Here is a 55,036-nt window from a genome sequence, read left to right as displayed (position 1 = left end):
GCCGCTGCTCCCGCGTGAAGTCCTCGGCCACCAGGCCGTCCCAGGGCAGGTCGGCGGGGTTCCAGAGCACGGACTTGGACTTCTCGTAGATCGCCGCGAGCTTCTCGGTCTCGACCCGCCACTCCATCGGGTAGATGTTGGGCTGCGGAATCTCGGGCGCGGGCCAGAATCCGCCGTCGGGCACGCTGAGGTCGGCCATGTGACACCTCCGCCTCCCATCGTGCGGGTGGATGTCATGCGATTTCAAGTACGGGCGCGCTGCGTCACCGCCACACACACGAGTACGGCCAGCGCCGCCCCCACCGTCACCCACCCGAACCGCTCCCCCAGCAGGACCCACGCCCACACCAGCGTGAGCAGCGGCTGGGTGAGCTGCGTCTGCCCGGCCCGCGCGATGCCACCCTGGGCCAGACCCGCATACCAGGGGATAAATCCAAGAAACATCGAGATAAGTCCGACATAGGCGAACCCGGCCACCGCCTCCACACTCCACACCACCGGCGTCGTCACCGCCAGCACCGCGGTGACCGGTAGCGTCACCGGCAGCGAGATCACCAGGGCGTAGGAGATCACCTGCCAGCCGGGCGTGGTCCGGGCGAGCCTGCCGCCCTCGGTGTAGCCGACGGCCGCCGACAGCAACGCCCCCACCAGCAGCAGGTCCGCCCAGGACGCGCCGCCGCCCTCCGCGCGGGTGAAGGTGAAGGCGGTGATCGCGACGGCTCCCGCCGTACACGCGAGCCAGAACAGCGGCCGGGGCCGCTCGCCCGCGCGCAGCACCGCGAACGCGGCGGTGGCCGCGGGCAGGAGCCCGATGACCACCCCGGCGTGCGCGGCGCCCGCGCCGAGCGACAGCGCCAGGCCGCTGAAGACGGGGAAGCCGAATACGACACCAAGGGAGATGAGCGCATAAGGACGCCACTGGGAACGCGGCGGCAGCAGCGGCGCCCCGGCGGCGCGCAGGCACACCAGGGCGATCAACGCGGCCAGCAAGGCGCGGCCGATCGCCACCAGCCAGGGATCGAACCCCCTCATCGCGAACACCGTCGCGGGGAACGAGCCGGAGAACGACAGGACGCCCAGGAAGGCCAGCAGGGTTCCGCGGCGGGCGCTGGGGACCGCTACTGCGGGGGCAACAATAGCGCTATTCTGTGCATTCATGGACAACGATAGCAGTATCGCCCAGATCGCCGCGATGCTGCGTGAAGAGGTCTCGCGGCTCCAGCCGGGCGACCGGCTGCCGTCCAGCCGGGAGATCATGCGCCGCCACGGGGTCAGCCCGGTCACGGTGTCGCGGGCGATCGGACGGCTCACCGCCGAGGGACGGGTCGTGACGCGGCCGGGCGCGGGCGCGTTCGTGGCACAGCGGCCCACGCCGCAACACCCCACGGAAGCCGACATGTCCTGGCAGACCGTGGCCCTGGGCGACCGCGTGGTCGACGACAGCGGGGTGGCCGCTTTGCTGGCCACCCCGCCCGACCACGTCATCCCGCTGACCGGCGGCTACCTGAACCCCGCCCTGCGCCCCTCCCACCAGCTCGCCGCCGCCATGGCCAGGGCGGCGCGCCGTCCCGACGCGTGGTCGGTGCCGCCGCTCACCGGGCTGGCCGAGCTGCGCCGGTGGTTCGCGACGCAGGCCGGAGGCGACGTGACCGGGGCCGACGCGCTCGTGGTCAGCGGCGGGCAGTCGGCGCTGTCGCTGGCGTTCAGGTCGCTGGCCGCGCCCGGCACGCCGGTCCTGGTCGAGACGCCGACCTACCCGGGCGCGCTGGCCGCGGCGAAGGCGGCGGGGCTGCGGGCGACGGCCGTACCCATGGACCGCGAGGGCGTGCGGCCGGATCTGCTGGCCGAGGCGTTCGCCGTCACCGGCGCGCGGGTCTTCTACTGCCAGCCCACGCTCCACAACCCGACCGGCGCCACGCTCTCGCGCGAGCGGCGCGAGCAGGTCATCGGCGTGGCGCGGGCGGGGGGCGCGTTCGTGGTCGAGGACGACGTGCTGCGCTACCTGGCCGACGCCGCGCCGCCGCCCATGGTCGCGCTCGATCCGGACGGCACCGTCGTCCACGTCAGCTCGCTCACCAAGATCCTCGCGCCCAGCCTGCGGGTGGCGGGGGTGGTCGCGCGCGGACCGGCCGCGCACCGGCTGCGGGCCGGGCAGCTCGTGGAGTCGTTCTTCGTGGCGCGGCCGCTCCAGGAGACGGCGCTGGAGTTCGTGGGCTCGCCCGCGTGGGAGCGCCACCTGCGCACGGTGCGCGCCGAGATCGTCCGGCGCCGCGACGCGCTGCTGGCGGCCCTCGCCGCGCGTCTTCCCGCCGCCTCGCCGCACCTGGTGCCGCGCGGCGGCAAGCACGTGTGGGTACGGCTGCCGCCGCACGTGGACGAGCCCGCCCTGGTCGAGGCGGCCTACCGCAACGGCGTGCTGGTCAGCCCCGGCCGCATGTACTACCCGTCGGAACCACCCGGCCCGCGCATCAGGCTCACCTTCATGGCCGCCGCCCACGTGAGCGAGCTGGCCGAGGGCGTCAGGCGGCTGGCGGAGGCGCTGGAGTCCGTTTAGGCGAGCACCCGGTCGGCGTGTTCCAGGATGATCCGGGCGAGCTGGTCGGGTGCGCGGTGGTTGGCGGTGTGCCCCTGGCCGCGCATGACCACGCGGGTGGCGTCCGGCAGCACCTGTTCGAGCGCGTCCATCCGCTCGCCGAGGTGAGCCGGGCTCTGGTCGCCGCCGAGCAGCACCACCGGGGCCTGGATGCCCGCGTACTCGTCCAGCCGGTTGCCGAGGGCGTCCAGGGCGGCGAGGTCGTCGAGCTGCCGGGGCGCGAGCGCGCGCAGCCTGGGCACCAGGGCCACCCCGAGCGCCCCCAGCCACGCCTGCCAGGCCGGAATTTTGATCACCTCGGTGAAGAAGATCCGCATGGCCCGTGCCGTCCTGCCTCTGGCCAGCGCGGCCTGGGCGCGCCGGGTGGCGTCGCCGCCGAGGGTGGTCCCGGTGATCACGGGCGGTTCGTAGAGGACGGCTCCGGCGAACGGCGCGGCGCGCAGGGCCTCCAGCGCGACCACCCCACCCGAGGAGTGGCCGACGAGCAGGACCGGGCCGCCCATGCGCTCGGCGGCGGCGAGCGTCTCGGCGACCTCGTCCTCGATGGTCCTGGCGGGCCCGCGATCCGGCCGGTACTGGAGCCGGACCGGCGCCTCGACCCGATAGCGGGCGGCCAGCAGCTCCGCCGTCCCGCGCCACAGGGAGCCGTCGTCCAGACCCGCGTGCACCACCAGAATCCCCGACATGCCGACCGCCTCCTTAGCAACGCTAAGGGCAATTTAGCACTGCTAAGCTGAGGTGTGAACAAGAGGCTGACCCGGCAGCTCCTCGTCGAGACCGGGCTGCGCCTGCTGGACGAGGTCGGGCTCGACGGCCTGACCGTCCGCAGGCTCGCCGCCGAGCTGGGCGTCCAGTCCCCCGCGCTCTACTGGCACATCCGCACGAAACAGGAGCTCCTGGACGGCATGGCCGACGCCATCGTGCTGGCCGCCGGGATGGGCCCGCCGCGTGCGGACGAGTCGTGGCAGGACTGGCTGGCCCGCCGCGCCCGGGCGTACCGTGCCTCGCTGAGCGCGCACCGCGACGGCGCGCGCGTCGTCTCCGGGGCCGCGAGCCTCAGCGCCCGCGCGGTCGAGCTGTTCGAGTCGGAGCTGGACGGCATGGTCGCCAGGGGCTTCACGCCCGGCCTGGCCCTGCGCACGATCACCGCGGTGACCCACTACGTCAACGGCGTCGTCCTGCACGAGCAGGCCGGGCGCACGGGCCACTCCGACGTGCGGCCGGGCCCCACCCTGCTGGCGGCCGTGCGCGAGAGCGGCGGCCCGCTGGGCGACGACGGCTTCGAGCACGGCCTGCGCGCCCTCGTGGCGGGCACCGCTCAGGCGCTGGCGAACACCTCGTAGTGCGCGACCGTGCGCTCCCGGTCCACCAGGTACGCGTCGTCGTCGGGATAGAAGACGGCCCGCGACGGATCCTCCCCGGCGAACGCCTCGATCGCCTCCCACGACTCCCAGAAGGAGATCAGCAGGAACTCGGTACGGTCCCCGTCGTCACGCCGGGTGAAGCGCACCCCCTGGTTGCCCGGCGTCGCGGTGTATCCGGGAAACCCGGTGCGCAGCAGGTAGTCCTCGTAGGCGGAGGCGTCGGACGTACGGGTCCAGCCTCGCCAGATGCGGACGATCATCAAGACTCCTCTCCAGAGCAGACACCACTCAACACGCTACAGTGGTTTCATGCTGGAGCTCGTACGCGACTTCGTGAACACCTACGACGTGGAGAACGACGCCGACGAGCTGACCTCGCCCGCCGAGCTGGCCCTGTGGCTGCGCGAGCGCGGGCTGGCCGGTGACGGCGACCGCGCGGAGGACGACGACCTGGCCACCGCGATCGCCCTGCGGGAGGGCCTGCGGGCGGCGCTGCGCCGCGAGGGGCCCGCGGACCTGCCGGAGCTGCCGCTCCGGATCACGATCGCGAAGGGCCCCGTGCTGACCCCGGTACGGCAGGGCGTCCCCGGCGCCCTGGCCAAGATCGCGGCAGCCGTACTCGATCCGGGCTGGGAGCGCTTGAAGGTCTGCCTGGAGGGCACCTGCCAGTGGGCGTTCATCGACTCCTCGAAGAACCGTTCGCGATCCTGGTGCTCCATGAAGGTCTGCGGCAACCGCACCAAAACCCGTGCATATCGGGCAAGGAAGCATGGTTCGCGTCGTCCCCAAGGCTCAAACACCGATACGGTGTAACTCGTGCCTTGTGGCATGACGGCAGGCGAAGGAGCGGGCCGAAAATGGCAGACGTAGGCGTCCGGGCGGCCCGGCGCGAGGATGTGCTCCAGGTTGCGAACGTTCAGGTCCGCGCCTGGCGCTACGGCTATCGGGATTTCCTGCCCGAGGGGCCGCTTGAGCAGATGACCGGGGCGGCGGCCGAGAAGATGTGGCTGCGCCAGTGGGACGAGGCGATCGTCGCCCCGCCCACCTCCCGCCACCGGGTGCTCGTCGCGGTCGAGACCATCCTCGACACCGAGGGCTTCCCTGCGCTGGGCGTCGGCGGCAGCGCCGCGCTGGCCACGCCGCGCGGCGGCGAGCGCGTGGTGGGCCTGGCCTCCCACGCCCCCGCCGAAGACCCCGACCTCGACCCGACCGTGGTCGCCGAGATGCTGACGCTGCTGGTCGACCCCGACTTCGTCCGCCGCGGGCACGGCAGCCGCCTGCTCAACGCCACCGTCGACCACCTGCGCGAGGACGGCTACCGCCAGATCGTCACCTGGGCCTTCGCCGACAACCACGCCGTCCTGGGCTTCCTGGAGTCGGCGGGCTGGGGCGAGGACATGGCCGAACGGGTGCTCGACATGGGCCGCCCGATCCGCATGATCAGGCTCAGCACGGATATCAGCTAGAGGTAGACGCGACATGGCAACTCCGGGGCAGTGGATAGCAGGTGCGCGCCCGCGTACCCTTCCCAACGCCGTCGTCCCCGTCATGGTCGGCACCGGCGTGGCCTTCGGACTCGGCGACGTCGGCTGGTGGCAGGCGCTGGTCGCCCTGCTCGTCGCGCTGCTGCTGCAGATCGGCGTCAACTACGCCAACGACTACAGCGACGGCGTGCGCGGCACCGACGACCAGCGGGTCGGCCCGATGCGCCTGGTCGGCTCCAGGGCCGCCACCCCCCGCCAGGTCCTGGCCGCCGCCCTCGGCTGCTTCGCCGCCGCCGCGGTCGCCGGCCTGGTGCTGGTGATCGCCACCCGCGCGTGGTGGATCCTGCTGGTCGGCGCGGCGGCCATCGCCGCCGCCTGGTTCTACACCGGGGGCAGGCGCCCGTACGGCTACCGCGCGCTCGGCGAACTGTCCGTCTTCGTGTTCTTCGGCGTCGTCCCGGTCGTGGGCACCACGTTCGTCCAGGTGGAGTACCTGTCAGGGCTGGCCCTGGCCGCCTCGATCCCGGTCGGCCTGCTGTCGTGCTCGATGCTCGTGGTCAACAACCTGCGCGACGTGGTCACCGACGGGCCCGCGGGCAAGAAGACCCTGGCCGTCGTCCTGGGCGCCGAGCGCACCCGCGTGCTCTACGCGGGCTGCCTGGTGCTGCCGTTCGTGATCGTGCTGGCGCTCATCACGGTCTCGCCGTGGGTGGCGCTGGCGCTGCTGGCCGCGCCACTGGCGATCGCCCCCATCCGGACCGTCCTGGGCGGCGCGGTCGGGCCCGACCTGATCGCCGTCCTCCAGGCGACGGGCAAGCTGCAGATGGCGTTCGGGCTGCTGTTCTCGATCGGGCTGGCGCTGATCTAGCCGGTCGTCTGGGTGACGACCTCGGACGGCTCGCCGTACCTGAAGGCTCTGACCCGGTAGGCGGCCCGCTTCTCCTCGGGCAGCGTGACCAGCCCGACCGCGTTGACGTCGGGGTCCAGCACGGCGGCCACGCGGAAGCCCGGCGCGCCCCGCGCCCTGACCTCCAGCAGGTAGCCCTCCTCGTCCGCGGACCGGTCGGTCCAGGTGAAGTGGATGCCGTTGGCGTGCTTGACCGTGGCCCTGAGGTGCTCCGGCGCCGCCCCGGGAGCCGTGCCGGCGCCTGGAAGCGTACGCGGGTCGAGCCAGTCGTGCTCCAGGTCCTCCTCCAGCGGGCCGGGCGGGAGCGTGACCTCGACCGTGTTGGAGGCGGGGCCGTAGTAGGGGCGCAGGCGGTAGTAGAAGGTGGTGCGCGGAATCAGGTCGGGGTGGGTGTAGGTGGTCCTGCCCGGCGGCACGAAGTCGAGGATCGTGTACGGCCCCCGCGGCTCCGTCGCGAACTCGACCACGCGGCCCGCCGCCCCCTGATCGCCCGGCGGCCAGCTCAGGGTGACCTCACGCGGCGTGGTCAGCACGGCCGTCAGCGGCGCCGCGACCGGTGCCGCGACCGGCTGCGCGGACTCCGGCGCCGCGCAGCCGGTCAGGGCGAGGGCCAGGACGGCCAGCGTTCTCACTTGCGCCAGAACCGGATGTCCGACCACTCGACGGTGACCGGGCCCTGGCCGCTGTTGGTGCGGTAGGAGCCGAACTTGTCGTAGAAGTCGCCACCGGGGCTGGAGGTGGTGTGCTTCAACGAGCCGTTGATGTAGGTGCGGTGGGTGCTGCCGACCACGTGCACGGTGTTGACCCGCACGGTGGTGCCGAGCGTCGCGCCGGTGGCGATGGTGGTGCCGCCGTGCACGGCATACAGGCGTCCGCCCCTTTCCACGGCCATCATGAAGAACGGGCCGGTCGTCTTGAAGGTCTGCTTCAGGCTGATCCGGGTGCCACCCATGCTGGTGATCTTGAAGAAGCCCTGGAACTGCCGGGTGCCGCCGGTGTAGGTGGCGTAGCGGCGTTCCGCGCGCTGGTCACCGCTGCCGGTGGAACAGGTGAGGCGGAAGGTCAGGTCGCTGACGTCGCCACAGCCGCGTTCCTGGACGTTGAACGTCGGGCTGTATGCGGTCCACGGGCCCTGTTCGACCGGGCCGGGGCCGCTGTCCTGCTGGGTGGTCGCGGTGACCGGGGCGCTCCTGGGCGACTCGTTCCCCGCGGCGTCGCGGGCGGCGACCGTGAAGGTGTGGGTGCTGTTCGGCGCGAGGCCGGTGATGGCGGCGCCGGTGCCGGCGGGGGCGGCGACCTGGTTGGCGCCCTCGTAGACGCGGTAGCCGGTGACCCCGACGTTGTCGGTGGCCGCGTCCCAGGCGAGCGCGACCGAACTGCTGGTGATCGCGGTGACGCGCGGGTTGGCGGGGGTGGTGGGCGGCTGGGCGTCGGGCGGGCCGCTGACCAGGCGGTCCAGGTTGGGGCCCCCGTCGGCGCCGGTCGAGGTGAGGCGGACGGCGTTCTGCCCGGCCGCCAGGCTGACGGTGACCGTGGTCTCCATCCAGGTGGTCCAGGCGCCGGTGGGCGGGAAATCCTTGGACTGGGTGGCGCCGCCCGCGGTGACGGACATGGGGCGGACGCTGGTGGTGCCGTTGGCGTAGCGGATGGTCAGCGGGACCGGGCCCGCCTCCGCCGCGGTCACGGTGAACTCCACGTAGGAGCCGACGAGGTTGTCGAGATTGACGAAGCCGGTGCCGGTGTATCCGGCATGGTTGGATTCGACGGCGCCCTGGCTGATGGTGGCGTCCTCGGCCTGGTGGTCGGCCAGGGACGCGGTGGGGGCGGGGGCCGGAAGCAGGCTGAGTGACAGCCCCAGCGCGAGTAATCGGACCATAATTCATGGGATCACTGTTCACGGATGACCGTCAAGCGATTCCACATTTTCCGTCGAATCCGGATTTATCCACATATATGGATGAGCTGGTCATCGGATGTGTGGTCTGGATGATCTCTTTGTAGGCGCCGACAAGCGGGGTGGCGCAGGCTCGTATGTCCCGATAAACGCCCAGGTCAGCCGCCTTTGGTTCACTGAGGGGAACACCGACCTGGGAGGACGCGATGGAGCAACGCGGGATCGAGCTGGTCCCGGCCGGGGAGAGGTATGGCCGCCCGCGTGACCTGCTCTTCCTCTGGACCGGCACGACGATGGGCATCTTCACCCTCGTCTACGGCACCACCATCGTGGCCGCCTTCGGCCTCAGCTTCTGGCAGGCCGTGGCCGCCATCGTGATCGGCAACCTGCTGGCCTTCCCCCTCGTCGGCCTGACCAGCCTCCAGGGCCCGGCCACCGGCACCTCCACCATGGCCGTCTCCCGCGCCGCCTACGGGCCGAAGGGCGCGCGCCTGCTCAGCTTCTTCGGCTGGCTCAACATGGTCGGCTTCGAGGCCGGCGGCATGGTGCTCATCACCTTCGCCGCCCTGTCGCTGCTCGGCCAGGCCGGGGTGGCCACCGAGAGCCTCGGGCTCAAGGTCGCCGTCATCCTGGTCGCCGCACTCATCCAGCTCGTGCTCCCGCTCATCGGGCACGCCGCGGTGATGAAGGCGCAGAAGTACTTCACCTGGGTCTTCGTGGTGCTCTTCGGGCTCATGGCGATCCTCGTCGGGCCCAAGGTCGACGTGGCCGCGGGCGGCGGCGGCGCGGACTTCACCACGTTCACGATCGCCGTCGCGCTGATCATGTCGGCGGGCGGGCTGTCCTGGGGGCCGCTGGGCGGCGACTACTCCCGCTACCTCCCGGCCGACTCCTCGAAGAAGGCGGTCTTCGGGTACGCGTTCCTGGGCGGCTTCGTGCCGTACGTGCTGCTGATGACCCTCGGCGCGGCGGTGGCCACCGTGGTCAAGGACGCGGGTGACCCCATCTCCGGGCTGCCCGGGGCGCTGCCTTCCTGGTTCGTCGTGCCGTACCTGCTGCTGGCGATCGTCTCGCTGTTCGCGGTCAACACCACCGACCTGTACTCCTCGGGGTTGAACCTTCAGGCCGCCGGCATCAAGGTGAAACGGTGGGTGGCCGTCGTGGCCGACCTCATCCTGTGCGTGATCATCACGTACGTGGCGGTGACGTCGGAGAACTTCAACACGTTGCTCAACACCTTCCTCGGCCTGCTCATCATCTGGCTGGCCCCGTGGGCCGGCGTGTACGTCACCGACTGGCTGCGCCGCAAGGGCCGCTACGACGCCCGCGCGCTGTTCGACGAGAGCGCGCCGGGCCAGATCCGCTGGGCGGCGATCATCGCCCAGGTCGCGGGCATGGCCGCCGCGGCCCTCTGGATCAACTCCACCGCCTTCGTCGGCTGGATCTCCCAGGCCACGGGCGGCGCCGACTTCAGCATCTTCGCCGGGTTCCTGGTGGCCGGTGCGGTCTACGCCGCGCTGGACCGCCGGCCCGTTTCCGTTCCTGTCCTTGAGGGGGCTCGATGACACTGCTCGACGTGGCGTACGGCAGGCGGCCGGCTGACACGATCATCACCAACGGCACGCTGGTCAACGTCCTGACGGGCGAGGTCTACCCCGCGGAGATCGGGATCTTCCGGGACCGGATCGCCGCCGTCGGCCCCTCCCTCCAGCGGGGCCCGCAGACCCGGGTGATCGACGCGGCGGGCGGCTACCTGGTGCCCGGCCTGATCGACGGGCACCTGCACGTCGAGTGCTCCAAGCTGTCGGTCACCAGCTTCGCCGACCTGGTCGTGCCGCTGGGCACCACGAGCGTCGTGTCGGGCCTGGACCAGGTGCTCGTGGTTGAGGGCCTGCCAGGAGTCCGGAAATTTCTGGATGAGTCGAAAAAGACCGGGATGCGGATCTGGTGGGGCGCCCCCGCGAAAGCCCCGTACACCGTGCCCCAGAGCACCGTCGGCTTCACCTTCGGCCCCGACGAGCACCGCGAGGCCCACACCTGGCCCGAGTGCGTCGGCGTGTGGGAGACCGTCCAGGAGATGGTCGAGCACGGCGACCCGGCGGTGATGGAGGCCCTGGAGCTGGCGGAGAAGCACCGGCTGCCGGTCTTCGGCTGCGCCCCGATGTCGGACGCCCGCCGCATCGGCGGCCTGGCCGCCGCCGGGATCCGCCTCGATCACGAGTCCTACTCCCACGAGGAGATGCTGGAGAAGCTGCGCCAGGGCATCTACGCCATCGTGCGAGAGTCCTCGGTGGCCCACTTCCTCCAGGAGAACATCCAGGTGGTGAGCAAGGCCGGCGCCCGCAGGGTGGCCTTCTGCACCGACGACGTGCACGCCGCCGACGTCCTGGCCGGCGGGCACATGGACAAGCTGGTCCGCATGGCGGTGAAGGCGGGCGTGGACCCGGTCACCGCGATCCAGATGGCCACGGTCAACTGCGCGGAGATGTACCGCATCGACGACAAGGTCGGCAGCATCGCCCCCGGCCGCTTCGCCGACGTGCTCATCGTGGACTCGCTGGAGGACTTCCGGGTGCGCGAGGTCGTCTCCGCGGGCGAGCTCGTCGCCCGGGACGGCCGGATGATCACCCCGACCGCCCCGCCCGCCCGCGGCCAGGTCACGAGATTTCCCGTCAAGACGGTCACGGCCGACGACTTCGCCCTGCGCAGCGAGCAGGACGAGGTGGACGTCCTGGCCATCGGCTTCACCGAGCAGGTCTTCGTCCGCAAGCGCCGCGACGTCACGCTCCCCGTGGTCGGCGGCGTCGTCGAGCCCTCGGTGGAGAAGGACGCGCTCCTGGTCACCGTCGTGGAGCGCTATGGCAAGACCGGCAACATGCCCGTCGCCGTCGTCAGCGGCATGGGCATCCGCCGCGGCGCCATCGCCACCAGCGCCGCGCCCGACGACAACAACGTCATCTGCGTCGGCGCCTCCCGCGCCGACATGGCCCTGGCCGTCAACACCGTGGCCGAGATGGGCGGCGGCCAGGTGATCGTGGTCGACGGCGAGGTGCGCGAACGGCTGCCGCTGCCCATCGCCGGCATCGTCTCCGACCTGCCCGCCGCCGAGATGGCCGTGGCCGAGCAGCGCCTGGACGACCTGGCCCGCGAACTCGGCTGTACTCTGCCCTCGCCGCTCATGTACCTGTTCTTCCTGTCCATCACCGCGATCCCCGACTACGCCGTGACCGACCTCGGCCTGGTGGATTGCGTCAACCTCGAGGTCGTGGAGGTCCTTCAGTGACTGCGTTCATCGCCGGGCTGCCCAAGTGCGAGCTGCACCTGCACATCGAAGGAACGCTGGAGCCGGAGCTCAAGTTCGAGCTGGCCAGGCGCAACGGGATCGCGCTGCCGTACGCGGGAGTCGAGGAGATGCGCGCGGCCTACGACTTCGACGACCTGCCCTCCTTCCTCAAGATCTACTACGAGGGCATGGGCGTGCTGCGTACCGAGCCCGACTTCTACGACCTGGCCATGGCCTACTTCCGCAAGGCCGCCTCGCAGAACGTGCGCTACGCGGAGATCTTCTTCGACCCGCAGGCCCACACCTCGCGCGGCGTGCCGTTCGACGTGGTGATCAGGGGCCTGCGGCGGGCGGTCGTCGACGCCGAGAACCAGCTCGACCTGCGCGCCCAGCTCATCATGTGCTTCCTGCGCGACTTCCAGGCCGAGTACGCGATGGCGACGCTGCTGGAGTCGCTGCCCTACAAGGAGTGGATCGTCGGCGTCGGCCTGGACTCCGACGAGAAGGGCAACCCCCCGGCCAAGTTCGCCGCCGTGTACGAGCGCGCCCGCCAGGAGGGCTACCTGCTCACCATGCACTGCGACGTGGACCAGCAGAACTCCGTCGAGCACATCCGCCAGGCCATCCAGGACATCGGCGTCAACCGGATCGACCACGGCGTCAACATCCTGGAGGACCCGGCGCTGGTCGCGGAGGTGCTGGACAAGGGCATCGGCCTGACCTGCTGCCCGGTCTCCAACGGCTACGTCACCGACTCCATGAAGATCGAGGGCATCCGCAAGCTGCTCGACCTGGGCGTGCGGGTCACGATCAACTCCGACGACCCGGCCTACTTCGTCGGCTACGTGGCCGAGAACCTCGAGGTGCTCAACTTCCCCGACGAGGACCTCAGGCAGTTGCAGCGCAACGCCTTCGAGATCACCTGGCTGCCCCGCCACGTCAAGGACGCCTACATCGCCGAGGTGGACGCCTACACGCCGTAGCTAACGCATGCGCACGGCCAGCATGAAGTCCACCCGCTCGTCCCAGGAGTTCAGCGAGCGGCCGGTCAGCTCCTCGATGCGCTTGAGCCGGTAGCGCAGCGTGTTGACGTGGACGTGCAGGCGTTCCGAGGTCGAGGTCCAGTTGCCCGACTCCTCCAGGAACGCCTGCAACGTCTCCAGCAGGTCCGTCTGGTGCGCCGCGTCGTAGGCTTCCAGCGCGCCCAGCAGCCGCGTACGGAACGACCTGCGCAGATCCGCCGGAATCGCCGACAGCAGCGTGCGGTGGGAGCTGACGTCGTCCCCGGTGATCACGCTGATCCGCTCGCCGCTCAGCGCGGCCAGCGAGCGCGCGTGCCGCGCCTCCTCGATCAGCCCGTTCAGCGCCGCGGGCCCGGTCGTGACGCTGCTGACCCCGAGCGCGATCCGCCCCTCGCCGCCCAGCCCCGCCTCCAGCCGGCGCGCGCCGGCCATCACGTGCGCGGTCAGCTCCCGCGCGCTGTTGCCCGCCAGCGGCACCAGCGCGATCGCCTCACCCACCGCGTCCGGAGCACCCGCCCCGCCTGTACCGCCCGCCCTGCTTGGAACGCCCGCCGCGCTCGAAGCGCCCGCCCCGCCTGGGGCGCCCGCCGCGCCGGGCGCGGCGGTCACGACGCCTGGAGCCAGCGGCCGCAACAGCTCATCCAGTACGGCCACGCCCGCGTCCCCCGGCGCCGACAACGCCACGACGAGCAGCCCGTGCTCGGTCTCCACGTGCAGCGTGTGCAGGCGCGACACCACGCCGGGCAGCCCCGCCTCCCCCGACTCCAGCAGCTCCAGGAGCTGGTCGAACACGCGGCGCTCGATCCGCTGGGCCGCCTCCAGCCGGGAGCGCTCCAGCGCCACCAGCGCGGCCAGCTCCACGATGAGGTCCTCGTTCTCCCCCTGCGCCTGCTCCCCCGCATAGGCCAGGAACCAGTTGGCGATCCGGTGTGGGGCGCCCTTGCTGATCGGGAAGACCGACAGGCCGCCCACCATCCCCGGCAGGTGGCGCGCGGTCAGGAACGTGTGGGCCAGCCGCGCCCGCTGCTCCTCCTCCAAAGGCTGCGAGCCGACGATGACCCGGCCGGTCGGCGACATCACCCAGCACGGCACGTCGAGTTCGCCCGCCACCGCGGTGACGACCTTCGTCAGGCTGCCGCCGTCGACCAGCGTGCTGGCCAGGCGGCGGCGCGAGCCGTACCGCTGGCGGGGCGGGGAACCCAGCTCGGCGATCAGCGCGCGCAGGACGTGCTCGGTGACGTGGCTGAACGGCACCTCGACCGGGAGCGTGAGCAGCGGCAGCCCGGCCTCGGCGCAGGCGTCGACCAAGTCGAGCGGGACGCCCTTGAGCGCGGTGCCGGAGACCAGCGCCGCCACCTCACCCAGCGCCTTCACGAAGTCGCGCGCCGACTCGGCGCCGGTGTGCCAGGTCAGCTCGGTGAGCACCAGTTCCCCGGGCTTCACGAACCTGCCCGGTTCCGCGAGGTCCGTGGTGGACACGCCGCGTACCTGTCGGTCGAGCAGATCGTGGCCGGTCAGCACCTTCAGATGGAGATGACGGGCCTGCACCAGCTCCCTCAGCCGCATGGCCAGCCCTCCCTGCGCCAGGCGGCCTCCCAGTACATCCACTCGAAGCGGGCCGTCGTCAGGGCGCGGTCCAGCAGCCGCTCGCGGTCGTCGGCGCTCAGGACCAGGGCGTCGAGCAGGTCCAGCGCGCCCGCGACGGTCTCCTGGTAGGACTCGGCGCCGTAGGTCTCGATCCACCAGGCATAGAGCGGATCCGGCGACGAACGCTGGAGCAGGGCCTCGCCCACCCGTGCGTAGATCCAGTAGCAGGGCACGATCGCGCCCAGCGCCTCGGGGAACGTGCCCAGCGAGCAGGTCCTGACCAGGTAGGAGGCGTAGCCGACCGTGGTGGGGGCGGCGGGCAGCTTGCGCGCGTCCGCCTCGTCGAGGCCGAAGGCGGCCAGCAGCTCCACCACGAGGCTGTGCTCGACCTCGACCGTCATCGCCGCGTCCCGCGCGAAGCTCTGCACCGAGGCCGGCTCCGGCGAACGCGCCGCGCAGGCCGCCTGCGCGCGGGCGTAGTCGGGCAGGAAGTGCGCCTCCTGGACCACGTAGTGGCGGAACGCCTCGCGCGGCAACGACCCGTCCGTCAGCCCGGCGAGGAACGGATGGGCGAGGATCTGGTCATAGACCCCGCCGACGACCTGCCACACATCATCTCGCAAGCGGCTCACCCGCCCAGGCTATCGGCCCAGGTCGGCGCGCATCACCACGCGGGGCGCGAGCTCGATGCCCAGGTCCCGCTCGTGCTCGACGACCTTGCGCACCTCCGGCCCCCACTCCCGCTCGGGGACCACCGCGAAGCCGTGCCGTTCGTACCATGGCGCGTTCCACGGCACGTCGCGGAAGGTCGTCAGCGTGACCGCCGGCGCGCCCGCCGCCCGCGCGTGGTCCAGCACCGCCCGCACCAGCCGCCCGCCGATCCCCTGCCGCATGTGGTCGGGATGGACCGCGAGCTGGTCGAGATGCACGTTCCCGTCGACCCAGCCGAACATCGCGAACCCCGCGGCGGGCTCACCCTCCACCAGCACGCTGCCGACGTCGGCGACCTCCTCGACCATCGTCGTGCCCGGCGGGAACGCGATCCCCACCTCCAGGAACAGCCCGTCGGCCGCCTGCTCCACCTCGATCAGCCGGGGCAGCTCCCCGGATTCGGCCCATCGCACCATGCCGACACGGTCTCATGTTCCACGACGTCGTGTCGCATGCGTTTAATGTGATGATCGTGTACTCGGCTTGTGCGGAGCCGGGAACCCCCTCCACGCGGCGTGCCCGCCGTCAGGCGGACACGCCGCGCCTCCCGCACTCAGCCGCCGCGCCGGGCCCTCAGCCGCGCCGCTTCCGGGCCTCAGCCGCGCCGCTTCCGGGCCTCGGCCGTGCCCGCTCCGGGGCTCAGCCTGGTCTCCCCAAGGTTCAGAGGTCGAGCAGGGGTTCCAGGCCGATGGTGAGGCCGGGTAGTTCGCGGACGCGGCGTACGCCCAGCAGGACGCCCGGGGTGAAGGCCGCGCGGTTCATCGTGTCATGGCGGATCGTGAGGATCTCGCCGTCGCCGCCCAGAAGGACCTCCTGGTGGGCGATCAGGCCGGCCAGCCGTACCGCGTGGACGTGGACGCCGCCCACGTCGGCGCCGCGCGCGCCGGCGAGCGCGGTGCTGGTCGCGTCGGGCATGCCGGGCATGCCGGCCTTCGCCCGCGCCTCTGACACCAGCTCAGCGGTACGGCGCGCGGTGCCGGACGGCGCGTCCGCCTTGTTCGGGTGGTGCAGCTCGACGATCTCGACGGACTCGAAGTAGCGGGCGGCCTGCTGGGCGAAGTGCATCATCAGCACGGCCGCGATGCCGAAGTTCGGGGCGATCAGGCAGTTGGTGCCGGGAAAGCGCTCCAGCCAGCCCCTGAGCGTGGCCAACCGGCCCTCGTCGAACCCGGTCGTGCCGACGACCGGATGCACGCCGTGGGAGATGCACCATTCGAGGTTGTCCATGACGACGTCGGGGTGGGTGAAGTCCACCACCACCTCGGCGCCGGTCAGGCCCTCGATGTCATCGCCCTGATCCACGGCGGCGACGAGCTCCATGTCATTGGCCGCCTCAACGGCCTTGCACACCTCGACGCCCACCCGTCCGCGCGCGCCCAACACCCCTACTCTGATCACGTCTCCTACCCTATCCATCCGTTACGGCAAGCCGGGTTGCCACCACCCGCCGTCGCGGGTTTCCGCCGATCGTGGGGATCGCTTCTCAGGTCGGACGTGGTCCCCACCGCAACGGCCCCCCTTGACCGGCCACCGTGCCGTGGCCGGCCGCCTGCCCAGGCGCCGGACACCACCGCACCACGCCCCGCCGTCTCGGCGCCCTGCCGTCCCGGCCCACCCTCACCCCACCGCCCCGCCTTCTACTCCCGCCAGACCCTCGCAGTCCCTTCCCGTCGCCCGACGCTCCACGGCCCTTTCGTGCTGCTCGTGCCGGGGTTGCCTGCCGACCGCTGGTTGGCGGGCCGGGGTCGCATGCGAAAGCCCCGCGCCGCCGGTTGGCGGGGCGGGGCTTTCGCGAAAGGGTCAGGCTATGGCGCGGCCGAAGTCCTTGTCCCCGTAGGGCCCGATGACCGCGAGGGTCAGGGGGCGCTTCAGGACGTCGCCGGCCACCGAGGAGATCTCCTCCGGGGTGACCGCGTCGATGCGTGCCAGCACCTCGTCCACCGACATGAGCTCGTCATAGACCAGCTCGTTCTTGCCGATCCTGGACATGCGCGAGCCCGTGTCCTCCAGGCCGAGGACCAAGCCGCCGCGCATCTGGCCCTTGCCCCGGACGATCTCCTCGGGCGTCAGGCCCTCGTCGATCACCCTGGCCACCTCGTCGCGGCAGATCTGGAGCACGTCGTCGATCTTCGAGGGCAGGCAGCCCACGTAGATCCCGAACTGGCCGGTGTCCGCGTACGCCGAGGTGTAGGAGTACGCCGAGTAGGCCAGCCCGCGCTTCTCCCGGATCTCCTGGAACAGGCGGGAGGACATGCCGCCGCCCAGCGCCGCGTTCAGGACGCCCAGCGCGAAGCGGCGGTCGTCGGTGCGGGACATTCCGGTCGTGCCGAGGACCAGGTTGGCCTGCTCGGTCGGCCGGTCGATCACCCGCACCTCGGAGCGCGTGGCGGCGCCGGGGCCGCTGGTGCGCGGCGGTGCGCACTCCAGGGAGCCGCCCAGCGCGCCCGCGCGCTCGTAGGCACGGGCCACGAGTTCGACCACTTGCTCGTGGCGGATGTTGCCCGCGACGGAGACGACGGTGCGCATCGGGCGGTAGTAGCGCTGGTAGTACTCGAGGATGCGCTCCCGGCCCAGGGCGTTGATCGAGTCGACCGTGCCCAGGATCGGGCGGCCGATGGGCGAGTCGCCGTACAGCGCGGCGGAGAACTGCTCGTGCACCACGTCCGACGGGTCGTCGTCGTGCATGGCGATCTCTTCGAGGATGACCCCGCGCTCGGACTCCACGTCGTCGGCGGTGATCAGCGAGCTGGTCACCACGTCGGCGAGCACGTCGACCGCGAGCGGCAGGTCCTCGTCGAGCACCCGCGCGTAGTAGCACGTGTACTCCTTGGCGGTGAAGGCGTTGATCTCCCCGCCGATGCCCTCGATGGACGCCGAGATCTCCATGGCGTCCCGCGTGGGCGTGCCCTTGAACAGCAGGTGTTCGAGGAAGTGGGTAGCCCCGGTGTGCTCGGGGGCCTCGTCACGCGAGCCGATGCCGACCCACATGCCGACCGCGACGGAACGCACGGTCGGCATGGTCTCGGTCACCACGCGCAGCCCACCGGGGAGGACGGTGCGCTGGACAACCCCGGCACCGTCCTTACCGGGATGCAGCGTGGTCGTCGTCACGAGTTTCTGTCGTCCTCACCGCTGCGCGGGGTGCGGGTCCTGGTGCGGGTACGGCGGGGCTTGTCCTCCCGGGGCCGCTCGTCGGCCGAGTCGCCGGCCGGCTCGGCGGCGGGGGCCGCGTCACCGGAGCCGCCGTCGGCCTTCTCCGCGGCCTCCTTCTCGATGACCTCGACCGGGACCAGGGACAGCTTGCCCCGGCCGTCGATCTCGGCGATCTCGACCTGGATCTTCTCGCCGACGCTCATGACGTCCTCGACGTTCTCGATGCGCTTGCCCCCGTGGAGCTTGCGGATCTGCGAGACGTGCAGGAGTCCGTCCTTGCCCGGCATGAGCGAGATGAACGCGCCGAAGGCGGCGATCTTGACGACCGTGCCCAGGTAACGCTCGCCCACCTCGGGCATGTGCGGGTTGGCGATGGCGTTGATCGCGGAGCGGGCGGCCTCGGCGGCCGGGCCGTCGGTGGCGCCGATGTAGATCGTGCCGTCGTCCTCGATGGTGATCTCGGCGCCCGTGTCGTCCTGGATCTGGTTGATCATCTTGCCCTTCGGGCCGATGACCTCGCCGATCTTGTCGACAGGGACCTTGATGGTGATGATGCGCGGCGCGGTCGGGTTCATCTCCGCCGGAGAGTCGATCGCCTCCTGCATCACGTCGAGGATCGCCAGCCGCGCGCCCTTGGCCTGCTTGAGCGCGGCGGCCAGCACGGAGGCGGGGATGCCGTCGAGCTTGGTGTCGAGCTGCAGGGCGGTGATGACGTCCTTGGTGCCGGCGACCTTGAAGTCCATGTCGCCCATGGCGTCCTCAGCGCCGAGGATGTCGGTCAGGGTGACGTAGGTGTCGCCCTCGCCGATGAGGCCCATCGCGATGCCGGCGACCATCTCCTTGAGCGGCACACCGGCGTCGAGCAGCGCCATCGTGCTGGCGCAGACCGAGCCCATCGAGGTGGAGCCGTTGGAGCCGAGCGCCTCGGAGACCTGGCGGATCGCGTAGGGGAACTCCTCGCGGGTCGGCAGGACCGGGATGAGCGCCCGCTCGGCGAGCGCGCCGTGGCCGATCTCGCGGCGCTTGGGCGAGCCCACGCGGCCGGTCTCGCCCGTGGAGTAGGGCGGGAAGTTGTAGTTGTGCATGTAGCGCTTGGTCCGCTCGGGGTTGAGCGTGTCGATGACCTGCTCCATGCGCAGCATGTTCAGCGTGGTGACGCCCAGGATCTGGGTCTCGCCGCGCTCGAACAGCGCCGAGCCGTGCACCCGCGGGATCACGTGGACCTCGGCCGACAGGGCGCGGATGTCCTTGGTGCCACGGCCGTCGATGCGGATGCCGTCCTTGACGACGCGCTCGCGCATGAGCTTCTTCATGACCGAGCGGTACGCGGCCGACAGCTCCTTCTCGCGGCCCTCGAACGCCTCCGCCAGCTTCTCGACCATGATGCCCTTGACCCGGTCGAGCTCGAGCTCGCGCTCCTGCTTGCCGGCGATGGTGAGCGCGGAGGCCAGCTCGCTCTTGATCGCGCCCTCGACGGCGGTGTAGGCGTCCTCCTGGTACTCGGGGAAGACGGGGTACTCCGCGGTCTCCTTGGCGGCGACCTTGGCGATCTTGTTCTGCGCCTCGCAGAGGACCTTGATGAACGGCTTGGAGGCGTCCAGGCCCTGGGCGATGGTCTCCTCGTTGGGCGCGACGGCGCCCTCGGCGACCAGCTTCAGCGTGTCCTTGGTGGACTCGGCCTCGACCATCATGATCGCGACGTCGCCGTCGTCGAGCACGCGGCCGGCGACGACCATGTCGAAGGTGGCCCGCTCCAGCTCGTGGTGCGTCGGGAAGCCGACCCACTGGCCGTCGATCAGCGCGACGCGCACGCCGCCGATCGGGCCCGAGAAGGGCAGCCCGGCGAGCTGGGTGGACAGGGAGGCGGCGTTGATGGCGACCACGTCGTACAGGTGCTCGGGGTTGAGCGCCATGACGGTGGCGACGACCTGGATCTCGTTGCGCAGGCCCTTGACGAACGACGGGCGCAGCGGCCGGTCGATCAGGCGGCAGGTGAGGATGGCGTCCTCGGACGGACGGCCCTCACGGCGGAAGAACGAGCCGGGGATGCGGCCCGCGGCGTACATCCGCTCCTCGACGTCGACGGTGAGCGGGAAGAAGTCGAAGTTCTCCTTCGGCGACTTCGACGCGGTGGTCGCGGACAGGACCATCGTGTCGTTGTCGAGATAGGCGACGGCGGAACCCGCCGCCTGGCGCGCGAGGCGGCCGGACTCGAACCGGATCGTGCGCGTGCCGAATGCGCCGTTGTCTATGACGGCTTCAGCGGTGTGGACACCCTCCACGGGGGACCTCCTTGGTCGGTCGGTCTCCCGCGCCCTCTTTCTCACCGGCACCCTCGTTAGGTGCAGCGCCGGTCTTCGATCGAAGCGCCCGGTTCTTGACCGGAAGCCACTACCGAGGACCGGCCCGCAGGCGTCGCGGGTCGCATGGTGCTTGACGGACGCGGGGGCTCTCAGTGTCTCTGATCTTCAGTTGTCCGGCTCGGCGCGACGCGCCGGAGCCGATATGAGAAGGGAGCGGCCACCGGGCCGCTCCCTCACCATTCTATCGACGCAGGCCGAGCCGCTCGATGAGCGAACGGTAGCGCTGGATGTCGGTGTTCTGCAGGTACTTCAGCAGGCGGCGCCGGCGTCCGACGAGCAGAAGCAGGCCACGACGGCTGTGGTGGTCGTGCTTGTGCGTCTTCAGGTGCTCGGTGAGCTCGCTGATGCGCTTGCTGAGCAGCGCGATCTGCACCTCGGGCGACCCGGTGTCGCCGTCAACGGTCGCGTACTCGGCGATGATTGCCTTCTTGGCAGCGGTGTCGAGGGACACGGCTCTCCTTCAATCTACGGACACGCGGTGAATGTTTCGAATGATGCGAGCGACCGTGCGTGCCTACAGTCGCCGCGGTGAAGGCTTCTCGGGGGCAGCGCGAGGCGCCGCCGATACAGAGCCGACACCACAGGCTACCACCAGTTGACGGCGTGCGTACTCCCCGTGATCTCACCGGCAGGTGGAGGGAGTGCCGAGGTCAGGCCGTGAGCCTGCGGGCCTCGTCCACGTCGGCCTGGATCTGGGCGACCAGCGCCTCGATGGAGTCGAACTTGGTGTTGCCGCGCAGCCTGGCCGCGAAGTCGACCGCGACGTGCGCGCCGTACAGCTCGAGGTCGTCGCGGTCCAGCGCGTACGCCTCCACGGTACGCGGCACGCCCTCGAACGTCGGGTTGGTGCCGACCGAGATGGCCGCCGGCCAGCGGCAGCCCTCGTACAGCGCAGGCAGGTTCCCCACGGCCACGCACTGCAGCCAGCCCGCGTAGACGCCGTCGGCGGGGATGGCGGTGTGCGGCGGGGTCTCGACGTTGGCGGTGGGGAAGCCGAGCTGGCGGCCGCGCTGGTAGCCGCGCACGACCACGCCCTCCACCCGGTGGGGCCGCCCGAGCTCGCCGGCGGCCGTGGCGACGTCGCCCGCGGTCAGCAGTTCCCTGACCGAGGTCGAGCTGACACCCTCCACCAGCGGCATGACCTCCACCGAGAAGTCGTATTTCTCGCCGAGCGCCCGGAGCGTCTCCACGTCACCCGCCGCCTTGTGGCCGAACGCGAAGTTCTCCCCCACCACGACGCTCACCGCCCCCAGCCGGTCGGCCAGCACCTGCTCGGCGAAGTCGGCGGGGGTCAGCCGCGAGAGGTCCAGCGTGAACTCCAGCACCTCCACCGCGTCCACGCCCAGCTCGGACAGCAGCTCCGCGCGCCGCCGCGCGCTGGTCAGCCGGGGCGGATGCGAACCCGGCCTGACCACCTCCGCGGGGTGCGGCTCGAAGGTCAGGGCGACCGAGCGCAGGCCGCGCTCGCGTGCGACCTCGACGGCCCGCGAGACCACCCGCAGGTGCCCGCGGTGCACGCCGTCGAACACGCCGATCGTGACGACGGACCCTCCAGAACGCTGCACGCCCGGCCCCATTCGTTTCCCGTGACGAGTTGGTCAGCGACAAGCCTGCCATGCCCGCCGGGACCACCGGCCATCGAGGGGTAACATCGGTCGCACCATGCCTCGATACGCGCTGCTGATCCTGCCCGCCTTCAACCGGGTCTACGGTGAAGCCTCCATCCGCCTGACCCGTTCCGAGCTGGAGGTCTTCGGGCTCCGGGCGCTGGAGGGCGAGGTGTCCGGGGTGGCGGAGTCGGTCATCGGCGGCGTGCCGTACGTCTGCTTCGAGACCGCCGCGCCCCTTTCCGGGGGCGACGTGGCGCTGCTGTCGAACCTGTCGTCGGCCTACGCGCTGTTCGGCGTGGAGGGCGACCTGCTGCGCCCGCTGACCGTGACCCCGCTCGACCGGCTGAGCAGCGACCTGATCACCATCCAGAAGTACGCGGGCAAGACCAACGAGCACTTCACCAAGCTCCTGCTGAACGTGACCGTGCTCGCCTCCGACTTCGCCCTCGACGGGCGGCTGTCGGTCTTCGACCCGATGTGCGGGCGCGGCACCACGCTCAACCAGGCCCTCATGTACGGCTACGACGCCTACGGCATGGACCTCGACGGCAAGGACTTCGAGGCGTACTCCGGCTTCCTCAAGAAGTGGCTGCGCGACCGGCGGCTCAAGCACACCGCCGAGACGGTGCCGGTGCGGCGCGAGCGCGCGCTGATCGGGCGGCGGCTCAACGTCTCGTTCGCGGCCACCAAGGAGGCGTTCAAGAGCGGCGACACGCAGCGGGTGGGCGTGGTCAGCGCCGACACGCTGCGCGGGCGCGACTTCTTCAAGCCCCGCACGTTCGACGTCATCGCCACGGACGCCCCGTACGGCGTGCAGCACGGCAGCCGCAGCGGTGCCGGATCGCTGTCCAGGAGCCCGCTGGAGCTGATCCGCAAGGCGGTGCCGGTGTGGGCCGAGTTGCTGAAGCCCGGAGGCGCGATGGGCATCGCCTGGAACACCTACGGCGGAACCCGCGACGACCTGGCCACGATCCTTGACTCCGCCCACCTGGAAGTCCAGAAATTTCCGGATTTCGAGCATTGGGTCGACCAGGCCATCGTCCGCGACATCCTGATCGCCAGGAAACCCTCCTAGCCCCGTCAGGCGAAGACTGCGAGGGGCTTGGCGCTGCGGCCCTGCTCCTCCACCAGCGCGAGCAGTTCCCCGTCCGGCCCGAACACCCCGATCGGCCCGGCCCCCAGCCCCGCGGAAGCCAGCCGCCCTCCGTGCGAGATCACCCGAGCCTGCTCAGCCGTCACATCCATGCGGGGAAAGGCAGCGGAAACGGCCTCCCCGATCGGCAGCACCACACACTTCTCCGCCAACTGCTCAACCGTGCGCGCCAGCGACAGGTCGTACGGCCCCACCCGGGTACGCCGCAGATACGTGAGATGCCCGCCCACTCCCAGCCCGGCGCCCAGATCCCGGGCCAGCGAGCGGATGTAGGTCCCCGAGGAGCACCGGACGATCGCGTCCACGTCCACGACGTCACCCGCGTGCCGCACGCCGGTCACCGTGAACGCGTGCACCGTCACCGGCCGCGCCTTCAGCTCCACGTCCTCACCGGCGCGCGCCCGCTTGTAGGCCCGCTCGCCGTTCACCTTGATCGCGCTCACCTGCGGCGGCACCTGCATGATCGGCCCGCTCAGCGCGGCCACCCCCGCCAGCACCGCCTCCTGGGCGACCCCGGCCGCCGAGGTCGCGGTCAGCACCTCGCCCTCGGCGTCGTCGGTGTTCGTGGTGACCCCCAGCCGGATCGTCGCCTCGTACACCTTCTCCGTCAGCGCCAGGTGGCCCAGCAGCCGGGTCGCCTTCTCCACGCCGATCACCAGCACGCCGGTCGCCATCGGGTCCAGCGTGCCCGCGTGGCCGACGCGCCGGGTGCCGGCGATCCTGCGCAGCTTGCCGACGACGTCGTGCGAGGTCCACTCGGCCGGCTTGTCCACGATGATCAAGCCGCTCTCGGCCATCAAGCCTTCCTCGGAAGTAGTGCCCGGATCTTGTTCATGGTCGTCTCGACGCTGTCGTGGGAGGTGAACCCGGCCGCGCTGCGGTGTCCGCCGCCGCCCAGCGCCGAACAGATCGCCGCCACGTCCACCGCGCCCTTCGAGCGCGTCGACACCTGCCAGGCGCCCAGGTCGTCCTCCTTGAGGACGACCGCGACCTCGGCCTCGTCGGTGCGTCTGATCACGTCGATGATGGCCTCCACCTCCTCGTACGGCAGGCCGTACGAGGCCCGGTCGAGGTGCGTGACCGACGTCCAGACCAGCCCGTCCTCCAGCGTGGCCCGGTCGAGGGCGGCGGCGAGCACCTTGAGGTACCCGAACGGCGAGCGGTCCCACAGCTCCCGCGCGATCTCGTCGGTCCGCAGCCCGGTCGCCACGAGCCTGGCCGCCATCTCGTGCACCGCCGCCGTGGTCGAGGAGTGGCGGAAGGAGCCGGTGTCGGTGACGAGTCCGGCGTAGAGGCAGGTCGCCACGTCGCGGTCGAGCGTGCCGCCGAGCCGGTAGATCAACTGCTCGGCCAGTACGGCGGTCGCCGCCACGTCGGGGTCGATGAGGCTGACCGTGCCGAACCCGGAGTTCGACGGGTGATGGTCCACGACGACCACCTCGCGCGCCTTGCCCGCGTTGACCGCGAGCAGGCCGAGCCGGTCGAGCGTCGACGAGTCGAACGTGATCATCAGCTCGGGCTCGGCCGGAAAGGCCGCGGGCGGCACCAGTAGGTCCTGGCCGGGCAGGAAGCGCAGCAGCCTCGGCACCGCGAAACGCCGGTCGCCGAAGGAGGCCACGACCTTCTTTCCCAGCGAACGCAGCACGGCGCCGACGGCCAGCATCGAGCCCAGCGCGTCCCCGTCGGGCGAGACGTGGCAGGCCAGAGCCACCTCGTCGGCCTGCTCGATCAGCGTGAGCACCCGGGTCCAGGCCGTCTCCCCCACGGCCTGGTGACCGGGACGCCCCGCCGTACCCTCGGGAGGGTCCGGGGGCGGGGCCCCCGGACGCTCCGTCCTGTCGCGCACGTCGGGCGTCATGTCGTCGGGCGTCCTGCTCGGCCGGAGGGTTCGTCCTCTTCCTCGTCCTCCGGGTCGGGCTTCTTGTAGGGGTCGGCCTCTCCGGCGTAGGAGGCGGACTCGGCCTGGCGGGCCAGCTCCTGGTCCTTGGCACGGGCGGCGTTGATCAGGTCGTCGAGCTGGCGGGCGCTGTCGGGCAGCGGGTCGTGCTTGAACGTCAGCGTGGGCGTGAACCGCACGCCGGTCTGCTTGCCGACCTCCGAGCGGATGATGCCCTTGGCGCTCTCCAGCGCAGCGGCGCTGTCGGCCCGCTCGGCCTCGGAGCCGAAGACCGTGTAGAAGACCGTGGCCTCGCGCAGGTCGGCGGTGATCCGCGTGTCGGTCACGGTCACGAAGCCGAGGCGCGGGTCCTTGATCCGCCGCTCCAGCATCTCCGCGACGATCTGCTGGATGCGGTCGGCGAGCTTGCGCGCTCGTGCGGCGTCGACCATGTCAGTCCCCCTCTGTCTCACTCTTCGTCGTTGTAGATCCGCTGCCGGGCGGACAGCAGCTCGATCTCAGGGCGGTAGGCCACCAGCCGTTCGCAGGCGTCCAGCACCTCCTTGCAGTTGCCCGCGGAGGCGGAGACGACGGCGATGCCGATCTCGGCGCGCCGGTGCAGGTCGAGGTGGCCGGTCTCGGCCGCGGCCGCGCTGGGGTAGCGCCGCAGGACCTCGGCGACCAGGGGCCGCACGACAGATCGCTTCTGCTTCAGCGAACGCACGTCGCCGAGCAGGATGTCCAGGGTCAGAGCACCCACATACATCGTTGGCAACCACCGCTTCGCTCGAGTTCAAAACGCGCGACCGGCTCCGCTGCGGTGGAAAGGCCCGCCGGGCGCGCGAGAGGCGCCCGGCGGATGGTCCGCCGGGCGCCCGGCCGCGTGTTACACGCGCGGCTTCTCCCGCATCTCGAACGTCTCGATGACGTCGTCGATCTTGATGTCGTTGTAGCCGACACCGATACCGCACTCGAAGCCCTCGCGGACCTCGGTCGCGTCGTCCTTGAAGCGGCGCAGCGACGACACCGTGAGGTTGTCGGCGACCACGACACCGTCGCGGATGATCCTGGCCTTGCTGTTGCGGACGATGACGCCCGAGCGGACCAGCGAACCGGCGACGTTGCCGATCTTCGGCACCTTGAAGACCTCGCGGACTTCGGCGGTGCCCATCTGCACCTCTTCGAACTCGGGCTTGAGCATGCCCTTGAGGGCCGCCTCGATCTCCTCGATCGCCTGGTAGATGACCGAGTAGTAGCGGATGTCGACGCCCTCGCGCTCGGCGAGGTCGCGCGCCCGGGGCTCAGGCCGGACGTTGAAGCCGATGATGACCGCGTTGTCGTCGGCCACGGCCAGGTTGACGTCGTACTCGGTGATGGCGCCGACCGCGCGGTGCAGGACACGGAGCCTGACCTCGTCGCCGACGTCGATCTTGAGCAGGGCGTCTTCCAGGGCCTCCACCGAACCGGACACGTCACCCTTGATGATGAGCTTGAGCTCGTCGACGCGACCCTTCTCAAGGTCACTGAAGAGCTCTTCAAGGGTACGGCGGCGCGAGGACTTGGCCATGTCGGCGCTGCGCTTGCGCGCGGCACGCTGCTGGGCGATCTGGCGAGCCATCCGGTCGTCGGTGACCACGATGAAGTTGTCACCGGCGCTCGGCACGGCCGTCAGACCCATGACCAGGACCGGACGCGACGGGTCGGCCTCTTCGACCGGCTCCATGTTGTCGTCGAGCAGCGCCCGGACGCGGCCGAACGCCTCGCCACAGACGATGGAGTCGCCGACGCGCAGCGTTCCGCGCTGGACCAGGACGGTCGCCACCGGACCGCGCCCCTTGTCGAGGTGCGCTTCGATCGCGATGCCCTGAGCGTCCATCGTCGGGTTGGCGCGCAGGTCGAGCTCGGCGTCGGCGGTCAGGATGATCGCCTCGAGGAGCGCGTCGATCCCGGTGCCGTTCTTCGCGGAGATGTCCACGAAGAGGGTCGAGCCGCCGTACTCCTCGGCCACCAGGCCGTACTCGGTGAGCTGGGCACGGACCTTGTTGGGGTCGGCGCCCTCCTTGTCGACCTTGTTGACCGCGACCACGATCGGCACGTCCGCCGCCTGGGCGTGGTTGAGCGCCTCGATGGTCTGCGGCTTGACGCCGTCGTCGGCCGCGACCACCAGCACCGCGATGTCGGTGGCCTTGGCGCCACGGGCACGCATGGCGGTGAACGCCTCGTGACCCGGGGTGTCGATGAAGGTGACCTTGCGGTCCTCGCCCTCATGGGTGGTCTCGACCTGGTAGGCGCCGATGTGCTGGGTGATGCCACCGGCCTCGCGGGCCACCATGTTGGTCTTGCGGATGGCGTCGAGCAGCTTCGTCTTACCGTGGTCGACGTGGCCCATGACGGTCACGACCGGCGGACGCGCGGCGAGGTCGGCCTCGTCGCCCTCGTCCTCGCCGAACTCGATGTCGAAGGCCTCGAGGATCTCGCGGTCTTCCTCCTCCGGGCTGACGACCTGGATGTTGTAGTCCAGTTCCTGGCCCAGAAGCTGCAGCGCGTCCTCGTTGACCGACTGCGTCGCGGTCACCATCTCGCCCAGGTGCAGCATGATCTGCACGAGCGCGGCGGGGTTCGCGCCGATGCGGTCGGCGAAGTCGGACAGCGAGGCGCCGCGCGGAAGGCGGATCGTCGCGCCGTTGCCGCGAGCGACCTGCACGCCGCCGATCGCCGGAGCCGACATGTTGTCGAACTCCTGGCGCCTCTGCCGCTTGGACTTGCGTCCACGCGCCGGACGGCCACCGGGACGGCCGAAGGCACCCGCGGTGCCGCCGCCACGACCGCGGCCGCCGCCACCGGGACGACCGCCGAAGCCGCCGCCACCGCCGCCGGGACCACCGGTGCCGGTGCGCGGACCCGCGCCACCGCCACCACCGGGACGACCGGCGAAACCGCCGCCGCCACCAGGACGACCGCCGCCACCGCCACCGGGACGGCCACCGCCGCCACCGCCGCCGGGACGACCGCCGCCACCACCGGGACGACCGCCACCGCCGCCACCACCACCGGGACCGGCGGGACGACCCTGCGGCATCATCATCGGGTTGGGACGCGGACCACCGGGACGCGGGCCACCGGCGCCGGGACCCGGACGCGGACCAGCCGCACCGGGCGGACCCGGACGCGGACCCGCCGAGCCGGCGGGACCGGGACGGCCCTGCGGCGGACGCGGCATCGCGCCGTCGCGCGGCGGACCGTCACGACGGTCGCGGGGACCACCCTGGCCGCCTTCGCGGCCGGGGCGATCGCCACCGGGACGCGGCGGACGGGACTGACCCATGCCGCTGGCGTTGGACGAGAACGGGTTGTTGCCGGGGCGCGGACCGCGCGGGCCCGGCTTGGGGCCACCCGGGCCGGGACGCGGACCGCCACCGGACGGGGCGCCGGGACGCGGGCCGGACTGGCGCTCGCCGCCGGACTGACGCTCGCCACCGGAGGGGCGCTCGCCGCCGGGGCCGCCGGGACGTCCCGCGGGGCCGGGCTTGGGACCACCGGGACCCGGACGGGCTGCGGGGCCGGGGCGCGGGCCGGGAGTCGGCCGCGTACCGGAACCGGAGGGCCCGCTCGGGGCGCTGGTGCCGCTGTCGAAACGCGCCTGCGGAGCCTCGGAGCGCGGAGCCTCGGGCTGCTGCTGCTGGTGCGGCATCGGAACCGGACCAGGACGCGGGCCCGGCTTGGGGGCCGGACCAGGCTTGGGCCCCGGACGCGGGGCGGACGGAATCGGCGACTCGGCGCCGTTGCCGGCTTGGCTGTCAGCCGGCCGAGGAGCAGCCCTTGGCGGCTGCGGCTTGTTGGACGACGAACCGCCGCCCTTACTGGACCCACCCTTCGATGCGCCCAGAGCTTCGGTGAGCCTGCGGACCACCGGCGCCTCGATGGTGGAGGACGCCGAACGGACGAACTCCCCCATCTCCTGGAGCTTGGCCATGACGACCTTGCTCTCGACGCCGAACTCCTTAGCGAGCTCGTATACCCGGACCTTCGCCACTGCACTCCCTTACTCGGCCCGGGAGGCTGGCTGTGCCGTCCGGACCGTCGCTACCTTGACGTCTTCATCGCCGCGTGCTCATCAGGCGCTCATAGCAATCTGACTCCGCCCATCAACTCGGCGTCCTACATGACATTTCGTGGTTCTCCTCTTCCAGGTGCGCCCGCACACGCGAGACGTCAAGCGGCCCCGGCACGCGGAACGCGCGCGGGAACGCTCGGCGACGCTCGGCAAGCTCCAGACAGCTCAGGTCGGGATGCAGCGATGCACCCCGGCCGGGAAGCCGTCCTCGCAGGTCGGGGACTATGTGATCCTCGACCAGCACCAGTCGGAGCAGCTCGGACTTAACCGTGCGAACCCTGCAGCCCACGCAAGTTCTCTGCGGGACTGCCAGGCCACCATATTCCAGCTTACCGTGTTGACGCATCTACGGAACCGGCGGCATCCTCTGCCTGTGCGTCGGAGCGGATGTCGATCCGCCACCCTGTGAGGCGGGCGGCAAGCCGGGCATTCTGCCCCTCCTTGCCGATGGCCAGCGAGAGCTGGTAGTCGGGCACGATGACGCGCGCGACCCTCCCCTGGAGATCCAGAACCTCGACGTTGGAAACACGCGCGGGTGACAGGGCATTCCCCACGAACTCCGCGGGGTCCTCCGACCAGTCGATGATGTCGATCTTCTCGCCGTGGAGCTCGGTCATCACGTTGCGCACCCGCGAGCCCATCGGCCCGATGCACGCGCCCTTGGCGTTGACGCCCTGCTTGCGCGAGCGCACCGCGATCTTGGTACGGTGCCCCGCCTCCCTGGCCACGGCGGCGATCTCCACCGTGCCGTCGGCGATCTCGGGCACCTCCAGCGCGAACAGCTTCTTCACCAGCCCGGGATGGGTGCGCGACAGCGTGACCGACGGCCCCTTGTGACCCTTCTTCACCTGCACGACGTAGGCGCGGATGCGCTCGCCGTGCACGTAGTCCTCGCCGGGGACCTGCTCGTTGTGCGGGAGCACCGCCTCGATCTTGCCCAGGTCGACCAGCACGACGCGGGGGTCCTTGCCCTGCTGGATGACGCCGGAGACCAGCTCACCCTCGCGGCTGGCGAACTCGCCGAAGTTGATCTCGTCCTCGGCGTCGCGCAACTGCTGGAGGATCACCTGCTTGGCGGTCGTGGCCGCGATGCGGCTGAAGTTGCCAGGGGTGTCGTCGAACTCCCTGACGACCTCGCCCTCTTCGTCGAGCTCCGCCGCCCAGATGCTGACGTGGCCGGTCTGCCGGTCGAGTTCGGCCCGCGCCTTCTGGGCCGCGCCGTCGGTGCGGAAGTAGGCGATCAGCAGCGCGTCCTCGATCGCCTTGACGACCAGGTCGAAGGAGATGTCCTTCTCCCGCTCCAGGCTGCGCAGGACGCTCATGTCGATGTCCACGAGGCTCCCCCTTAGCCTTCTTCGCCGTCTTCGTCTTCGTCTTCGAGACGGCGGAATTCCACCTGCACCCGTCCGCGGGTGAGGTCCTGATAGTCGAGCCTGCGCTCGGCGCCGTCGACGGAGAGGTCGACGCCGTCGTCGTCGGCGGTCAGCACCCTGCCCTCCACGACGGAGCCGTCGCGCAGCTCCGCCTTCACCAGCCGTCTGGCCGCGCGGCGCCAGTGGCGCGGCTCCGTCAGCGGCCGGTCGACGCCGGGCGAGGACACCTCCAGCGTGTAGGCGGCCGCGCCCATCGCGTCGTCCTCGTCGAGGGCGTTGGAGACGGCCTGGCTCACCTCCGCCACGTCGTCCAGGCTGACGCCGCCGTCGCGGTCGACGACCACGCGCAGCAGCCGGCGCTTGCCGGCCGTGGTGACCGTGACGTCCTCCAGATCGAGACCCTCCGCGCCGACGACGGGCTCCAGGAGCTTCATCAGGTGGTCGCGGGATGATGCGCTGCCCATATCGACCTCCCCTATTGTCATGTTTCCAGCCGGGCGTACCTCGCCGTCGGCTCTCGGCGTCCATGGCTGCACTGCCAGCGACGACAGTTGACACCCTATCCGTACCAGGGGCAGAAAAGAGCGCCACTCGGCACGCTCGGGGTGGAGAGCCGCCGGTGGCAGCGATCGCGGGCGTGAGCCCGTACGATGCTGTCTGCGTCCTGTTTCCCGGAGGTCTCACCCGTGCGCCGTCCACTGACCCGCCGTGCCGTACTCGCGGGCGGGGCGCACGTCGCGGGCGGGGCGGGCCTCGCCGCCCTGGCGGCGGGGGCCGGGCTCACGACGCTGACCGGCTGCAGCGGCTCGGGCGAGCCGCGGGCCACGACGCCCAAGCCCGAGGATCCCGAGCACGTGCTGGCGCGCGAGCTGATCGCCGACAAGGAGCGCACGATCGGCCTCTACACCACGCTGATCACCTCCGGCGGCGCGAAGGCCGGGAAGCTGGCGCCCTTCCGCGAACGCCACGAGGCCCACCTGGCGGAGCTGCGCCGCCGCTTCCCCGAAGCGGCCAAGCTGCCCACCCGCCCGCCGACCACCCCGCCCTCGCCGCCGCCGAAGGTGTCGCTGACCCGGCTGCGCGACGTGGAACGCAAGGCCGCCGCGCTGCGCCCGCGCCAGCTCACCGCTGCCTCACCCGCGTTCGCCCAGCTCATCGCCAGCATCGGCGCCTGCGAGGCCCTGCACGTCCTGTCGCTGCCGAGGTCCCTGTGACCGCCGCCCGCGGACCGCGCCGGTCGGGTGCGGCGTCCCGCCTGTCCAACGATCTGGAACGGCTCGGCAAGGCGCTGGCGGCCGAGCACGCGGCCGTCTACGCCTACGGCCTGATCGGCGCCAGGACGACCGGTTCGCTGCGGACCAGGGCGACCTCGGCCTTCGACGGCCACCGGGCCCGCCGCGACCAGTTGCGCGGCCTCATCACCGCCCGCCAGGGCCGCCCGCCCGAGCCCGAACCCTCCTACACGCTCCCGGTGACCCCCGGCAACGCCACGGAGGCGACCCGCCTGGCCGTGCACGTGGAGCAGGGCATCACCGCCACCTACCTCGAACTGGCCGCCAGCGAGGACCCCTCGCTCCGCCGGTACGCGGCCCAGGCCATGCAGGAGTCGGTGACCCGCGCCTACGGCTTCCGCCCCTCGGTACCGGCGTTCCCCGGCATGCCCACCCCACCCAAGCCAGCCCCCACCCCCACCACCAGCCCCGGCTGACCCCGGCCCAGGCCGGCGACCGGGGAGCCGTGCGTCAGTAGCGGTAGTAGCGCCGCTTGCGCCCGCCGCCGCCCAGGGTCTTGGTGACGTGCAGGCCGCCGGGCAGTCGCACGGACAGGTGCCTGCGGCCGTCGGGGGTCGTCTGGATGTGGAAGCGGCGGTTGCCGAAGCTGTGGCCGACACCGTGGCGCGAGAGGTTGATGCGGAAGGGGCCTACCTTGATGGACTTCCGGTAGTGCCAGCCCATGAAACCCTCCTCGGGATCGGTTACGCCCTGGTAACGAGCGAACGGGTGAAGAGAGTTCCACGGGGTGGCCGACGGAGGGCCGTTGCGGCGGGCACGCCGTCCGACGTGAGAAGCGACCCCCACGACCTGGCCCGGCCGGCGTCGGCGGGTGGCGTGGGGGTGGCTTCGCCGTAACGGATGGCTGGGGTTGCACGCGGTCGGCGGGATGGCCGACCGGGGCGCAAGGCGGTCAGGAGCAGGCGGCGAGGACGCGGTCGACCGCCTCGGTGAGGGGGATCTCCTCCTTGGTGCCGGAGGCGCGGTCGCGCAGTTCCGCCACGCCGGTGGACAGCCCGCGCCCGATCACCAGGATCGTCGGCAGCCCCAGCAGCTCGGCGTCCTTGAACTTGACGCCCGGCGACACCCCCGCCCGGTCGTCCACCAGGACGCGCAGCCCCTTGGCGGTCAGCTCGTCGGCGAGCCGGAGCGCCACCTCGATCTGGTTCTCCTTACCGGTGCCGACGATGTGCACGTCGGCCGGGGCCACCTCGCGCGGCCACACCAGGCCGAGCTCGTCGTGGGCCTGCTCGGCGATGACGGCCACGGCGCGGGAGACGCCGACGCCGTAGGAGCCCATGGTGATGCGGATGGGCTTGCCGTCGGGGCCGAGGGCGTCGAGTCCGGCGGCGTCGGCGTACTTGCGGCCGAGCTGGAAGATGTGGCCGATCTCGATGCCGCGGTCGATCGACAGTTCGCTGCCGCAGCGCGGGCAGGCGTCGCCGGCGCGCACCTCGGCGGCCTCGATGGTGCCGTCGGGGGTGAAGTCGCGGCCGGCGACGACGTTGACGGCGTGCTTGCCGGGCTCGTTGGCGCCGGTCACCCAGGCGGTGCCGGTGACCACGCGCGGGTCGACCAGGTAGCGGATGCCGAGGTCCTTCAGGACCTGCGGGCCGATGTAGCCGCGCACCAGGCCGGGGTGCTTGGCGAAGTCCTCGGCCTCGAAGATCGCGGGCTCGCCGGGGGCCAGCGCGGCCTCCAGGCGCTTGAAGTCGACCTCGCGGTCGCCGGGGACGCCGACGACGAGCGTCTCGACCTTGTCGGAGCCGGGCGTGGTGATCTTGACGACGACGTTCTTGAGGGTGTCGGCGGCGGTGATCGACAGGCCGTGGACCTCGTTGACGTGGTTGACGAGAGTCTCGATCGTGGGGGTGTCCGGGGTGTCGAGCACCTGCTGGGCCGCGGCCTCGGCCACCGGGCGGGCGGCGGGCGCGGGGGTGGTGACGGCCTCGGCGTTGGCGGCGTAGCCGCAGGAGTGGCAGGCGACGAAGGTGTCCTCGCCGGTGGGCGTGGGGGCCAGGAACTCCTCGGAGGCCGAGCCGCCCATGGCGCCGGAGGTGGCGAAGACGATCTTGTAGCTGATGCCGAGCCGGTCGAACAGCTTGATGTAGGTCTCGCGGTGCTGCTCGTAGGAGCGCTTGAGGCCGTCGTCGTCGAGGTCGAAGCTGTAGGAGTCCTTCATCAGGAACTCCCTGCCGCGCAGGATGCCGGCGCGGGGGCGGGCCTCGTCGCGGTACTTCGTCTGGATCTGGTAGAGCGTGACCGGGTAGTCCTTGTAGGAGGCGTACTCGCCCTTCACCATGTCGGTGAAGAGCTCCTCGTGGGTGGGGCCGAGCAGGTAGTCGGCGCCCTTGCGGTCCTTGAGGCGGAAGAGCGTGTCGCCGTACTCGGTCCAGCGGCCGGTGGCCTCGTAGTACTCCCTGGGCAGCAGCGCGGGGAAGAGGACCTCCTGCCCGCCCATCTTGTTCATCTCGTCGCGGACGACCGCCTCGACGTTCTTGAGCACGTGCATGCCCAGGGGCAGCCAGGAGTAGATGCCGGGCGCGACGCGGCGGACGTAGCCGGCGCGGACCAGGAGCTTGTGGCTCGGGACTTCCGCGTCTGCCGGGTCGTCCCGCAGGGTGCGAAGAAACAACGACGACATGCGCAGCAACACGGCTACTCCTTGCTCGAACCTGGAAGTGAAGGACTACAGGCTATCGACTCGGGGGGCCGCGCCGCGCGGGCTTGGGACCGCGCGGTCCTCACGCTCAGATCACGAACAGCGCGAAGAGCCCCGCGACGGCGGCGGCGACCCCCAGCGCGCGCAGCCTGCCAGCGGTGGTACGGCGCAGCCCGCACACGGCCACGACGGTCAGCACGCCGACGACCACGGCCGGGACCGGCCAGAACGTGGCCCCGGTGTCGAGGAATCCCGGCGTGGCCCGGTCGATGACGTCGGCCAGCACGAGGGCGCCGATGCCGCCGGCGGCCAGGTCGCCCCACAGGTCGGTCCTGCGGGTGAGGTAGCCGAGCAGGCCCAGGCCGACGAGCAGCACGAGCAGCACGTTCAGCGCGACGGGACCGCCGCCCACGACGTCCATGTTGAAGCGGCCCTGCAGCGCGGTGCCGCCCATGGCGGCCACCAGCGACGAGACGGTCGCCAGGAACGTGGTCAGCAGCGCCCATCCGAACCCGGTGCTCGTGACGCCGAGCGTGATGGACATCGCGAGGTAGACGTAGGGGTCGTAGAGATCCGAGAGCAGGGCCGGGGCGTTCTCACCGACGAACATGCCCAGCAGCCCGACGGCCAGACCCCCGAGGAAGGCCGCCAGAACGTGTCGTTCGATGCCGCGCTGTCGCCGGTCGTACTCGGCGAAGTCGGCATAGTCGACGGCGGTCGTTTTCTTCTCCATCTCCATTCCCAGGCCACCCTTTCCCCCAGTAACCACTAAAGGCGGCCATTACTCACAGTATGCGGACTTACAGAAAAGGCAAAATTCGGTCAACCGAAGCTAACGGCGAAGCAAGTGCTTGGTTAGTCTTGGCGCATGGACCTGCTGCGTGACACCGTCCGCTCCTACCTGTCCCGCCGCCCCTCCGCGTCCTGGGCGGACTTCGCCGGCGAGCTGGGCGTCGCGGGCCTGGCCGTACCCGAGGAGTACGGCGGCGCCGGCGCGGGACCGGCGGAGATCGCGACCGTGGCCTGGGAACTGGGGCGGGCGCTGTCACCCCAGCCGTTCCTGCAGACCGCGGTGCTGGCGGTGGAGGCGCTCAAGCTGGACGGCGACCGGGCGGCCCGCGCCCGCCTGCTCCCGGCCCTGGCCGAAGCGTCGGCGACCGTGGTCCTCGACGCGGCGCTGTCACTGGAGGATGGGCTGCTGACCGGCGAGGCGCCGTACGTCCTGGACGGGGATCTGGTGCTCGCCTACGCCGGCGGGTACCTGGTCGAGGCCCGGCCCGCGGCGCGGGAGCCGTACGTGACCATGGATCTCACGCGCCCCCTGACCAGGCTCGTCTTCGACCGGACGCCCGCCACCGTCCTGGGCGGTGACACGCACAGGGAGGCGGTGCGCGCGCTCGGCGTCGCCGCGCTCGCCGCGGAGCAGGCGGGCGGGGCCGAGCGGTGCCTGGAGGCGTCGGTGGAGTACGCCAGGCAGCGGCGGCAGTTCGGACGGCCGATCGGGTCGTTCCAGGCGATCAAGCACAAGCTGGCCGACGTGGCGCTGCTGGTGGAGTCGGCCAGGTCGGCGGCGCTGGCCGCGCACGAGTCGGCCGTGAACGCCGCGGTCGCCGGCGCCTACTGCGGCTCGGCCTACCTGCGGGCGGCCGGGGAGAACATCCAGGTCCACGGCGGCATCGGGATCACCTGGGAGCACGACGCGCACCGCCACCTCAAGCGCGCCACCTCCGACGCCCAGCTCTTCCGCACCCCTCGCGGGCACCGCGAGCACCTGGAGGCGCACGTCTTCGCCGGCCGTTAGCCGCCGAGGAGCTCTTCCCAGGGCTGGCGGGCCTTGGTGCGGCGGGTGGTGTCCAGGGCCTCGGCCAGCCGCCAGAAGCCGGGGCGGGCGTGGACGCGGGCCGAGCCCATCGGGTCCACGGCGCGCAGTTCGAAGCGCACGCCCATGACGTCGAGGATCGCCGAGGCGTCGTTGCCGGGGCCCGCCGCGGTCACCAGGCTGCCGTCGAAGTCGGGGTCGCGCACGTGCTCGGCGAGCAGCGCGGCCACCTCGGCGGCGTAGGGGCCGTCGCGCCACTCGATGTGCCAGCTGTGGTCGGCGCCCCGCCACCAGGTCAGGTCGCGGCACGACTCGATGAAGTCGGCCTTGGTGGCCAGGGCCGCCATGACCCGGCCGAACGCCTCGTAGCGGCGGGCGCTGGAAAGCTCGTCGTCGCTCGACCGAGTCCGGCGGAAACCCCTCATGTCAGGGAGCGTGCCATCTTTCTGCCGCCGCAGCGCGTGCTTTCGCCTCACGATCACCACTCTGATCGCCCGGCGGCGTATCCCGCAAGTCCCGCACTTCCCGCCGGACAGCCGTCCTGATAGTCTCTACCAAGCGAGCGCTTGGTTTACTTGGAGGATGGATGCGGATCAGCCTCGGTTACGAACTGGAGGTTCGCGGGCGTACCCGCGAGGTCGAGCAGCAGGCGTTCCGGAATGTGATCGACCAGGTGGTCCTGGGCGACCAACTGGGCTTCGACACGGCCTGGTTCGTCGAACACCACTTCACCAGGGGCTTCTCCCACTCCTCCGCGCCGGATCTGGTGCTGGCCGCGATCTCGCAGCGCACCGAGCGGATCCATCTGGGGCTGGGCGTGGTGCTGCTGCCCTTCCAGTCGCCCATCCGTACGGCGGAGCGCGTGGCCACCCTCGACGTGCTGAGCGGGGGCCGGGTGGAGTTCGGCACCGGCCGCGGCGCCTCACCGCTGGAGTACCAGGCGTTCCAGAAGCCGTTCGAGAAGTCGCGGCAGATCTGGGAGGACTCCCTGGAGGCCACGCTGGCCATCTGGCAGGCGGACGGCGAACCGGTCAGCCGGTCGAACGAGTTCTTCGAGATTCCGGACGTGTCCGTGTACCCGCGGCCGGTCCAGGAGCCGCATCCCAGGGTGTGGGTGGCCTCCACCTCCCTGGAGGGCTACCTGGCCGCCGCCAAGCACGGCTACAACCTGCTCGGGATGACGATGCTCAAGGGCATCGACGACGTCGCCGCCGATCTGGCGAGATATCGGGAGTGCCTGGCCGACAACGGGTACGACCCCGACAGCCGCCGGGTCGCGCTGATGATCCCCTGGTACGTGGGCCAGGCGCGGGACGAGGCGGCCGACGCCGTCCTGTGGTACATCCGCCGCCAGGTCAACCTGGTCACCCCGCCCGACTACTACGACGCCCGCCACGCCACCCACCGCGTACTGGGCCAGCTCGCGGCGGGCATGCCGCCGGAGGAGGCCATGGCGACGCTGCGCGAGCACCTCATGGTCGTGGTGGACGACGTCGAGGGCTCGCGCAAGGCGGTCGCGCGCATCGCCGAGGCCGGGGCCACCGACCTGATCCTGCAGTGCCAGGTCGGCGGGCTGGCGCATCCGCTGGTCACGGAGTCGATGCGCACGTTCATGACCGAGGTGGTGCGGTGATGCGCCGCGACGGTCTCGTGGAAGGGATGGGGGTGGCCTCCGATGCGATGGCTCACGCGTGAGGACCTGGGCGCCGCGGGACGGTCGGCCTCCGGGCTGCTGGCCGTCTCGCCGGACGCGGCGAGCGTGTTCCCGCTCGGGCCGGCGGACCGCGAGGCCGCCGCGGCCATGACCGGGGCGGCGCTCAAAGCGGCCGGCGTCGGCGCGCGGGACCGCGTGGTGGTGGCGCTGGCGGAACCGGCGGGCGCGCTGTGGGCGGGCGCGGCGGCCGACGTCGCGGCCGCCGGAGCGGCCGTCGGCCCCCGGGGGCGGATGCGGCTGCACCATGCGCTGACCTCGGTGGGCGCCACGGCGCTGGTGGCGACGCCGACCGGGGCCATGGACTTCCTGGCCCGCCTGCACCTGGAGTTTCTGCTGGACCCGCTGGACCTGGGGCTGCGCACGATCGTGCTGACCGGCGAGACCGCCTCGAAGCGGACGATCGCGCATCTGGCCAAGGAGTTCGACGCCGCGGTGACCGAGGTCTACGCGAACCCGTTCACCGGTGCCGCGCTGGCCTGCCGTACCGCGGAGGAGGAGCCCTTCGTGCCGCTGGCGGAGGGGCTGGTCGGGCTGGCCGCGCTGGGCAAGGACGCGCTCGACCCCGGCGCGGGCGGGCTCGCCGAGGTGGTGGTCACGCCGCGCGGGCACGCGACGCTGGGTGACGCGGTGCTGCGTACCGGGCAGGTGTCGAAGGGCGGGCTGGCGCCCGCGCACACGGTCGGCGAGCACGTGCTCGTGCGCGGGGTGTGGGTGTCGCTGCCGCGGATCCAGAAGGCGCTGTCCAAGGTGGACGGGGTGTCGGGCTGGACGCTGACGGTCAGCCGCCAGGGCACGCTGGACGCCGCGGTGCTGACGGTCGTCTTCAACCGCGCCAGCCTGGTCAAGAACCCGATGTGGAGATCGCGCATCCAGCAGGCGGTCCACGGGCTGACGCCGGTGCAGATCGGGGTGGAGGTGGCCCCCGAGGTGTCGGAGACCGTCACCCCCGGCGTCGTGGCGGACCTGCGCGGCCACCACCTGGGCCGCGATCGCAGCCTGGCCGGCTGAGGAGGCGCGATGGAGAGTGTGCCCGGCTGGGGGACGCTCCCCCGGATGCTGCGCGAGCGGGCCGCCGCCCATCCCGGCGACCTCGTGGTGGCGGGCCCGGTCCGTCTGACGCTGCGCGAGCTGCGCGAACGGTCCGCCGCGGTGGCGCGCGGGCTGATGGCGCTGGGCGTCGGCCCCGGCGACCGCGTCGCGGTGTGGGGCATCAACGACGCCGCGTGGGTGGTCAACGCGTTCGGCGTCTGGGACGCGGGCGCGGTGATCGTACCCCTCTCCTCGCGGTACAAGGGGTTCGAGGCCGGGGAGATCATCGCGAAGACGGGCGCGGCGGTCCTGCTCACCGGCGCGGGCGTGGGCGGCGCGGTGCTGGCCGACCTCCTGCCGCCGCTGCCGGTCCTGCGCCACGTGATCGTCCCCGACGGGGTACGGCGGCCCGCCGCCCTGACCACCTCCGAACTCGTGGCCGCGGGCGAGGGCGACGTCGAGGCCAGGGCGCTGGCGGTGCGCCCGGACGACCTGTGCGAGATCATGTCCACCTCCGGCACCACCGGCACCCCCAAGGGCGTCATGCTCGACCACGCCCAGGTCCTGCGCGGCTACTGGGACTGGGCGGAGATCGTCACCCTGGGCCCGGACGACCGCTATCCGGTGATCGCGCCGTTCAACCACGGCTTCGGGCTGAACGCCGGCCTGATCGCCTGTGTCATGCGCCGGGCGGCGATGATCCCGATCGGGGTGTTCACCCCCGACGCGCTGATGTCGCTGGTGGAGTCGGAGCGGGTGAGCATCCTGGCGGGACCGCCCACGCTGTTCGTCCGGCTGCTGGAGGAGCTGGACCGGCGCGACTGGGACGTCTCGTCCCTGCGAGTGGCGATCTGCGGGGCCGCGTCGGTCCCGGCGCCGCTGATCACGCGGCTGGTCGAGCGGGTGGGCCTGCAGCGCATGATCAACGCCTACGGGCTCATGGAGGGCACGGTCGTCTCCATGACGCGCGCCGGCGACCCGATCGAGGTGATCGCGACCACCGCCGGCCGCGCGGTGCCGGGGATCGAGGTGAAGATCGTCGGCCTGGACGGCAAGGAGGTGCCGACCGGCGAGCGGGGCGAGGTCCTGCAGCGTGGCTACGGGGTGATGCGCGGCTACTGGGACGAGCCCGGCAGGACGGCCGAGGCCATCGATGCCGACGGGTGGCTGCGCACCGGGGACGTCGGCGTGCTCGACGCGGCGGGCAACCTCAGCATCGTGGACAGGAAGAAGGAGCTGTTCATCGTCAACGGCTTCAACGTCTCCCCCGCCGAGGTCGAGGCGCTGCTGCTCAGACAGGGGTCGCTGGCGCAGGCCGCGGTGGTCGGGGTGCCGGACGACGACTCGGGGGAGGCGGGGTGGGCGTTCGTGGTGCCGCGCTCCGGGGCGCGGGTGGACGGCGAGGAACTGCGGGCGTGGGCGCGGGAGAACATGTCCAACTTCAAGGTGCCGAAGCGGGTGATCGTGGTGGAGGAGCTGCCCGCCAACCCGAACGGCAAGACCGACAAGATCGCCCTGCGCAGGATGGCCGCGGGGGATATTTCCTGACCTGCGGTTTCGGCCCGCGCTCGCCGGGCTTTCCGTGAGTAGGCTGGACATGCGCGCGGACGTCGCAGACGCTACGTTGACACCGAGGACAGGCTCGGGGATCTCGCCCGATCGCCGCCGGAATTGTGGGTGTTCGCGAAAGATGGGTTCGTACGCACGAGCGACCGGGGATACCTCGGTGAGGTTGGCCGGTCGCACCTACTAGGACGTGTCCCCCGCTCCTGAGGAGGCAGGCGTGTCGTTGCGCGTGGCGGTAGTCGGGTCGGGCCCGGCGGGCATCTACACGGCGGAGGCGCTGGTCAAGCAGTCGGCCGAACCGGTCGAGGTCGACGTGCTGGAGCGGCTGCCCACGCCGTACGGACTGGTCCGCTACGGCGTCGCCCCCGACCACACCTCGATCAAGTCCATCGCCAACTACCTGCGCAAAGTGCTCGAACTCCCCCAGGTGCGCTTCCTCGGCGGCGTGACCCTCGGCTCACACCTGTCCGTCGAGGACCTCCTGAGCTGCTACGACGCCGTCGTCTACGCCACCGGCGCGATGGTCGACCGGCGCATGGGCATCCCCGGCGAGGATCTGCCGGGCAGCGTGGCCGCCACCGACTTCGTCAACTGGTACTGCGGCCACCCCGACGTCGACCCCGACCGGTTCGTGCTCGACAGCCCCGAGATCGCCGTGATCGGCGTCGGCAACGTGGCGGTGGACGTGGTGCGCGTCCTGGCCAAGACGGCCGAGGAGCTGGCCGCCACCGACGTCCCCCACGACGTGCTCGAACGCCTGGGCGACAGCCAGGTCAAGGCCATCCACATGATCGGCAGGCGCGGCCCCGAGCACGCCAAGTTCACGCTCAAGGAGCTGCGCGAGCTGGGCGAGCTGGCCAACGCCGACGTGTGCGTGCGCCCCGACGAGGCCGTGGTGCTGGGCGCCGACTTCCCGCGCCAGATCCGCGGCAACATCGACGTGCTGCAGTCGTGGGCCGCCCGCGCCCCCGTCGGCCGCCCGCGCCGCCTGGACGTGCGGTTCTGGCTGCGGCCCGTGGAAATCCTCGGCGCCGACCGGGTGGAGGGGCTCAAGCTGGAGCGCACCCGGCTGGAGGACGGCCGCGTCGTCGGCACCGGCGTGTACGAGACGCTCCCGGTCGGCATGGTGCTGCGCTCGGTCGGCTACCAGAGCGTGCCGCTGCCCGGCGTGCCGTTCGACGCGAGCACGATGACGGTCCCGAACCAGGCCGGTCACGTGCGCGGGCGCGAGTACGTGTCCGGCTGGCTCAAGCGCGGCCCCACCGGAGTCATCGGCACCAACAAGTCCGACGCCGCGGAGACCGTCCGCACGCTGCTGTCCGACCTCGCCGGTCACGACCGGGTACGGCCGGCCTCCCTCGACGACCTGCTGCGCTCACGCGGCGTCGAGCCGGTCACCTACGAGCAGTGGCGGCACATCGAGGCCGCCGAGGAGGCCCTGGCCAGGACGCTGGGCCGGGGCGAGCGGGTCAAACTGGTCGGGCTGGACGCGATGCGCGACGCATTCCGAGGGCGATGACGGCGATCCCGAGGGCGAGCACGAGCGTGGTCGCCACGCCGCCCTCGGGGCCGAACACGCCGCCGGTGACGACGTCGGGCCCGTTCTCCTTCAGGTCGACGATCGCCGCCATGCCGGTGACGGTGCCGCTGACCTCGAAGCCGAAGACGTTGCCCTGCGCCCAGTTCCACGCCGCGTGCCACAGGCACACGCCCCAGATCGCGCCCTCCCACAGCGCGTAAAGGCCGAGGAGCACGCCGACGAGCACCAGGTTGACCAGGCTGAGCACGTTGATGCCCGGGTTGAGCAGGTGAAGCGCGGCGAAGAGCATGGCCGACAGGCCGACGCCGACCACGGCGCCGTAACGCGCGCCGACCACCGGGAGCAGGAAGCCGCGGGTGACGATCTCCTCGGTGGAGCCCTGCACGACCCAGCCGGCGAACACCAGCAGGGCGGGGCCGATGGCGACCGCGCCCTGGGGGACGTTCTCGGTCAGCGTGAAGCCGAGCACGACGAGGATCGCGGTCACCAGGCCGAAGGAGACGACGCCGGTCAGCAGGCCGAGTCCCGAGCGCCGGACGGCGTGCTCGCGGGTGAAGCCGAGCGTGCGGAAGCCGCGGCCCTCGAACAGGCCGATCCACAGCCAGATCAGCAGCGCGACCGGCGCGAACCCGGTGACCAGGTTCACCAGCATGCGCAGGGCGGGGTCGGCGGGCAGGCCGGTGAACGCCAGGATGATCGCCCCGATGATCCCGCCCAGCAGGATCGCGACCACGGCCACGACCAGCGCGAGGATCGGGTGGGTACGCCGCCTGCCCGAGGTGGCCAGGGCGAAGAGCGGGTTTTCCGTCACGGCAGGACCCTACTTCCCGGAACGGCGCCTGCGGGAGACGAACGCGGCGACGGCCACCAGGACTCCCGCGCCGAGCACCGCCAGCCCGAGGATGAAGACCAGGACGAGGGCGTCCAGGGCGTCGCCGGGCACGCCCGGCGACCAGATGCGCCAGGCGAACCAGCCGGAGGCCAGCATCGCGAGCACCGACAGGCCGGTGATCACGAGGCCCCAGTAGATGACGCGGACGGCCCAGTCGCCGACGGTGCGCCGCGGCCGCTCGGCCACCGGGGCGGGCTCGGGGACGGGCACCGCGGCGCGGTCCGCCTGGGCGATCACCAGGCCGGGCTCGCGGATCTCGGCGACGGCGGCGGGAAGATCGGCCAAGAACCGCGCGGTGACGAGGCCGCCGCCGCGCAGGGTCTCGACCAGGGCGGAGGTCAGCTTGGAGTGGACGCCCCTGCCGCGGATCATGCCCTGGTCGAGGACGTACTCGACGCGGTCGGTGGCGCTGAGGAAGACCTGGACGGGCGCCGACAGCCCGGACAGCTCGACCCCGGCGCGCTCCGGGCCGCTGATGAAGCAACAGTCGAGGACGAGCGCTACGTGCCCGGCGGCGCAACCGGCCAGCGCCTCTCCGACGGCGGCGACGGGCACCGTGGCCGCCTCAGGGTCGGCGCGGCCGGTCGCCGAGGTGGTCAGCAGCAGACCGCCGGGAGTGGTGAGGACATGGCAGGCGACGTAGAGCAGGAGCAGGTCGTCCGGCTCCCGGTCGTCCAGAAACGCGGTGATCTCGGCCAGCACCTCGCCCGGGGTGCCGTCGGCCAGTTTCCGCAGGGCGAAGCCCGCGAGCAGCGCCTCACCGAGCGCGTCCGCATCGCTCGCGGGCGACCGTAATTGGGCCATCCCGGGGTCCGTCTGGACGGCGGTCACGATCATCAGGGCGTCGCGGGCTGCCGGCATGGGCCCTCCTCGGCTGTGAGATGCTCGGCGAGCTTGCCAGCGTCGCGTTTCCGGAGGAGAACATGCGTGTCACCGTTGGGCATCGGCCGATCGCCGGGTTCGCGGAGGAGTACCGGCTGCAGCAGAGCCGCTACCCCATGACCCCGGCCGGCTGGCAGCCGGTGCACACGGTCTATGTTCCGGCCGACCGTTTCTCGGCCGACACCGTGCGGACGTGGGGCGGGCAGGCGCTGGAGCTGGTCGAGGCCCACCTGCCGGGACCGGGCGAGCTGGCCGAGGTGTTCGGGGTGAGCGCGGACCTGGCTCCCGACGTGCACCGGCGGCTGCTGGCGAAGCTGACCGACGAGCCGGTCGAGGACCTGCGCATCGACTTCGAGGACGGCTACGGCGTGCGTCCCGACGACGAGGACGGCCACGCCGAGCGGGCCGCCGCCGCGGTGGCGGCCATGCACGAGGAGGGACGGCTGCCGCGCAGGTGGGGCCTGCGGGTCAAGTCGTTCGCCGACGCCGACCCGGAACGCTCGGTCCGCACGCTCGACGGCTTCCTGACCGAGGTCGTGAGCAGGATCGGCGCCCTTCCGCCGGGTTTCGCGCTGACCTTCCCCAAGGTCTTGATGGAGAACTACCTCGGTCAGTTCACCGCCTTCCTGGAGGAGCTGGAGAAGGGGCTGGGGCTCGGGCCGCTGCGCTTCGAGATCCAGGTGGAGGCGCCGCAGACGCTGCCGTTCCTGCGCGCGGACCTGGCCAGGGGCCGCCTTGCCGCGGCGCACTTCGGCGTCTTCGACTACACCGCCGCGATCGGGCTGCCGCCCCACGAGCAGCGCCTGGACCACCCGGCCTGCGACCACGCACGGCACGTCATGCAGACGGCGTTCGCGGGCACCGGGGTCGAACTGTCGGACGGTTCGCTGGCCGCCTCACCCGCCTCGTCCTCTACGCCCGACGTGCACGCGCTGTGGCGCCAGCACGCCGCGCTGGTACGCCACTCGCTGGCCCACGGCTTCTACCAGGGCTGGGACATGCACCCCTCGCACCTGGTGAGCAGGTTCGCCACCGTCTACGCCTTCCACCTGGCCACCTTCACGACCTACTCGGCCCGGGTGGCGGCCTGGGAGCAGCAGCGGCAGGTGGACGGCGTCATGGACGAGCCGGCCACCGTCAAAACTCTTGTGACGGCACTTTCGCGGGCCCGCTCCGCTCTGGGGGAGTTCACCGGAAACCCCGCCTGAGCCGACGATGTAGGGCAGCCTTGACTGGAGAGTTGTCCGCAGGCTGTCTGGATTGTCAGGGAATCGGGTGCAGTGGACGGGTAGCGCACCATATAACCTCTGCTCCATGACCGGATCCCTCCTTGAGGTGATCGCGCTCAACGTGCGCGACGCCGTGGCCGCAGAACGGGGTGGCGCCGACCGCCTTGAGGTCGTCGCCGACATGGCCGCCGACGGCCTCACCCCGGCGCCGGAGACGGTCGCCGCCATCGCCGCCGAGTGCGCGCTCCCCCAGATGGTGATGCTGCGCGGCGAGGCCGGGTTCACCGCCGACGCCGAAGCGCTCGACCGGCTCAGGAACGACGCCAAGGCGCTGGCCCAGGCCGGGGCCGCCGGATTCGTGTTCGGCTTCCTCGACGCGGACGGCGTCGTCGACCTCGACGCCACGGAAGCCATGATCCACGCGGTGTCGCCGCTGCCCTGGACCTTCCACCGCGCCGTCGACCACGCCGCCGACACCTCCGCGGCCTGGCGCGCGGTCCGGCTGCTGCCCAACCTGGCCACGGTGCTCACGGCGGGCTCGCCGTCCGGGGTGGGCGACGGCCTGCCGTCACTCAAGGCGCGCTGCGAGGCGGGCGACGCGGGGCTGATCCTCGCGGGTGGCGGACTGAAGCCGCCGCACGTGCGCGCACTGCTCGACTACGGCGTCCGCGCCTTCCACGTGGGCAGCGCGGTCCGCCACTCCTGGACAGAACCCGTCGACCCGGCCCTGGTGGCGCGCTGGCGCTCCCTGGTCGACCGCGACTGAGCGAGCGCTCCGGCGAACCGCGAGCAGGTGAGCGGGCAGGTGACCGCTCAGGCCCCAGAAAGCTCGGGCCCCTGAAAGGCCGTCTGGAACCCCGGAGTTCGCCTCTGTGCGCCGTCGGGCGGCCCAGGGGGCGCTCGTCGCGGCGGGACGTGTGTGAGCCCTCACAAGCGGCCGTGACGGAGGCCCGCCCGTTACGGCGAGGGGGGTGGGCGTGGCTTCGCCGTAACGGAAACAGCACCGCGGCAAAGAGAAGATCAGGCGCTGAGCAGGTGCGGGACGGTGAGATCGCGGAAGGCGGCGGGGAGGGCCGGGCGGGAGAGGCGTTGGAAGAGGGCGCCGGACGCGCGGTGCGGGAGGTCGACCGTGCGCAGGTGCCGGAAGCCGCGCTTGCGGTAGTACTCCTGCAGGCCGGGGTTGGACTTCGAGCAGTCCAGCCGCAGCCAGGGCAGGCCGACGGCGTGGGTGGTGGCGCCGGCCCAGTCCAGGAGCGCCTCGCCCAGGCCGCTGCCGGACCAGGGGCGGGCCACGGCCAGTTTGTGGACGTACAGGGCCGCGCGGGGGCGGTCGGCGGGGGTCCAGAACTCGGGGTCGGCCTGGCCGTCGAGCGCGATGGTGGCCACGGGCGGCGCGGACTCGTCGGGGTCGAGGTAGCGCAGTTCGTCGTCGACGAGGTACAGGACGTGGGAGTCGATGAGGGGGGCTATGCGCTCGGGGCCGAAGCCGCCTCTGGGCCATTGGCGTATCCCCCGCGAGTGGAGCCAGTCGGCGGTGTCGGCGAGGAGGGTGAGGATTCCGCCCAGGTCAGCGGGTACGGCTCGGCGCAGGGTGAGCGGGTGCAGGAGAGTGTTCGAGTGCATGGGTCTACCCTTCGTTGCGCTGGGTGCCCGAAAGAACACATCTCGTGTGCACTTAACGGCACGCGGCAGCTAAACGGATATGTCTGGATAAATTACGATTTAGGGGAGCATGCACCACTCCCCAGCCCAGCGAGGCGAAATCTCGCTGTGCGCGGCCGGCGGGATCACCCCCAACCGAGCTCGATCAGCGGCTGCCGAGCTCGTATCTGATCAAGTGCTTGTCGGCGGGTAGCACCGACACCGCGACTCGGACCGGCGTGTCCTCCCGGTCGTAGCCGACTCGGACATATACGACGACCGGCGTCCCCAGCTCCAGATGGAGCCGTTCGACCTCTGCCTGGTTGGGCATCCTGGCCCAGATGTCGTCCACCACGCGTGTCTGCGCGTGCCCGAGTTCCTCCAGTACCCGGTTCGCGCCGCGCCCGATGTCGCCCGGCCTGGCGATCTCGGACTCGGCGACCAGGTCATACGGGAAATAGGAATCGTTGGTGTTGTAAGGCTGGCCGTCGACGAAACGCAGGCGCCGCCGTACCACTGCCAGTTTTCCGTCGTCGAGCTCCAGCCTGCTGGCGATGTCCTCAGCCGGTTTGACCGTCAACACTTCGATGAGCTGGGAGGGCTGGCGGCCTTCCTGGCTGACGGCGTACGCGAAGGCCTCCCGGGGAACTCCCGTGGGTTGCGGCTCCAGTTCGCGTTGGGGATGCATCAGCAGGGCGCGTCGTTCTCTGACGATCGTGCCGCGCCGGGGTGCCCGGGTGACGAGGCCTTCGTTGACCAGTTCGGCGACTGCGAGCCGGACGGTGTTACGGCTGACGCCATGGCGCGCGCGGAGCTCCTCTTCGGTCGGGAGCTGCGCTCCGGGGCCGTAGTCGCCGGAGTAGATGGCTCTGCGAAGTTCCGAAGCCACCTGCTGATACAGCGACGGTCTTGCCACTTTCACCCCTTTTGTTCCAACAATTTAGACGATCTGGTTCTAGCAGGCCACAACCCCTTGACCGAACGGCCTTGACAGCCGCATCATCCATTCGTTGGTACAAATCCATCGAAAGGCCGGTGAGGGGGTGAGGGCCGGTGTTGCCGGTCCGCGCGGGTGCGCCGTTTGCGAAGCAAGCGAGCTTGCGAAGCTACCCGCCCTGGCACGACCCCCGCGAGGCAACACGTTTACTGCGTTACGCGTTGCATCGCCAGGGGTTCACCCACACCTACCAGAGCAACGGGAACGGTATGTCCGTGCTGTCCGTGCTGACCGAGTTGACTGTGTGGTGCAAGGACGATTTCTTTGTCTGGCATGAGGAGGGCGTCGAAGTCAGACACCCCATCGACGACCCGGTGGGCGCAGCGCAACGTATCGCCGACCGCCGTCGGCGTCCCCAGCCCTCTCCCATGGAGTGTTCACTCGGGGAACACTCCCCCACCGACTCCGCACGCGAACACTCGGCCTAGGACTCCATCCCTCGCCGGAGTCCTGGCGCCGCCCGCGTCGGAGAAAGGAAGCGCACCCTGGCGGGTCCCCCACGCCCGCCAGGGTGCGTTTTCCTCTTTCAAGATCTTTTTTCGTTACGGCGAGCCACTCCACCCCCACCCGCCGACCGTGGCCGGGCCCCGTCCAGGGGAACGGCCGTCCAGCGCGCGGGGCCGGCCGCCGTTACGGCCGCACTGTCGGCCCCTCGATCAATCGCCAGCCGACCAGGGTGAGGGACGCGTCCACCTCCCTGAAGACCGCCCTGACCCTTGATCCGGCCGCCGGCCGGTCGGCGTCCTCCCACGAGCCGTGCACCACGGCGTCGGGCACCTCGTCCAGGCGGACCGACACCACCGTTTCGCCCTGGCCGAAAGGCCGGTGGCTCACCACCCAGGTCTCCACGGTTCCCACGGGGTCGATCGTCACCCAGCGGCATTCCTCGCGGTGGCAGCCGGGGCAGAAGGCGCGCGGCGGGAAGCGGCGTCGGCCGCACCGCTCGCACTCCTGGACGGTGAACTCGTGACCGGCCAGCCGTTCCCACCACTGCCGCGAGTCCCGGTCGGGCACGGGCCTGAACCGCACACTGTCCATTCAGGGGCTCCTCAGGATCAGGGCGGAGGTGGCGGGGAGGATGTAGCCGGGCTGCGAGGTGGACAGCGCCACGCGCGCCCCCGGCACCTGGCGGTCGCCGGCGTCGCCGCGCAGTTGCGAGACGGCCTCGGCCAGGTGGTTGATGCCGTGGACGTAGCCCTCGGACAGGAAGCCGCCGTGCGTGTTGACCGGCGGGCCCTCGCCGGAGGCCACGAAGGGGCCGCCCTCGCCCTTGGCGCAGAAGCCGTAGTCCTCCAACTGGACCAGCACCGAGTAGGTGAAGCAGTCGTAGAGCTGGGCGACGTCGATGTCGGAGGGGGTCAGGCCGGCCTGGCCGTACAGGCGGGGGGCGAGGGTCGCGGCGGCGCTGACGGTGGGGTCGGCGCCGGACAGGAACGACTGGCCGCCGCCCCAGGCGGCGGCCGAGATCAGCACCGGCGTACGGCGCAGCGACCGCGCCCGCTCCGCGGTGGTGATGACCAGCGCGCACGCGCCGTCGGTCTCCAGGCAGCAGTCCAGCAGCCGGAACGGCTCGGCCACCCACCTGCTGGCGAGGTAGTCGTCCAGGGTGATGGGCGTGCGCATGAGGGCGCGCGGGTTCTTGACGGCGTGGGCCCGCTGGCGCACGGCGATGCGCCCGAAGTCCTCCTCGGTGGTGCCATAGCGCAGCATGTGGGCGCGGGCGGCGAGGGCGAAGTGCTGGGCGGGCACGGTGAGGCCGTAGGGGGCGTGGTACTGGACTTCCGGGCTGGGGTTGGCGGCCTGGCCCATGCGGAACTCGGAGCGGGCGTTGACGGCCCGGTAGAAGACGACGGTGTCGGCCAGCCCGGCGGCCACGGCGAGCGCGGCCTGCCCGGCGACGGCGTGGGAGACGCTGCCGCCGCCGAACTGGTCCAGGTACCAGGACGGGTCGTCCAGGCCCAGCGCGGGGCCGACGAGCGAGGGCGCGGCGGAGTCGCCGACCCGGTGGGTGGCCAGCCCGTCGACGTCGGACGGGGTCAGGCCGGCGTCGCCGAGCGCGGCCATGATCGCGCGGCAGGCGAGGGTGAGGGTGCTGACCTGCGAGTCCTTGGTGAAGGGGGTGTAGCCGACGCCGACGACGGCGGTGCGGTCGGAGAAGTTGAGCAAGCGCTTGGCCACGCTACAGAAGCTAGGCGGGGCGCGCGCCGCGTGTCAACGGGATCGGAAAAGGCTCTGCCTATCCAAGCAAGCGCTTGGTAAGATGGGCGCAGCATCCACGACGAGGAGGCCATCGATGAGCACACACGCAGCCCGGCTGATCAGGCCGGACGGGTGCGACGCCCACTCGTCGTACAAGCGTGGGATTCACAACGGAGCCGCCATGCCGAACGGCCACAACGGGCAGCACGACAGCAGGCGGTTCCGGAACGTGCTCGGCAGGTTCGCCACCGGAGTCGTGGCCATCACCGCGCTCGACCCCGAGAGCGGCGAGCCCTGCGGCCTGGCCGCCAACTCCTTCACCTCCGTCTCGCTGGAGCCGCCGCTGGTCGCCTTCTGCGTGGCGCACACCAGCACGAGCTGGCCCAAGGTGCGCGGGGGCAAGGTCATCACCGTGAACGTGCTGGCCGAGCACCAGCAGCCGGTCTGCGCCCAGCTCGCCAACCGGGGCGGCGACAAGTTCGCCGGGCTGGAATGGACCGGCTCCCCCTCCGGCAACCCGGTCATCGAGGGCGCCCTGGCCTGGATCGACTGTGTCGTCGAGGCAGAGCACCTCGCCGGCGACCACATGATCGTGGTGGCCAGGGTGCTGCAGCTCGACATTCACGCCGAGGGCGGGCCGCTGGTGTTCTTCCGCGGCGGCTACGGGAGGTTCAGTGAGCCTTCGTGAGCAGGCACGGGCCTGGCTGGAGGAACAGCTCTCCACGACGTTCGCGCACGTGCGCGGGCTCGGCGGGCCCGGTCGCGAGCACGAGGGCCACGAGGAGCGCCACGCCTGGGAACGGCATCTCGGCAAGGCCGGCTGGACCTGCCTGAGCTGGCCGGAGGAGTACGGCGGGCGGGCCGCCACCCTCGCCGACCAGATCGCCTTCTACGAGGAGTACGCCCGCGCCGGCGCCCCCGCCCGCGTGGGCCACATCGGCGAGGGGCTGATCGGGCCGACGATCCTGGAGTTCGGCACCGAGGAGCAGAAGGCGCGTTTCCTGCCGGGGATCCAGTCGGGCGAGGAGCTGTGGTGCCAGGGTTACTCGGAGCCGGAGGCGGGATCGGATCTGGCCAACGTCCAGACGAAGGCGGAAATATCGGGAGATGAGTGGGTCATCACCGGGCAGAAGGTGTGGACCTCTCTGGCGCATGTGGCCGACTGGTGCTTCGTGCTGTGCCGTACGGAGAAGGCGGACAGGAAGCACCACGGGCTGTCCTACCTGCTCGTGCCGATGGACCAGCCGGGCGTCGAGGTCCGGCCGATCGTGCAGCTCACCGGCACCTCCGAGTTCAACGAGGTCTTCTTCGACGGCGCCCGCACGCACCGCGACCACGTCCTCGGCGCGCCCGGCGACGGCTGGCGGGTGGCGATGGCCACGCTCGGCTACGAGCGCGGCGCCTCCACGCTGGGCCAGCAGATCGGCTTCCGCCGCGAGCTGGACCGGGTCATCGAGGCCGCCGAGCGCGGCGGCGCGGCGCGGGATCCGGTGATCCGCGACCTCATCGTCCAGTCCTGGGTGGAGCTGGAGGTCATGCGGCTCAACGCGCTGCGCGACCCCCAGTCGCCGTTCACCAAGCTGTACTGGTCGGAGTGGCACCGGCGCCTTGGCGAGCTGGCCCAGGAGGTGCTGGGCAGGGCCGGGCTGGTCGCCGAGGACGGCGAGCTGAACGACCTCCAGCGTCTCTACCTGTTCAGCCGGGCCGACACGATCTATGCCGGTTCGAGCGAAATCCAGCGCAACCTCATCGCCGAGCGCACTCTGGGACTGCCGCGATGACGACTCCGCCTCCCTACCCCAGTGCGCACGGCCTGCTCGACGGCAAGGTCACGCTGGTGACCGCCGCGGCCGGGGCCGGGATCGGCTATGCCACCGCGCGCCGCTGCGCCGAGGAGGGCGCCACGATCGTCATCTCCGACCGGCACGAGCGCCGCCTGTCGGAGGCGGCCGAGGCGCTGACCGGGCTGACCGGGGTGAAGCCGCTGGCCGTACCGTGTGACGTGACCTCGCAGGCGCAGGTGATGGCGCTGTTCGACGCGGTGGTCGAGGCGCACGGGCGCCTCGACGTGGTGGTCAACAACGCCGGGCTCGGCGGTACGGCGAGCCTGGCGGAGATGACCGACGAGGAGTGGCACGCGGTGATCGACGTGACACTCAACGGCACCATGCGCTGCACCCGGGCGGCGCTCCAGCACATGATCGCGCAGGGCCGCGGCGTGATCGTCAACAACGCCTCGGTGATCGGCTGGCGGGCCCAGGCGGGCCAGGCGCACTACGCGGCGGCCAAGGCCGGGGTCATGGCGCTGACCAGGTGCGCGGCCATCGAAGCCGCCACGCACGGCGTCCGGATCAACGCGGTCGCGCCGTCGCTGGCCATGCATCCGTTCCTGGCCAAGGTCACCAGCGACGAACTGCTCGCCGAGCTCACGGCCAAGGAGGCGTTCGGCCGCTCGGCCCAGCCGTGGGAGGTGGCCAACGTGATCGTCTTCCTGGCCAGCGACTACTCCACGTACATGACCGGCGAGGTCGTCTCGGTCTCCAGCCAGCACCCCTGACGCATATCCTGTCTCTCAGGATATAGTGAGGGCATGAACATCACGGAGCCCATGTTCCTGGCGCTGACCGCGCTGGTGGACGAGCCCCGGCACGGCTACGGCATCGTCCAGGAGGTCTCGGGCCTGTCCGGCGGCCGGGTCCAGCTGAAGATCGGCACGCTCTACGGCGTGCTCGACCGGCTGGCCGCCGAGGAGCTGGTCGAGCTGGACCGTGAGGAGGTCCTGCGGGGACGGCTGCGCCGCTACTACCGCCTGACCGACAAGGGGGCCGAGATTCTCCGGCAGGAGGCCGACCGGGTCACCAGGACCGCCGCGCTGGCCACCTCCAGGCTGCGCGCCAGGAACACCGCACTCGGGGGGACGGCGTGAGCCTGCTGGAGTTCCACTACCGCAACGTCCTGCGGATGCTGCCGGCCTCCTACCGCGCCGAGCGCGAGGAGGAGATGGTCGCGGCCTACCTGGAGTACGCGGGCGACGTCCCCGACGAGGCCAACCCCAAGCCGCGCTGGGGCGAGGTGTTCAGCGTCGTAGGGCTGGCCATCAGGGTCCGCCTGGCGGGGACCTCCGGGCCGCCGACCTACTTCGCCTGGGGCGAGACCGTACGCATGATCGCGTTGCTCGGGCTCGCCCTGCAGGCCGTGTTGTCGGCTCCCGCGCTGCCGCTTCTGCCGGCGATGAGCGAGAACGAGCAGTTCTTCGGCGCGGCCTGGTCGGCCGACCGGCTGTTCAACATCGGCGAGGTCCTGCTCGGCAACCTGTGGCTGGTCGCCTTCGTCGCCCTGGCGCGGGGGGCCGGGCGCACGGCCAAGACGGCGGCCGTGCTGGCCTTCGGCTGGTCGTTCCTGGTGCCCGTGGTGAGCGGCGGCTGGCCCACGATGGAGACGTGGAGCGTGGGCTTCGTCGTGCTGTCGGCGGTGCCGGTCCTGGCCCTGCTGCTCGGTCATCATCGCGACGCGCCGCCGCCACGACGCTCCTGGTGGGCGGCCCTGCTGCCGCCCGCGGCCGCGGCGGCGGCCCTGTACGCGGTCAACCACTATGTGACGGACCGCGTGGCTGCCGGCGACACGACGACGGTAGAGACCTTGTCGGCCTGGGCCTACGGGCCCGGCGGCATCGTGATCGCCCTCGTCGTGGCGGCCGTGGCCGCGCTGACGCTGGGGGCGAGCGGGCCCACGCTGCTGGCGCTGGCCTTCTACACAATCGCGACACTGCTCGACAGGCTGCCCGACCTCTACCACTACCACGACGAGGTCGCAGAGTACTGGCAGGTGGCGGCATTGCAGTCCTGGGTGCTGGGCGGGCTGACGCTCATCCTGGCGGTGGTGGGAGTGTGGAGGCTGCCGATTCATAGGAGACTCCAGGAAAGATCGGTCTAGGCGACCGGGCCGCGCGGATTTACCGTCCCTGGTATGAGCACCACGGGCCGCGCGGCCCACATCCTCGACGTCCTCATCACCGAGTTCGGCGATTCCATCAAACGCGACCCCCACGCCTTTTCCCGAAAATTCAGGAAAATGGCGGCTTCGCCGTTCGCGTTCTACCGGGGCAGCGCCAGCGTGTTCTACGCCGACATGACCGGCGAGTACGCCGACGACGCCTACCTCGACGACCTCACCAGCCGGGTCTGGATCCACGGCGACCTGCACGCCGAGAACTTCGGCACCTACATGAACGCCTCCGGCTCACTGGTCTTCAACGTCAACGACTTCGACGAGGCTTACGTCGGCCCGTACACCTGGGACCTGAAGCGGTTCGCCGCCAGCGTGGCGCTCATCGGGTACGGCAAGGCGCTGTCGGACGAGGCGATCACCACGCTGGTGACCGACTTCGGGACCGCGTACCTGGCCGAGCTGGGCGGGATCGCGCACGGCGGGGACGACGCGATCGGCTCGCTCACGCTCGACACCACCAGCGGCGTGCTGCACCGGGTGCTCCAGACGGCCCGGCTGAGCACCCGGGTGGCCATGCTCGACGTCGAGACGGTGATCGACGACTACGACCGGCGCTTCGCCCTCATGGAGGGCCGCACCGCGGTCTCGGCGCAGGACAGGGAGCGGGTGCTGGCGGCCTTCCAGGACTACCTGCACACGCTGCCCGGCGGCGCGAACCCGGTCGAGCACCACATCAAGGACGTCGCGCTTCGCAAGGGCGTGGGCATCGGCTCGGCCGGGCTGCCCTCCTACAACCTGCTGCTCGAAGGCCGCTCGCAGGCGCTGGAGAACGACGTCATCCTGTACATGAAGCAGGCCCAGGTGCCCGCGGTGGCCCGGCACATCGCCGACGAACGGGTCGCCTCCTACTTCCTGCACCAGGGCCACCGCACCGCCGAATCGCAGCGCGCGCTGCAGGCGTACGCCGACCCCTGGCTCGGCTACACCACCCTCGACGGCGTCGGCCAGCTCGTCGCGGAGGTCTCGCCCTACTCCGCCGACCTCGACTGGGACGACGTCAGCGAGCCGGACGAGCTGCGCTCGATCATGCGTGACCTGGGCCGGGCGGTGGCGCGCATGCACTCGGTGGCCGACGACGAGAGCAGTCATGACCTGGTCGA

At 71.3% G+C, this 55,036-nt stretch carries 56 protein-coding genes (2 of these 56 only partly in view); 24 read left to right on the top strand and 32 right to left on the bottom strand.

Annotated elements, in window-relative coordinates; genetic code table 11:
- Both ACIBEJ_RS21465 and ACIBEJ_RS21460 read right to left on the bottom strand, forming a co-directional pair.
- Positions 1 to 199 carry the 5' end (the start) of a hypothetical protein gene (locus tag ACIBEJ_RS21465; protein WP_397184530.1) on the bottom strand. The gene continues 824 nt to the left of window position 1, outside the view, so only the first 199 of its 1,023 coding nucleotides appear in the window; its start codon is at positions 197 to 199; its stop codon lies off the left edge, out of view.
- Between the two features lie 44 nt (positions 200 to 243).
- Positions 244 to 1,158, bottom strand: coding sequence for a DMT family transporter (locus ACIBEJ_RS21460; RefSeq protein WP_397184529.1), 915 nt, complete (start codon positions 1,156 to 1,158; stop codon positions 244 to 246).
- Here ACIBEJ_RS21460 and ACIBEJ_RS21455 point away from each other — a divergent pair.
- Positions 1,157 to 2,554, top strand: a complete 1,398-nt coding sequence (locus ACIBEJ_RS21455) for a PLP-dependent aminotransferase family protein (RefSeq protein ID WP_397184528.1) — start codon at positions 1,157 to 1,159, stop codon at positions 2,552 to 2,554. The two genes, ACIBEJ_RS21460 and ACIBEJ_RS21455, sit on opposite strands and share 2 nt — an antisense overlap.
- On the opposite strand, the gene ACIBEJ_RS21450 is transcribed toward ACIBEJ_RS21455, so the two are convergent.
- Positions 2,551 to 3,279, bottom strand: coding sequence for an alpha/beta fold hydrolase (locus ACIBEJ_RS21450; RefSeq protein ID WP_397184527.1), 729 nt, complete (start codon positions 3,277 to 3,279; stop codon positions 2,551 to 2,553). The two genes, ACIBEJ_RS21455 and ACIBEJ_RS21450, sit on opposite strands and share 4 nt — an antisense overlap.
- A gap of 54 nt (positions 3,280 to 3,333) precedes the next feature.
- On the opposite strand from ACIBEJ_RS21450, the gene ACIBEJ_RS21445 reads away from it, so the two are divergent.
- Positions 3,334 to 3,936: a TetR/AcrR family transcriptional regulator C-terminal domain-containing protein gene (locus tag ACIBEJ_RS21445; RefSeq protein ID WP_397184526.1), complete on the top strand. Its 603-nt coding sequence runs from the start codon at positions 3,334 to 3,336 to the stop codon at positions 3,934 to 3,936.
- On the opposite strand, the gene ACIBEJ_RS21440 is transcribed toward ACIBEJ_RS21445, so the two are convergent.
- A complete protein-coding gene (locus ACIBEJ_RS21440; RefSeq protein WP_397184525.1) occupies positions 3,912 to 4,217 on the bottom strand; it encodes an antibiotic biosynthesis monooxygenase family protein in 306 nt (101 codons plus the stop codon). The two genes, ACIBEJ_RS21445 and ACIBEJ_RS21440, sit on opposite strands and share 25 nt — an antisense overlap.
- Before the next feature lie 49 nt (positions 4,218 to 4,266).
- Here ACIBEJ_RS21440 and ACIBEJ_RS21435 point away from each other — a divergent pair, with 49 nt between their 5' ends.
- Genes ACIBEJ_RS21435 through ACIBEJ_RS21425 form a run of 3 tightly spaced genes read left to right on the top strand, consistent with a single transcriptional unit; the run spans position 4,267 to position 6,309 of the window.
- Positions 4,267 to 4,770 (top strand): CGNR zinc finger domain-containing protein, encoded by a 504-nt coding sequence (locus ACIBEJ_RS21435; RefSeq protein ID WP_397184524.1) that lies wholly within the window; start codon positions 4,267 to 4,269, stop codon positions 4,768 to 4,770.
- A gap of 44 nt (positions 4,771 to 4,814) precedes the next feature.
- Complete coding sequence (locus ACIBEJ_RS21430; RefSeq protein WP_397184523.1) at positions 4,815 to 5,423, top strand: GNAT family N-acetyltransferase; 609 nt, start codon at positions 4,815 to 4,817, stop codon at positions 5,421 to 5,423.
- 13 nt (positions 5,424 to 5,436) lie between these two features.
- On the top strand, positions 5,437 to 6,309 hold the full coding sequence (locus ACIBEJ_RS21425) for a 1,4-dihydroxy-2-naphthoate polyprenyltransferase (protein ID WP_397184522.1): 873 nt from the start codon (positions 5,437 to 5,439) through the stop codon (positions 6,307 to 6,309).
- Here ACIBEJ_RS21425 and ACIBEJ_RS21420 read toward each other — a convergent pair.
- Together ACIBEJ_RS21420 and ACIBEJ_RS21415 are read right to left on the bottom strand one after the other, a co-directional pair.
- Complete coding sequence (locus ACIBEJ_RS21420) at positions 6,306 to 6,980, bottom strand: fibronectin type III domain-containing protein (RefSeq protein ID WP_397184521.1); 675 nt, start codon at positions 6,978 to 6,980, stop codon at positions 6,306 to 6,308. The two genes, ACIBEJ_RS21425 and ACIBEJ_RS21420, sit on opposite strands and share 4 nt — an antisense overlap.
- Positions 6,977 to 8,224 carry a fibronectin type III domain-containing protein gene (locus tag ACIBEJ_RS21415; RefSeq protein ID WP_397184520.1) on the bottom strand — a complete coding sequence of 416 codons (1,248 nt, stop codon included), beginning with the start codon at positions 8,222 to 8,224 and terminating at the stop codon, positions 6,977 to 6,979. Before ACIBEJ_RS21415 ends, ACIBEJ_RS21420 begins: the two co-directional genes overlap by 4 nt.
- A 224-nt stretch (positions 8,225 to 8,448) precedes the next feature.
- On the opposite strand from ACIBEJ_RS21415, the gene ACIBEJ_RS21410 reads away from it, so the two are divergent.
- From ACIBEJ_RS21410 to add, 3 genes are read left to right on the top strand one after another with little or no spacing between them, the layout of a single operon-like run.
- Positions 8,449 to 9,807 (top strand): purine-cytosine permease family protein, encoded by a 1,359-nt coding sequence (locus ACIBEJ_RS21410; RefSeq protein ID WP_397184519.1) that lies wholly within the window; start codon positions 8,449 to 8,451, stop codon positions 9,805 to 9,807.
- Complete coding sequence (locus tag ACIBEJ_RS21405) at positions 9,804 to 11,525, top strand: adenine deaminase (protein WP_397184518.1); 1,722 nt, start codon at positions 9,804 to 9,806, stop codon at positions 11,523 to 11,525. Before ACIBEJ_RS21410 ends, ACIBEJ_RS21405 begins: the two co-directional genes overlap by 4 nt.
- On the top strand, positions 11,522 to 12,508 hold the full coding sequence (add, locus tag ACIBEJ_RS21400; protein ID WP_397184517.1) for an adenosine deaminase: 987 nt from the start codon (positions 11,522 to 11,524) through the stop codon (positions 12,506 to 12,508). The genes ACIBEJ_RS21405 and add overlap by 4 nt, the downstream gene beginning before the upstream one ends.
- On the opposite strand, the gene ACIBEJ_RS21395 is transcribed toward add, so the two are convergent.
- The 8 genes from ACIBEJ_RS21395 to ACIBEJ_RS21360 form a co-directional block, all read right to left on the bottom strand.
- Positions 12,509 to 14,113, bottom strand: coding sequence for a PucR family transcriptional regulator (locus ACIBEJ_RS21395; RefSeq protein WP_397184516.1), 1,605 nt, complete (start codon positions 14,111 to 14,113; stop codon positions 12,509 to 12,511).
- Entirely contained in the window at positions 14,104 to 14,766 is a 663-nt protein-coding gene (locus ACIBEJ_RS21390) for a TenA family protein (RefSeq protein ID WP_397184515.1), read from the bottom strand. The genes ACIBEJ_RS21395 and ACIBEJ_RS21390 overlap by 10 nt, the downstream gene beginning before the upstream one ends.
- A 9-nt stretch (positions 14,767 to 14,775) precedes the next feature.
- Entirely contained in the window at positions 14,776 to 15,261 is a 486-nt protein-coding gene (locus ACIBEJ_RS21385) for a GNAT family N-acetyltransferase (RefSeq protein WP_397184514.1), read from the bottom strand.
- Between the two features lie 244 nt (positions 15,262 to 15,505).
- Positions 15,506 to 16,243, bottom strand: a complete 738-nt coding sequence (gene dapB, locus ACIBEJ_RS21380) for a 4-hydroxy-tetrahydrodipicolinate reductase (RefSeq protein ID WP_397184513.1) — start codon at positions 16,241 to 16,243, stop codon at positions 15,506 to 15,508.
- Positions 16,244 to 16,645: 402 nt separating this feature from the next.
- Positions 16,646 to 17,956, bottom strand: a complete 1,311-nt coding sequence (locus ACIBEJ_RS21375) for a M16 family metallopeptidase (protein WP_397184512.1) — start codon at positions 17,954 to 17,956, stop codon at positions 16,646 to 16,648.
- Positions 17,953 to 20,280: a polyribonucleotide nucleotidyltransferase gene (locus tag ACIBEJ_RS21370; RefSeq protein WP_397184511.1), complete on the bottom strand. Its 2,328-nt coding sequence runs from the start codon at positions 20,278 to 20,280 to the stop codon at positions 17,953 to 17,955. Before ACIBEJ_RS21370 ends, ACIBEJ_RS21375 begins: the two co-directional genes overlap by 4 nt.
- Positions 20,281 to 20,542: 262 nt before the next feature.
- Positions 20,543 to 20,812: a 30S ribosomal protein S15 gene (gene rpsO / locus ACIBEJ_RS21365; RefSeq protein ID WP_397184510.1), complete on the bottom strand. Its 270-nt coding sequence runs from the start codon at positions 20,810 to 20,812 to the stop codon at positions 20,543 to 20,545.
- Positions 20,813 to 21,011: 199 nt separating this feature from the next.
- A complete protein-coding gene (locus ACIBEJ_RS21360) occupies positions 21,012 to 21,938 on the bottom strand; it encodes a bifunctional riboflavin kinase/FAD synthetase (protein ID WP_397184509.1) in 927 nt (308 codons plus the stop codon).
- Positions 21,939 to 22,023: 85 nt separating this feature from the next.
- Here ACIBEJ_RS21360 and ACIBEJ_RS21355 point away from each other — a divergent pair, with 85 nt between their 5' ends.
- A complete protein-coding gene (locus ACIBEJ_RS21355) occupies positions 22,024 to 23,046 on the top strand; it encodes a TRM11 family SAM-dependent methyltransferase (RefSeq protein ID WP_397184508.1) in 1,023 nt (340 codons plus the stop codon).
- A 5-nt stretch (positions 23,047 to 23,051) separates the two neighbouring features.
- On the opposite strand, the gene truB is transcribed toward ACIBEJ_RS21355, so the two are convergent.
- The 8 genes from truB to rimP form a co-directional block, all read right to left on the bottom strand.
- Positions 23,052 to 23,921, bottom strand: coding sequence for a tRNA pseudouridine(55) synthase TruB (gene truB / locus ACIBEJ_RS21350; RefSeq protein WP_397184507.1), 870 nt, complete (start codon positions 23,919 to 23,921; stop codon positions 23,052 to 23,054).
- Positions 23,921 to 24,982: a bifunctional oligoribonuclease/PAP phosphatase NrnA gene (locus ACIBEJ_RS21345; RefSeq protein WP_397184506.1), complete on the bottom strand. Its 1,062-nt coding sequence runs from the start codon at positions 24,980 to 24,982 to the stop codon at positions 23,921 to 23,923. Before ACIBEJ_RS21345 ends, truB begins: the two co-directional genes overlap by 1 nt.
- Complete coding sequence (gene rbfA / locus ACIBEJ_RS21340) at positions 24,979 to 25,452, bottom strand: 30S ribosome-binding factor RbfA (protein ID WP_397184505.1); 474 nt, start codon at positions 25,450 to 25,452, stop codon at positions 24,979 to 24,981. Before rbfA ends, ACIBEJ_RS21345 begins: the two co-directional genes overlap by 4 nt.
- A gap of 17 nt (positions 25,453 to 25,469) precedes the next feature.
- Positions 25,470 to 25,766, bottom strand: a complete 297-nt coding sequence (locus tag ACIBEJ_RS21335) for a DUF503 domain-containing protein (protein WP_379618095.1) — start codon at positions 25,764 to 25,766, stop codon at positions 25,470 to 25,472.
- 120 nt (positions 25,767 to 25,886) lie between these two features.
- Entirely contained in the window at positions 25,887 to 29,033 is a 3,147-nt protein-coding gene (infB, locus tag ACIBEJ_RS21330) for a translation initiation factor IF-2 (protein ID WP_397184504.1), read from the bottom strand.
- A gap of 112 nt (positions 29,034 to 29,145) precedes the next feature.
- A complete protein-coding gene (locus ACIBEJ_RS21325; RefSeq protein ID WP_397184503.1) occupies positions 29,146 to 29,460 on the bottom strand; it encodes a YlxR family protein in 315 nt (104 codons plus the stop codon).
- On the bottom strand, positions 29,444 to 30,448 hold the full coding sequence (gene nusA / locus ACIBEJ_RS21320) for a transcription termination factor NusA (RefSeq protein ID WP_397184502.1): 1,005 nt from the start codon (positions 30,446 to 30,448) through the stop codon (positions 29,444 to 29,446). The genes ACIBEJ_RS21325 and nusA overlap by 17 nt, the downstream gene beginning before the upstream one ends.
- 11 nt (positions 30,449 to 30,459) lie before the next feature.
- Positions 30,460 to 30,951 carry a ribosome maturation factor RimP gene (gene rimP / locus ACIBEJ_RS21315; RefSeq protein WP_397184501.1) on the bottom strand — a complete coding sequence of 164 codons (492 nt, stop codon included), beginning with the start codon at positions 30,949 to 30,951 and terminating at the stop codon, positions 30,460 to 30,462.
- Between the two features lie 222 nt (positions 30,952 to 31,173).
- On the opposite strand from rimP, the gene ACIBEJ_RS21310 reads away from it, so the two are divergent.
- Positions 31,174 to 31,701, top strand: a complete 528-nt coding sequence (locus ACIBEJ_RS21310) for a hypothetical protein (protein ID WP_397184500.1) — start codon at positions 31,174 to 31,176, stop codon at positions 31,699 to 31,701.
- Complete coding sequence (locus ACIBEJ_RS21305; protein WP_397184499.1) at positions 31,698 to 32,195, top strand: ferritin-like domain-containing protein; 498 nt, start codon at positions 31,698 to 31,700, stop codon at positions 32,193 to 32,195. The genes ACIBEJ_RS21310 and ACIBEJ_RS21305 overlap by 4 nt, the downstream gene beginning before the upstream one ends.
- A gap of 34 nt (positions 32,196 to 32,229) precedes the next feature.
- Here ACIBEJ_RS21305 and ACIBEJ_RS21300 read toward each other — a convergent pair whose 3' ends face one another.
- From ACIBEJ_RS21300 to ACIBEJ_RS21290, 3 genes are all read right to left on the bottom strand, one after another.
- Entirely contained in the window at positions 32,230 to 32,442 is a 213-nt protein-coding gene (locus tag ACIBEJ_RS21300; RefSeq protein ID WP_397184498.1) for a DUF4236 domain-containing protein, read from the bottom strand.
- A 229-nt stretch (positions 32,443 to 32,671) separates the two neighbouring features.
- Entirely contained in the window at positions 32,672 to 34,414 is a 1,743-nt protein-coding gene (locus ACIBEJ_RS21295; RefSeq protein WP_397184497.1) for a proline--tRNA ligase, read from the bottom strand.
- A gap of 94 nt (positions 34,415 to 34,508) precedes the next feature.
- Complete coding sequence (locus ACIBEJ_RS21290) at positions 34,509 to 35,153, bottom strand: hypothetical protein (protein WP_397184496.1); 645 nt, start codon at positions 35,151 to 35,153, stop codon at positions 34,509 to 34,511.
- Positions 35,154 to 35,288: 135 nt separating this feature from the next.
- Between ACIBEJ_RS21290 and ACIBEJ_RS21285 the strand changes: the two genes are divergently transcribed.
- Positions 35,289 to 36,221, top strand: a complete 933-nt coding sequence (locus tag ACIBEJ_RS21285) for an acyl-CoA dehydrogenase family protein (RefSeq protein WP_397184495.1) — start codon at positions 35,289 to 35,291, stop codon at positions 36,219 to 36,221.
- Here ACIBEJ_RS21285 and ACIBEJ_RS21280 read toward each other — a convergent pair.
- Positions 36,218 to 36,664, bottom strand: coding sequence for a hypothetical protein (locus ACIBEJ_RS21280; RefSeq protein ID WP_397184494.1), 447 nt, complete (start codon positions 36,662 to 36,664; stop codon positions 36,218 to 36,220). The genes ACIBEJ_RS21285 and ACIBEJ_RS21280 overlap by 4 nt on opposite strands.
- A 161-nt stretch (positions 36,665 to 36,825) precedes the next feature.
- On the opposite strand from ACIBEJ_RS21280, the gene ACIBEJ_RS21275 reads away from it, so the two are divergent.
- From ACIBEJ_RS21275 to ACIBEJ_RS21260, 4 genes are all read left to right on the top strand, one after another.
- Positions 36,826 to 37,872: an LLM class flavin-dependent oxidoreductase gene (locus tag ACIBEJ_RS21275; protein ID WP_397184493.1), complete on the top strand. Its 1,047-nt coding sequence runs from the start codon at positions 36,826 to 36,828 to the stop codon at positions 37,870 to 37,872.
- A 42-nt stretch (positions 37,873 to 37,914) separates the two neighbouring features.
- On the top strand, positions 37,915 to 38,961 hold the full coding sequence (locus ACIBEJ_RS21270) for a hypothetical protein (protein ID WP_397184492.1): 1,047 nt from the start codon (positions 37,915 to 37,917) through the stop codon (positions 38,959 to 38,961).
- A 9-nt stretch (positions 38,962 to 38,970) separates the two neighbouring features.
- On the top strand, positions 38,971 to 40,530 hold the full coding sequence (locus tag ACIBEJ_RS21265) for an AMP-binding protein (RefSeq protein WP_397184491.1): 1,560 nt from the start codon (positions 38,971 to 38,973) through the stop codon (positions 40,528 to 40,530).
- A 235-nt stretch (positions 40,531 to 40,765) separates the two neighbouring features.
- Positions 40,766 to 42,067 (top strand): FAD-dependent oxidoreductase, encoded by a 1,302-nt coding sequence (locus ACIBEJ_RS21260; RefSeq protein ID WP_397184490.1) that lies wholly within the window; start codon positions 40,766 to 40,768, stop codon positions 42,065 to 42,067.
- On the opposite strand, the gene ACIBEJ_RS21255 is transcribed toward ACIBEJ_RS21260, so the two are convergent.
- Together ACIBEJ_RS21255 and ACIBEJ_RS21250 are read right to left on the bottom strand one after the other, a co-directional pair.
- On the bottom strand, positions 42,018 to 42,899 hold the full coding sequence (locus ACIBEJ_RS21255; protein ID WP_397184489.1) for a type II CAAX prenyl endopeptidase Rce1 family protein: 882 nt from the start codon (positions 42,897 to 42,899) through the stop codon (positions 42,018 to 42,020). The two genes, ACIBEJ_RS21260 and ACIBEJ_RS21255, sit on opposite strands and share 50 nt — an antisense overlap.
- Before the next feature lie 9 nt (positions 42,900 to 42,908).
- A complete protein-coding gene (locus ACIBEJ_RS21250; RefSeq protein ID WP_397184488.1) occupies positions 42,909 to 43,841 on the bottom strand; it encodes a caspase domain-containing protein in 933 nt (310 codons plus the stop codon).
- Between the two features lie 62 nt (positions 43,842 to 43,903).
- On the opposite strand from ACIBEJ_RS21250, the gene ACIBEJ_RS21245 reads away from it, so the two are divergent.
- Both ACIBEJ_RS21245 and ACIBEJ_RS21240 read left to right on the top strand, forming a co-directional pair.
- Positions 43,904 to 45,070: a DUF6986 family protein gene (locus tag ACIBEJ_RS21245; RefSeq protein WP_397184487.1), complete on the top strand. Its 1,167-nt coding sequence runs from the start codon at positions 43,904 to 43,906 to the stop codon at positions 45,068 to 45,070.
- A gap of 106 nt (positions 45,071 to 45,176) precedes the next feature.
- Entirely contained in the window at positions 45,177 to 45,857 is a 681-nt protein-coding gene (locus tag ACIBEJ_RS21240; RefSeq protein WP_397184486.1) for a copper homeostasis protein CutC, read from the top strand.
- Positions 45,858 to 46,111: 254 nt separating this feature from the next.
- On the opposite strand, the gene ACIBEJ_RS21235 is transcribed toward ACIBEJ_RS21240, so the two are convergent.
- From ACIBEJ_RS21235 to ACIBEJ_RS21220, 4 genes are all read right to left on the bottom strand, one after another.
- The gene (locus tag ACIBEJ_RS21235; protein ID WP_397184485.1) at positions 46,112 to 46,714 is read right to left on the bottom strand and encodes a GNAT family N-acetyltransferase; all 603 of its coding nucleotides are present in this window, start codon (positions 46,712 to 46,714) and stop codon (positions 46,112 to 46,114) included.
- A 184-nt stretch (positions 46,715 to 46,898) separates the two neighbouring features.
- Entirely contained in the window at positions 46,899 to 47,648 is a 750-nt protein-coding gene (locus ACIBEJ_RS21230) for a GntR family transcriptional regulator (RefSeq protein ID WP_397184484.1), read from the bottom strand.
- A 711-nt stretch (positions 47,649 to 48,359) separates the two neighbouring features.
- Complete coding sequence (locus ACIBEJ_RS21225; protein WP_397184483.1) at positions 48,360 to 48,767, bottom strand: Zn-ribbon domain-containing OB-fold protein; 408 nt, start codon at positions 48,765 to 48,767, stop codon at positions 48,360 to 48,362.
- Entirely contained in the window at positions 48,768 to 49,907 is a 1,140-nt protein-coding gene (locus ACIBEJ_RS21220; RefSeq protein ID WP_397184482.1) for a thiolase C-terminal domain-containing protein, read from the bottom strand. It lies immediately after the preceding gene.
- A 202-nt stretch (positions 49,908 to 50,109) separates the two neighbouring features.
- Here ACIBEJ_RS21220 and ACIBEJ_RS21215 point away from each other — a divergent pair, with 202 nt between their 5' ends.
- The 6 genes in view from ACIBEJ_RS21215 to ACIBEJ_RS21190 are tightly spaced (at most 33 nt apart) and all read left to right on the top strand, a layout consistent with a single transcriptional unit that may run on beyond the window.
- Positions 50,110 to 50,616, top strand: coding sequence for a flavin reductase family protein (locus ACIBEJ_RS21215; protein ID WP_397185273.1), 507 nt, complete (start codon positions 50,110 to 50,112; stop codon positions 50,614 to 50,616).
- Positions 50,603 to 51,709, top strand: a complete 1,107-nt coding sequence (locus ACIBEJ_RS21210; protein ID WP_397184481.1) for an acyl-CoA dehydrogenase family protein — start codon at positions 50,603 to 50,605, stop codon at positions 51,707 to 51,709. The genes ACIBEJ_RS21215 and ACIBEJ_RS21210 overlap by 14 nt, the downstream gene beginning before the upstream one ends.
- On the top strand, positions 51,706 to 52,485 hold the full coding sequence (locus ACIBEJ_RS21205) for an SDR family oxidoreductase (protein ID WP_397184480.1): 780 nt from the start codon (positions 51,706 to 51,708) through the stop codon (positions 52,483 to 52,485). The genes ACIBEJ_RS21210 and ACIBEJ_RS21205 overlap by 4 nt, the downstream gene beginning before the upstream one ends.
- A gap of 33 nt (positions 52,486 to 52,518) precedes the next feature.
- Complete coding sequence (locus ACIBEJ_RS21200; protein WP_397184479.1) at positions 52,519 to 52,854, top strand: PadR family transcriptional regulator; 336 nt, start codon at positions 52,519 to 52,521, stop codon at positions 52,852 to 52,854.
- Complete coding sequence (locus ACIBEJ_RS21195) at positions 52,851 to 53,861, top strand: hypothetical protein (protein ID WP_397184478.1); 1,011 nt, start codon at positions 52,851 to 52,853, stop codon at positions 53,859 to 53,861. Before ACIBEJ_RS21200 ends, ACIBEJ_RS21195 begins: the two co-directional genes overlap by 4 nt.
- Before the next feature lie 33 nt (positions 53,862 to 53,894).
- Positions 53,895 to 55,036 carry the 5' portion of a DUF2252 domain-containing protein gene (locus ACIBEJ_RS21190; protein ID WP_397184477.1) on the top strand. 160 nt of this gene lie beyond the right edge of the window, so the window shows 1,142 of its 1,302 coding nt (coding positions 1–1,142); it begins with the start codon at positions 53,895 to 53,897; its stop codon lies beyond the right edge, outside the window.

It is taken from the genome of Nonomuraea sp. NPDC050790 (assembly GCF_044456745.1).
Taxonomy (GTDB): Bacteria; Actinomycetota; Actinomycetes; order Streptosporangiales; family Streptosporangiaceae; genus Nonomuraea.
Note: the sequence above shows the minus strand (reverse complement) of the source record. Positions and strands in the feature narration are given on the sequence as shown.

What these genes read in the sequence shown, in the direction of transcription:
- ACIBEJ_RS21205 (WP_397184480.1), top strand. Translation starts at nt 51,706, where the DNA reads ATGACGACTCCGCCTCCCTACCCCAGTGCGCACGGCCTGCTCGACGGC.
- ACIBEJ_RS21425 (WP_397184522.1), top strand. Translation starts at nt 5,437, where the DNA reads ATGGCAACTCCGGGGCAGTGGATAGCAGGTGCGCGCCCGCGTACCCTT.
- ACIBEJ_RS21395 (WP_397184516.1), bottom strand. Translation starts at nt 14,113, where the DNA reads ATGCGGCTGAGGGAGCTGGTGCAGGCCCGTCATCTCCATCTGAAGGTG.
- truB (WP_397184507.1), bottom strand. Translation starts at nt 23,921, where the DNA reads ATGGCCGAGAGCGGCTTGATCATCGTGGACAAGCCGGCCGAGTGGACC.
- ACIBEJ_RS21385 (WP_397184514.1), bottom strand. Translation starts at nt 15,261, where the DNA reads ATGGTGCGATGGGCCGAATCCGGGGAGCTGCCCCGGCTGATCGAGGTG.
- ACIBEJ_RS21225 (WP_397184483.1), bottom strand. Translation starts at nt 48,767, where the DNA reads ATGGACAGTGTGCGGTTCAGGCCCGTGCCCGACCGGGACTCGCGGCAG.
- ACIBEJ_RS21200 (WP_397184479.1), top strand. Translation starts at nt 52,519, where the DNA reads ATGAACATCACGGAGCCCATGTTCCTGGCGCTGACCGCGCTGGTGGAC.
- rimP (WP_397184501.1), bottom strand. Translation starts at nt 30,951, where the DNA reads ATGGGCAGCGCATCATCCCGCGACCACCTGATGAAGCTCCTGGAGCCC.
- ACIBEJ_RS21360 (WP_397184509.1), bottom strand. Translation starts at nt 21,938, where the DNA reads ATGGGGCCGGGCGTGCAGCGTTCTGGAGGGTCCGTCGTCACGATCGGC.
- ACIBEJ_RS21355 (WP_397184508.1), top strand. Translation starts at nt 22,024, where the DNA reads ATGCCTCGATACGCGCTGCTGATCCTGCCCGCCTTCAACCGGGTCTAC.
- ACIBEJ_RS21245 (WP_397184487.1), top strand. Translation starts at nt 43,904, where the DNA reads ATGCGTGTCACCGTTGGGCATCGGCCGATCGCCGGGTTCGCGGAGGAG.
- rbfA (WP_397184505.1), bottom strand. Translation starts at nt 25,452, where the DNA reads ATGGTCGACGCCGCACGAGCGCGCAAGCTCGCCGACCGCATCCAGCAG.
- ACIBEJ_RS21265 (WP_397184491.1), top strand. Translation starts at nt 38,971, where the DNA reads ATGGAGAGTGTGCCCGGCTGGGGGACGCTCCCCCGGATGCTGCGCGAG.
- ACIBEJ_RS21430 (WP_397184523.1), top strand. Translation starts at nt 4,815, where the DNA reads ATGGCAGACGTAGGCGTCCGGGCGGCCCGGCGCGAGGATGTGCTCCAG.
- ACIBEJ_RS21300 (WP_397184498.1), bottom strand. Translation starts at nt 32,442, where the DNA reads ATGGGCTGGCACTACCGGAAGTCCATCAAGGTAGGCCCCTTCCGCATC.
- ACIBEJ_RS21235 (WP_397184485.1), bottom strand. Translation starts at nt 46,714, where the DNA reads ATGCACTCGAACACTCTCCTGCACCCGCTCACCCTGCGCCGAGCCGTA.
- ACIBEJ_RS21415 (WP_397184520.1), bottom strand. Translation starts at nt 8,224, where the DNA reads ATGGTCCGATTACTCGCGCTGGGGCTGTCACTCAGCCTGCTTCCGGCC.
- ACIBEJ_RS21405 (WP_397184518.1), top strand. Translation starts at nt 9,804, where the DNA reads ATGACACTGCTCGACGTGGCGTACGGCAGGCGGCCGGCTGACACGATC.
- ACIBEJ_RS21290 (WP_397184496.1), bottom strand. Translation starts at nt 35,153, where the DNA reads ATGGAGAAGAAAACGACCGCCGTCGACTATGCCGACTTCGCCGAGTAC.
- ACIBEJ_RS21455 (WP_397184528.1), top strand. Translation starts at nt 1,157, where the DNA reads ATGGACAACGATAGCAGTATCGCCCAGATCGCCGCGATGCTGCGTGAA.
- ACIBEJ_RS21440 (WP_397184525.1), bottom strand. Translation starts at nt 4,217, where the DNA reads ATGATCGTCCGCATCTGGCGAGGCTGGACCCGTACGTCCGACGCCTCC.
- ACIBEJ_RS21215 (WP_397185273.1), top strand. Translation starts at nt 50,110, where the DNA reads ATGCCGAACGGCCACAACGGGCAGCACGACAGCAGGCGGTTCCGGAAC.
- ACIBEJ_RS21270 (WP_397184492.1), top strand. Translation starts at nt 37,915, where the DNA reads ATGCGATGGCTCACGCGTGAGGACCTGGGCGCCGCGGGACGGTCGGCC.
- ACIBEJ_RS21240 (WP_397184486.1), top strand. Translation starts at nt 45,177, where the DNA reads ATGACCGGATCCCTCCTTGAGGTGATCGCGCTCAACGTGCGCGACGCC.
- ACIBEJ_RS21450 (WP_397184527.1), bottom strand. Translation starts at nt 3,279, where the DNA reads ATGTCGGGGATTCTGGTGGTGCACGCGGGTCTGGACGACGGCTCCCTG.
- ACIBEJ_RS21335 (WP_379618095.1), bottom strand. Translation starts at nt 25,766, where the DNA reads ATGTATGTGGGTGCTCTGACCCTGGACATCCTGCTCGGCGACGTGCGT.
- ACIBEJ_RS21435 (WP_397184524.1), top strand. Translation starts at nt 4,267, where the DNA reads ATGCTGGAGCTCGTACGCGACTTCGTGAACACCTACGACGTGGAGAAC.
- ACIBEJ_RS21285 (WP_397184495.1), top strand. Translation starts at nt 35,289, where the DNA reads ATGGACCTGCTGCGTGACACCGTCCGCTCCTACCTGTCCCGCCGCCCC.
- ACIBEJ_RS21275 (WP_397184493.1), top strand. Translation starts at nt 36,826, where the DNA reads ATGCGGATCAGCCTCGGTTACGAACTGGAGGTTCGCGGGCGTACCCGC.
- ACIBEJ_RS21325 (WP_397184503.1), bottom strand. Translation starts at nt 29,460, where the DNA reads ATGCGTCAACACGGTAAGCTGGAATATGGTGGCCTGGCAGTCCCGCAG.
- ACIBEJ_RS21250 (WP_397184488.1), bottom strand. Translation starts at nt 43,841, where the DNA reads ATGCCGGCAGCCCGCGACGCCCTGATGATCGTGACCGCCGTCCAGACG.
- ACIBEJ_RS21460 (WP_397184529.1), bottom strand. Translation starts at nt 1,158, where the DNA reads ATGAATGCACAGAATAGCGCTATTGTTGCCCCCGCAGTAGCGGTCCCC.
- ACIBEJ_RS21345 (WP_397184506.1), bottom strand. Translation starts at nt 24,982, where the DNA reads ATGACGCCCGACGTGCGCGACAGGACGGAGCGTCCGGGGGCCCCGCCC.
- ACIBEJ_RS21280 (WP_397184494.1), bottom strand. Translation starts at nt 36,664, where the DNA reads ATGAGGGGTTTCCGCCGGACTCGGTCGAGCGACGACGAGCTTTCCAGC.
- ACIBEJ_RS21410 (WP_397184519.1), top strand. Translation starts at nt 8,449, where the DNA reads ATGGAGCAACGCGGGATCGAGCTGGTCCCGGCCGGGGAGAGGTATGGC.